The sequence below is a fragment of the Streptomyces sp. SP18BB07 genome (assembly GCF_036322545.1).
GTDB lineage: Bacteria > Actinomycetota > Actinomycetes > Streptomycetales > Streptomycetaceae > Streptomyces > Streptomyces deccanensis.
This window is the reverse complement of the sequence record NZ_JAQYWT010000226.1, coordinates 1-56,849: the sequence shown is the minus strand read 5'-3', so window position 1 is coordinate 56,849 and position 56,849 is coordinate 1. Positions and strand designations below refer to the sequence as shown.

Annotated in this window: 48 protein-coding genes and 3 pseudogenes (1 of these 51 running past the window's edge); 21 read left to right on the top strand and 30 right to left on the bottom strand. The window is 71.6% G+C overall.

What is annotated here, in order from left to right; all coding sequences use genetic code 11:
- The 3 genes in view from PUR53_RS06475 to PUR53_RS06465 are tightly spaced (at most 41 nt apart) and all read left to right on the top strand, a layout consistent with a single transcriptional unit that may run on beyond the window.
- Positions 1–1,131 carry the 3' portion of a lycopene cyclase family protein gene (locus PUR53_RS06475; protein WP_329907679.1) on the top strand. Its footprint begins 105 nt before the window's first position, so 1,131 of the gene's 1,236 nt are visible here — the last part of the coding sequence; its start codon lies beyond the left edge, outside the window; it ends in the stop codon at positions 1,129–1,131.
- A gap of 41 nt (positions 1,132–1,172) precedes the next feature.
- Complete coding sequence (locus PUR53_RS06470; protein ID WP_329907678.1) at positions 1,173–1,901, top strand: class I SAM-dependent methyltransferase; 729 nt, start codon at positions 1,173–1,175, stop codon at positions 1,899–1,901.
- Positions 1,898–3,472, top strand: a complete 1,575-nt coding sequence (locus PUR53_RS06465; RefSeq protein WP_329907676.1) for an FAD-dependent oxidoreductase — start codon at positions 1,898–1,900, stop codon at positions 3,470–3,472. The genes PUR53_RS06470 and PUR53_RS06465 overlap by 4 nt, the downstream gene beginning before the upstream one ends.
- A gap of 653 nt (positions 3,473–4,125) precedes the next feature.
- Here PUR53_RS06465 and PUR53_RS06460 read toward each other — a convergent pair.
- From PUR53_RS06460 to PUR53_RS06425, 8 genes are all read right to left on the bottom strand, one after another.
- A complete protein-coding gene (locus tag PUR53_RS06460; RefSeq protein WP_329907675.1) occupies positions 4,126–5,169 on the bottom strand; it encodes a polyprenyl synthetase family protein in 1,044 nt (347 codons plus the stop codon).
- Positions 5,166–6,365, bottom strand: a complete 1,200-nt coding sequence (locus tag PUR53_RS06455) for a tetratricopeptide repeat protein (protein ID WP_329907674.1) — start codon at positions 6,363–6,365, stop codon at positions 5,166–5,168. Before PUR53_RS06455 ends, PUR53_RS06460 begins: the two co-directional genes overlap by 4 nt.
- 205 nt (positions 6,366–6,570) lie before the next feature.
- Positions 6,571–7,761 carry an alginate lyase family protein gene (locus tag PUR53_RS06450; protein ID WP_329907673.1) on the bottom strand — a complete coding sequence of 397 codons (1,191 nt, stop codon included), beginning with the start codon at positions 7,759–7,761 and terminating at the stop codon, positions 6,571–6,573.
- Positions 7,762–7,942: 181 nt separating this feature from the next.
- Positions 7,943–8,788: a carbohydrate ABC transporter permease gene (locus PUR53_RS06445; RefSeq protein ID WP_329896435.1), complete on the bottom strand. Its 846-nt coding sequence runs from the start codon at positions 8,786–8,788 to the stop codon at positions 7,943–7,945.
- Positions 8,785–10,140: an ABC transporter permease subunit gene (locus PUR53_RS06440; RefSeq protein WP_329896434.1), complete on the bottom strand. Its 1,356-nt coding sequence runs from the start codon at positions 10,138–10,140 to the stop codon at positions 8,785–8,787. The genes PUR53_RS06445 and PUR53_RS06440 overlap by 4 nt, the downstream gene beginning before the upstream one ends.
- Positions 10,141–10,145: 5 nt before the next feature.
- Positions 10,146–11,480, bottom strand: coding sequence for an ABC transporter substrate-binding protein (locus PUR53_RS06435; protein WP_329907672.1), 1,335 nt, complete (start codon positions 11,478–11,480; stop codon positions 10,146–10,148).
- A 56-nt stretch (positions 11,481–11,536) separates the two neighbouring features.
- Positions 11,537–13,183, bottom strand: coding sequence for a glycoside hydrolase family 13 protein (locus tag PUR53_RS06430; RefSeq protein WP_329896432.1), 1,647 nt, complete (start codon positions 13,181–13,183; stop codon positions 11,537–11,539).
- Positions 13,184–13,379: 196 nt separating this feature from the next.
- Entirely contained in the window at positions 13,380–14,645 is a 1,266-nt protein-coding gene (locus PUR53_RS06425) for an ABC transporter substrate-binding protein (protein ID WP_329896431.1), read from the bottom strand.
- 124 nt (positions 14,646–14,769) lie between these two features.
- Here PUR53_RS06425 and PUR53_RS06420 point away from each other — a divergent pair, with 124 nt between their 5' ends.
- The 3 genes from PUR53_RS06420 to PUR53_RS06410 are packed head-to-tail and all read left to right on the top strand — an operon-like array spanning position 14,770 to position 18,386.
- A complete protein-coding gene (locus PUR53_RS06420) occupies positions 14,770–15,288 on the top strand; it encodes a PadR family transcriptional regulator (RefSeq protein ID WP_045561239.1) in 519 nt (172 codons plus the stop codon).
- Positions 15,285–16,034 (top strand): ABC transporter ATP-binding protein, encoded by a 750-nt coding sequence (locus PUR53_RS06415; protein ID WP_329907670.1) that lies wholly within the window; start codon positions 15,285–15,287, stop codon positions 16,032–16,034. The genes PUR53_RS06420 and PUR53_RS06415 overlap by 4 nt, the downstream gene beginning before the upstream one ends.
- Before the next feature lie 3 nt (positions 16,035–16,037).
- Positions 16,038–18,386 (top strand): ABC transporter permease, encoded by a 2,349-nt coding sequence (locus tag PUR53_RS06410; RefSeq protein ID WP_329907669.1) that lies wholly within the window; start codon positions 16,038–16,040, stop codon positions 18,384–18,386.
- A gap of 22 nt (positions 18,387–18,408) precedes the next feature.
- Here the strand turns inward: PUR53_RS06410 and PUR53_RS06405 are convergent, their stop codons facing one another.
- Together PUR53_RS06405 and PUR53_RS06400 are read right to left on the bottom strand one after the other, a co-directional pair.
- The gene (locus PUR53_RS06405) at positions 18,409–19,584 is read right to left on the bottom strand and encodes a phospholipase D-like domain-containing protein (protein WP_329896428.1); all 1,176 of its coding nucleotides are present in this window, start codon (positions 19,582–19,584) and stop codon (positions 18,409–18,411) included.
- A 47-nt stretch (positions 19,585–19,631) separates the two neighbouring features.
- On the bottom strand, positions 19,632–20,792 hold the full coding sequence (locus PUR53_RS06400; RefSeq protein ID WP_329896427.1) for a PP2C family protein-serine/threonine phosphatase: 1,161 nt from the start codon (positions 20,790–20,792) through the stop codon (positions 19,632–19,634).
- A gap of 251 nt (positions 20,793–21,043) precedes the next feature.
- On the opposite strand from PUR53_RS06400, the gene PUR53_RS06395 reads away from it, so the two are divergent.
- From PUR53_RS06395 to PUR53_RS06385, 3 genes are all read left to right on the top strand, one after another.
- The gene (locus tag PUR53_RS06395; RefSeq protein ID WP_329907730.1) at positions 21,044–22,345 is read left to right on the top strand and encodes a ferredoxin reductase family protein; all 1,302 of its coding nucleotides are present in this window, start codon (positions 21,044–21,046) and stop codon (positions 22,343–22,345) included.
- A 213-nt stretch (positions 22,346–22,558) separates the two neighbouring features.
- The gene (locus PUR53_RS06390; protein WP_329896426.1) at positions 22,559–23,695 is read left to right on the top strand and encodes a GH12 family glycosyl hydrolase domain-containing protein; all 1,137 of its coding nucleotides are present in this window, start codon (positions 22,559–22,561) and stop codon (positions 23,693–23,695) included.
- A gap of 423 nt (positions 23,696–24,118) precedes the next feature.
- Positions 24,119–26,137 (top strand): non-reducing end alpha-L-arabinofuranosidase family hydrolase, encoded by a 2,019-nt coding sequence (locus PUR53_RS06385; protein ID WP_329907668.1) that lies wholly within the window; start codon positions 24,119–24,121, stop codon positions 26,135–26,137.
- A 60-nt stretch (positions 26,138–26,197) separates the two neighbouring features.
- Here the strand turns inward: PUR53_RS06385 and PUR53_RS06380 are convergent, their stop codons facing one another.
- The 4 genes from PUR53_RS06380 to PUR53_RS06365 form a co-directional block, all read right to left on the bottom strand.
- Positions 26,198–26,581 carry a toxin Doc gene (locus tag PUR53_RS06380; RefSeq protein ID WP_329896424.1) on the bottom strand — a complete coding sequence of 128 codons (384 nt, stop codon included), beginning with the start codon at positions 26,579–26,581 and terminating at the stop codon, positions 26,198–26,200.
- Entirely contained in the window at positions 26,581–26,820 is a 240-nt protein-coding gene (locus PUR53_RS06375) for a hypothetical protein (protein ID WP_045561349.1), read from the bottom strand. The genes PUR53_RS06380 and PUR53_RS06375 overlap by 1 nt, the downstream gene beginning before the upstream one ends.
- A gap of 14 nt (positions 26,821–26,834) precedes the next feature.
- The gene (locus PUR53_RS06370) at positions 26,835–27,233 is read right to left on the bottom strand and encodes an ArsR/SmtB family transcription factor (protein ID WP_329896423.1); all 399 of its coding nucleotides are present in this window, start codon (positions 27,231–27,233) and stop codon (positions 26,835–26,837) included.
- A gap of 195 nt (positions 27,234–27,428) precedes the next feature.
- On the bottom strand, positions 27,429–27,803 hold the full coding sequence (locus tag PUR53_RS06365; RefSeq protein WP_045561248.1) for a hypothetical protein: 375 nt from the start codon (positions 27,801–27,803) through the stop codon (positions 27,429–27,431).
- A 256-nt stretch (positions 27,804–28,059) separates the two neighbouring features.
- Here PUR53_RS06365 and PUR53_RS06360 point away from each other — a divergent pair.
- Together PUR53_RS06360 and PUR53_RS06355 are read left to right on the top strand one after the other, a co-directional pair.
- A pseudogene (locus tag PUR53_RS06360) lies at positions 28,060–28,647 on the top strand (cysteine hydrolase family protein); the annotation flags it as partial.
- Positions 28,648–28,792: 145 nt separating this feature from the next.
- Positions 28,793–29,701, top strand: coding sequence for a GlxA family transcriptional regulator (locus PUR53_RS06355; RefSeq protein WP_329896421.1), 909 nt, complete (start codon positions 28,793–28,795; stop codon positions 29,699–29,701).
- Positions 29,702–29,717: 16 nt separating this feature from the next.
- On the opposite strand, the gene PUR53_RS06350 is transcribed toward PUR53_RS06355, so the two are convergent.
- A complete protein-coding gene (locus PUR53_RS06350; RefSeq protein ID WP_329907667.1) occupies positions 29,718–30,551 on the bottom strand; it encodes an endonuclease/exonuclease/phosphatase family protein in 834 nt (277 codons plus the stop codon).
- A gap of 111 nt (positions 30,552–30,662) precedes the next feature.
- Positions 30,663–31,124, bottom strand: a complete 462-nt coding sequence (locus PUR53_RS06345; RefSeq protein ID WP_329896420.1) for a PPOX class F420-dependent oxidoreductase — start codon at positions 31,122–31,124, stop codon at positions 30,663–30,665.
- 74 nt (positions 31,125–31,198) lie between these two features.
- Between PUR53_RS06345 and PUR53_RS06340 the strand changes: the two genes are divergently transcribed.
- A complete protein-coding gene (locus tag PUR53_RS06340; RefSeq protein ID WP_329896419.1) occupies positions 31,199–31,633 on the top strand; it encodes a VOC family protein in 435 nt (144 codons plus the stop codon).
- Between the two features lie 33 nt (positions 31,634–31,666).
- Here PUR53_RS06340 and sigJ read toward each other — a convergent pair whose 3' ends face one another.
- Positions 31,667–32,620: an RNA polymerase sigma factor SigJ gene (sigJ, locus tag PUR53_RS06335; protein ID WP_329907665.1), complete on the bottom strand. Its 954-nt coding sequence runs from the start codon at positions 32,618–32,620 to the stop codon at positions 31,667–31,669.
- 103 nt (positions 32,621–32,723) lie between these two features.
- Here sigJ and PUR53_RS06330 point away from each other — a divergent pair, with 103 nt between their 5' ends.
- On the top strand, positions 32,724–33,098 hold the full coding sequence (locus PUR53_RS06330; RefSeq protein WP_329896417.1) for a hypothetical protein: 375 nt from the start codon (positions 32,724–32,726) through the stop codon (positions 33,096–33,098).
- Between the two features lie 37 nt (positions 33,099–33,135).
- Here the strand turns inward: PUR53_RS06330 and PUR53_RS06325 are convergent, their stop codons facing one another.
- A complete protein-coding gene (locus PUR53_RS06325; protein ID WP_329907664.1) occupies positions 33,136–34,311 on the bottom strand; it encodes a hypothetical protein in 1,176 nt (391 codons plus the stop codon).
- A gap of 165 nt (positions 34,312–34,476) precedes the next feature.
- On the opposite strand from PUR53_RS06325, the gene PUR53_RS06320 reads away from it, so the two are divergent.
- Complete coding sequence (locus PUR53_RS06320) at positions 34,477–35,457, top strand: hypothetical protein (RefSeq protein ID WP_329907663.1); 981 nt, start codon at positions 34,477–34,479, stop codon at positions 35,455–35,457.
- Positions 35,458–35,641: 184 nt separating this feature from the next.
- On the top strand, positions 35,642–36,805 hold the full coding sequence (locus tag PUR53_RS06315) for a hypothetical protein (protein ID WP_329907661.1): 1,164 nt from the start codon (positions 35,642–35,644) through the stop codon (positions 36,803–36,805).
- 33 nt (positions 36,806–36,838) lie between these two features.
- Here the strand turns inward: PUR53_RS06315 and PUR53_RS06310 are convergent, their stop codons facing one another.
- The gene (locus PUR53_RS06310) at positions 36,839–37,810 is read right to left on the bottom strand and encodes an LLM class F420-dependent oxidoreductase (RefSeq protein WP_329907659.1); all 972 of its coding nucleotides are present in this window, start codon (positions 37,808–37,810) and stop codon (positions 36,839–36,841) included.
- A 96-nt stretch (positions 37,811–37,906) separates the two neighbouring features.
- A complete protein-coding gene (locus PUR53_RS06305; protein ID WP_329907658.1) occupies positions 37,907–38,788 on the bottom strand; it encodes an LLM class flavin-dependent oxidoreductase in 882 nt (293 codons plus the stop codon).
- Between the two features lie 157 nt (positions 38,789–38,945).
- Here PUR53_RS06305 and PUR53_RS06300 point away from each other — a divergent pair, with 157 nt between their 5' ends.
- Positions 38,946–39,740 carry a methyltransferase domain-containing protein gene (locus tag PUR53_RS06300; protein WP_329896411.1) on the top strand — a complete coding sequence of 265 codons (795 nt, stop codon included), beginning with the start codon at positions 38,946–38,948 and terminating at the stop codon, positions 39,738–39,740.
- A 6-nt stretch (positions 39,741–39,746) separates the two neighbouring features.
- On the opposite strand, the gene PUR53_RS06295 is transcribed toward PUR53_RS06300, so the two are convergent.
- A complete protein-coding gene (locus PUR53_RS06295; protein WP_329907657.1) occupies positions 39,747–40,181 on the bottom strand; it encodes a cupin domain-containing protein in 435 nt (144 codons plus the stop codon).
- A gap of 189 nt (positions 40,182–40,370) precedes the next feature.
- Positions 40,371–40,940 (bottom strand): snapalysin family zinc-dependent metalloprotease, encoded by a 570-nt coding sequence (locus PUR53_RS06290; RefSeq protein ID WP_329907655.1) that lies wholly within the window; start codon positions 40,938–40,940, stop codon positions 40,371–40,373.
- Positions 40,941–41,103: 163 nt separating this feature from the next.
- Here PUR53_RS06290 and PUR53_RS06285 point away from each other — a divergent pair, with 163 nt between their 5' ends.
- On the top strand, positions 41,104–41,748 hold the full coding sequence (locus tag PUR53_RS06285; RefSeq protein ID WP_329896408.1) for a hypothetical protein: 645 nt from the start codon (positions 41,104–41,106) through the stop codon (positions 41,746–41,748).
- 2 nt (positions 41,749–41,750) lie between these two features.
- The gene (locus tag PUR53_RS06280; protein WP_329907654.1) at positions 41,751–42,845 is read left to right on the top strand and encodes a protein kinase family protein; all 1,095 of its coding nucleotides are present in this window, start codon (positions 41,751–41,753) and stop codon (positions 42,843–42,845) included.
- Here the strand turns inward: PUR53_RS06280 and PUR53_RS06275 are convergent.
- From PUR53_RS06275 to PUR53_RS06265, 3 genes and pseudogenes are all read right to left on the bottom strand, one after another.
- Positions 42,832–44,868 carry a calcium-binding protein gene (locus tag PUR53_RS06275; RefSeq protein WP_329907653.1) on the bottom strand — a complete coding sequence of 679 codons (2,037 nt, stop codon included), beginning with the start codon at positions 44,866–44,868 and terminating at the stop codon, positions 42,832–42,834. The two genes, PUR53_RS06280 and PUR53_RS06275, sit on opposite strands and share 14 nt — an antisense overlap.
- Before the next feature lie 177 nt (positions 44,869–45,045).
- Positions 45,046–45,478: pseudogene (locus PUR53_RS06270) on the bottom strand (GtrA family protein); the annotation flags it as partial.
- A 105-nt stretch (positions 45,479–45,583) separates the two neighbouring features.
- Entirely contained in the window at positions 45,584–46,687 is a 1,104-nt protein-coding gene (locus tag PUR53_RS06265) for a sulfotransferase (protein ID WP_329907652.1), read from the bottom strand.
- A gap of 119 nt (positions 46,688–46,806) precedes the next feature.
- Here PUR53_RS06265 and PUR53_RS06260 point away from each other — a divergent pair, with 119 nt between their 5' ends.
- The gene (locus PUR53_RS06260; protein WP_329907651.1) at positions 46,807–47,100 is read left to right on the top strand and encodes a hypothetical protein; all 294 of its coding nucleotides are present in this window, start codon (positions 46,807–46,809) and stop codon (positions 47,098–47,100) included.
- Positions 47,101–47,103: 3 nt separating this feature from the next.
- On the opposite strand, the gene PUR53_RS06255 is transcribed toward PUR53_RS06260, so the two are convergent.
- Positions 47,104–50,322: a glycosyl hydrolase family 95 catalytic domain-containing protein gene (locus PUR53_RS06255; protein WP_329907650.1), complete on the bottom strand. Its 3,219-nt coding sequence runs from the start codon at positions 50,320–50,322 to the stop codon at positions 47,104–47,106.
- 221 nt (positions 50,323–50,543) lie between these two features.
- Between PUR53_RS06255 and PUR53_RS06250 the strand changes: the two genes are divergently transcribed.
- Positions 50,544–51,359, top strand: coding sequence for an SAM-dependent methyltransferase (locus tag PUR53_RS06250; RefSeq protein WP_329907649.1), 816 nt, complete (start codon positions 50,544–50,546; stop codon positions 51,357–51,359).
- Here the strand turns inward: PUR53_RS06250 and PUR53_RS06245 are convergent.
- Positions 51,316–53,130 carry an ABC transporter permease subunit gene (locus tag PUR53_RS06245; RefSeq protein ID WP_329896401.1) on the bottom strand — a complete coding sequence of 605 codons (1,815 nt, stop codon included), beginning with the start codon at positions 53,128–53,130 and terminating at the stop codon, positions 51,316–51,318. The genes PUR53_RS06250 and PUR53_RS06245 overlap by 44 nt on opposite strands.
- Positions 53,131–53,136: 6 nt before the next feature.
- Positions 53,137–54,660: an ABC transporter substrate-binding protein gene (locus tag PUR53_RS06240; RefSeq protein ID WP_329907648.1), complete on the bottom strand. Its 1,524-nt coding sequence runs from the start codon at positions 54,658–54,660 to the stop codon at positions 53,137–53,139.
- A gap of 260 nt (positions 54,661–54,920) precedes the next feature.
- Between PUR53_RS06240 and PUR53_RS06235 the strand changes: the two genes are divergently transcribed.
- Positions 54,921–55,259, top strand: a complete 339-nt coding sequence (locus PUR53_RS06235; RefSeq protein WP_329907647.1) for a hypothetical protein — start codon at positions 54,921–54,923, stop codon at positions 55,257–55,259.
- Here the strand turns inward: PUR53_RS06235 and PUR53_RS06230 are convergent.
- Positions 55,246–56,628, bottom strand: a complete 1,383-nt coding sequence (locus PUR53_RS06230; protein WP_329896398.1) for an L-serine ammonia-lyase — start codon at positions 56,626–56,628, stop codon at positions 55,246–55,248. The genes PUR53_RS06235 and PUR53_RS06230 overlap by 14 nt on opposite strands.
- A gap of 70 nt (positions 56,629–56,698) precedes the next feature.
- Positions 56,699–56,849 (bottom strand): annotated as a pseudogene (locus PUR53_RS06225) (serine hydroxymethyltransferase); the annotation flags it as partial.

Here is a 56,849-nt window from a genome sequence, read left to right as displayed (position 1 = left end):
CTGCTGGACGCGCCCCCCGGCCCCCTGCGTCCCCCGAGCCGCACCTGGTGCTTCTGGGAGAAGGGACCCGGCCCGTACGACGCCGCCCTCAGCGCCGTCTGGCGGCGGTTGCGCGTGCACACCCCGGCGGGCCGGGAGCTCGAGCGGGACATCGCGCCCCTGACCTACAAGATGCTCCGCTCCGACGACTTCGAGGACCTCGTCGCGCGCGACCTGGCCCATGGCGACGAGGTCCGCCGTCTGGAGGCGGCCGTCGAGACGGTGGACGGCGTCGCCGGAGGGGCCGTGGTCCGCGCCCGTTCCGGGGAAGGCTCGCTCCTGACCGTCCGCGCCCGCTGGGTCTTCGACTCCCGGCCCCTCGGGAGCCTGCCGGCCGCCCGCACCACCCTGTTGCAGCACTTCCACGGCTGGTTCGTCCGCACCGGGAAACCGGTGTTCGACGGCGGCACGGTGGAGTTCATGGACTTCCGGGTGCCGCAGCCGTCCGGCGGTCTCGCCTTCGGCTATGTCCTGCCCACCGCCGGCGACCGGGCGCTGGTGGAGTACACCGAGTTCTCCGGTGCGGTCCTGCCGCGCGACACCTACGACACCGCGCTGCGCCGCTACAGCGAGGAGGTGCTGGGTCTGCGCGGCTTCGAGGTCGTCGGTACGGAGAGCGGGGTGATCCCCATGACCGACGCGCGCTTCGCCCGCCGGTCGGGGCCTTCGGTGTTCCGTATCGGCATGGCCGGGGGCGCCACACGGCCGTCCACGGGCTATACGTTCTCCGCGATCCAGCGGCAGACACGGGCGATCGCCGCCGCACTGCGCGCGGGCCGCACCCCGGAGCCTCCCCCCGCCCACCCGGCCCGCTCGCGCGCGATGGACGCGGTGCTGCTGAGGGCCCTGGACAGCGGGCGGGTCGACGGCGCCGCCTTCTTCACCCGGCTGTTCTCACGGGTTCCGGCGGAACGGCTGCTGCGGTTCCTGGACGGGGGGACCCGCCTCCACGAGGACCTCGCCCTCGGCCTGCGCACGCCCGTGCTGCCGATGCTCCGCTCCGCGCTGGAGCTGTCCTGGCTGCCCCGCGGACCCGCCGAACAGCCCTTCTCCGGCGGGCCGTTCCCGGGCCACGACCCCGGCCGTCCCTGACCGGCACGGCGCCCTTCCGTGCACCAGACCGAGGAGATCCCATGACGCTGCTCCGCGACGAGGACCTGGCCGCCGCGTTCGACCACGCCTCGCGCAGCTACGACACACTGGTGTCCGCCAATCCCGGCTACCACGGCCACCTGCGCCGCTCGGCGCGCCGCCTCGGGCTGCCCCGGCGGGGGGCCGGTCTGCGCGTGCTCGACCTCGGCTGCGGGACCGGCGCGTCGACCGCCGCACTCGCCTCCGTGCTCCCCGAGGCCGAGATCACGGCGGTGGACGCCTCGGCGGGCATGCTGGAGCGTGCGGCCCGCAAGCCCTGGCGCGAGGGGGTGAGCTTCGTGCACGCGCCCGCCGAACGGCTGGCGGAGGCCGGTGTGGAGGGGCCGTTCGACGCCGTGTTCGCCGCCTATCTCTTCCGAAACGTCACCGATCCCGGCCGCGTCCTGTCGACCGTCCGCGACCTCCTGGCCCCTCGGGGCCGCCTCGCGGTGCACGAGTACACCCTCAGCGGCCGGACCGTGCACCGCGCCGTGTGGACGGGGGTGTGCCGTGGCCTGGTCCTGCCCGTCGCCACCGTCCTCGGCGACGGCGACCTCTACCGCCATCTGTGGCGCAGCGTGGTGGAGTTCGACACCGCCGACGACTTCGCCGCGCGGGTCCGCTCCCATGGCTTCGAAGCCGTGCGGGTGCTGCCGCTGCCCGGCTGGCAGACCGGCGTCACGCACACGATCGTCGGCCGCCGGCCGGCCGCCGCGGGGGACGGCCGATGAGGGCGCGCGGGGGCATCGACCCGTTGAGGCCGGGCAGGGACCGGCGGGTCCGCAGGGTGAACGCCGTACCGGGCGCGCCGCGCTGCATGGGCGAGCGGCCTCCGACGGCCGCTGTCGTCGGCGGCGGTATCGCCGGGCTGGCGGCCGCGACGGCGCTCGCCGAACGCGGGGTGCGGGTCACCCTCCACGAACGGGAGGCGACCCTCGGCGGACGCCTGGCCGGCTGGCCGACGGTCCTGTCCGACGGGACGACCGTCACCATGAGCCGCGGCTTCCACGCGTTCTTCCGGCAGTACTACAACCTGCGCGGACTGCTGCGCCGGACCGACCCCGGCCTGACCCGCCTGCGGGCACTGCCCGACTACCCCCTCCGCCACGTCGACGGTCTCCACGACGGTTTCCGGCATGTGCCGCGCACCCCACCGTGGAGTGCTCTGGGATTCGTCGCGCTGAGCCCCTCCTTCGGGCTGCGGGACCTGCTCCGGATGGATCCGTTCGCCGCGCTGCCTCTTCTGGACGTGCGGGTCCCCGAGGTCCACAACCGGCTCGACGACGTCAGTGCCCGTGACTACCTGGACGCGATCCGTTTCCCCGAGGCCGCGCGGCACCTCGCGTTCGAAGTGTTCTCCCGCAGCTTCTTCGCCGATCCGCGCGAACTGTCCGCCGCCGAGATGGTCCTGATGTTCCACATCTACTTCCTCGGCTCGGCGGAAGGACTCCTGTTCGACGTCCCGAACGAGCCCTTCCCCACCGCGCTGTGGAACCCCCTCGCCGCCTATCTGCGCGGCCACGGGGCCGACCTGCGCACCAGCACCCCGGTGGAGGCGGTCGAGCCCCTGCCCGACGGCGGTTTCCTCGTCGCCGCCGGCCAGGAGGAACGACGGTACGACGCGGTCGTCCTGGCCCTGGACACGTCCGGCCTCCGTTCCCTCGTCCAGCGCTCCCCCCAGCTGGCGGACGCCGCATGGCGCGAGCGGGTGGCGGCGCTGCGGAGCGCGCCGCCCTTCCTGGTGTCCCGCCTGTGGCTGGACCGCCCCGTCGCCGCCGGCCGTTCCGGCTTTCTGGGCACCGCCGGCTACGGCACGCTCGACAACGTCAGCGTGCTCGACCGCTGGGAGGGCGAGGCCGCGCGCTGGGCCCGCCGCGCCGGCGGATCCGTCGTGGAACTGCACGCCTACGCCCTGTCCGACCGCTCGCCCCGCGACGTCGAACAGAAGCGTCTGCTGGAGCAGTTGCACCGGGTGTATCCCGAGACGCGTGCGGCGAGGGTGCTGGACGAACGGCACGAGTGGCGTGCCGACTGCCCGCTGTTCCCGGTGGGCGGGTACGACGACCGGCCCACGGTGCGCACCAGCGATCCCGCTCTGGTGGTCGCCGGGGACCTGGTCCGCACCGGCCTCCCGGTGGCCCTCATGGAACGGGCGGCCACGAGCGGATTCCTGGCCGCCAACGCGCTGCTGGAGCGGTGGGGAGTCCGGGGCCAGACACTGTGGACCGTCCCCGACGGCGCCCGAGGCCCCCTGCTGCGCCGCCTCGCCCGCCTCGGCCGAGCCCGTCAGACAGGCTCGTAGACGGTGCCGGACTCGTCCCTGCGCAGCAGACCCTCGGCCGCGGAGGTCGCGGCAGGAGGGCGGATGATCCTCGGTGGGGGCCGTGTTCATGGTGTCCATTCGGGTTGTCGATCCGGGCGCCGCTCGTCGTCGGAGCCTCGGGCACCAGCACACGTACCGCGATCTCGGGCTGCCGCTGAAGGGGTTTCGGCGGACGGGTTCGTTCTCAGCCAGGCCGTCGGCACCCGGCGGCAGGCTGCGGGTGAGGGACCCGGAGGAGAGTCGGAACCGCTTCGGCGGTCCGATGACGCCGCAACCACAGGGACGTCACGGCCAACAGCCCCGTGAAGACCACCAGTAGGAGCACGGACACCCACATGGGCCGGCTCCCGGGACGCGTCCACCCCTCCCCGGCCGCCGACACCGCCCACAGGAACGCGGCGGTCGCGTAGAAAGCCCGGATTCGTCGCAGTTGCCGCACGACCGGCGGCGGCATCAGGTGGTCTTCTCTCGGCTGGTCTTTTCTCGGCTGGTCTGCTCTCGGCGTCATGGCGCCCCGTGTACCCGCATCCCTCGCCGCCTCACCGGTCACCAGTGGAGAACACACCGCAGTACGGTGCGAGTTGCCGCGCGCACCGGTCCGGCCGGGGCCGCCGGGGGCGCGGCCCCGCTGCTCAGAGGTCGCGCTGCACCAGATACGCCGACAGCGCCCGCAGTTCGTCCCCGGCTCCGCCCTCCGGCAGGACGCCGGCCAGCGCGACGTCCGCTGCCGCGATGTGCGCCCGTGCCTCGTCCAGAGCCGCCGTCCTGCCGCCCGCCGCCTCGACGAGGCCGGCCGCCTCCTCGGGGTCCGCCCCCGACCGCAGCAGCACGGCCAGACGCCGGGCTTCGGTGGACGGGGAATCGAGCGCGGCCAGGACGGGGAAGGTCTTCTTGTGCTCCCGGAGATCGCCGTGCACGGGTTTGCCGGTGACTTCGGGGTCGCCCCAGATGCCCAGCACATCGTCGACGATCTGGAACGCCAGGCCGAGACGGCGGCCGGCTCGGTCGAGCGCCGAGACCACGTGCGGCGGGCCTCCGCCCAGCAGCGCGCCGAGTGCGGCCGCGCTGCCGAGCAGCGCCCCGGTCTTGCCCTCGGCCATCGCCCGGTACTCCGCGGGACGCACTCGCTCGGGCCCCGTCCAGGGACGCGCGGCGAACAGCAGGTCCTCGGCCTGACCGTGCACCAGGTCGCCCAGCGCCGCCGACAGCAGGCGCAGCGCGGAGGCACCCGCCCCGGTGGCCGCGAGCGTCTCGACGGCCAGCGCGAACAGGGCGTCGCCCGCGAGGACGGCGGGCCCCGTGCCATATGCCGCCCAGACGGCGGGGCGGCGGCGCCGGGCCGCGTCGCCGTCCATGATGTCGTCGTGCATCAGCGAGAAGGTGTGCACCAACTCCACCGCGACCGCCGCGGGCACCCCGGTCCGCCCGGCGGCGCCCACCGCCTCGGCGCCGAGCACGGCCAGTGCCTGCCGCACCCCCTTGCCCCCGGACGCGGCGGCGGGGGCCGGGGCGCCGCCCACCTCGCACCAGCCGAAGGAGTACGCAGCCATCTCGCCCACCCAGGGGTGCATCCGCCCGACCGCGTCCCGCAGGGCGGGCCGCACCAGCTCGCGGCAGCGTTCCAGCACGAGGGGAACGTCTGTCTGCGCCCGCAACGCCGAGGAGACCGGGGTCACCGTACGGCCTCCGCCCGGACACCGCGCTCGGCGGCCCGCTCGCCGCGCTGCGCCCTGCCGCCTGGACGCGCCTGCTCGTGTGCGGGGAGTGCGCCATGGTCCCGCATGACGTGTTCGCCCTGGTCCCGCGGACCGCGTTCGCCCTCGTCCCGGGTAACGCGTTCGTCCTCGTCCCGCAGGCCGAGCTCTTCCCGTGCCCGTGCCACCATCTGCCGCGCGTGCCGGAGCCCGATCCGGTCCAACTCCCGTGCCAGGTCGGCCAGTTCCGACGCGGTCTCGGTACGGTTCCAGCCCAGTCGGGCGAGGGACTTGACCAGGCCCAGCCTGGACAGCGCCTCCCCGCGCGGCTCGCTCATCTCGCGGAACTCCGCGAGTGCCAGCTCGTACGTGTCCCGCGCCTCGGCGTGCCGCCCCGCCCGGTAGAGGACGTTGCCCCGCATCTTGTGGTTGTAGGCCAGCGCGCTGGACAGCCGCATCGCCCGGCAGATCACCTCGGCCTCCGACAGCAGGGCGAGCGCCCGCTCGACGTCCCCGTCCCGCGCCGAGACGATGTCGGCGAGCCCGCGCAGTGCCCAGGCGTGGCCGCGCCGGTCGTCGGCCCCCTCGGCTATCTGGGCCGCCTCTTCGAACATCGCGTAGGCGCTGTCGTACGCCCCCCGCTGGCGGTGGATCTGCGCGATGCCCTCCAGCGCCCACACCGTGTGGCGCGCCTCCCCTCGTCGCCGGGCCTCGGCCAGCAGTTGTTCGTACAGCTGGGCGACGGCCTCGTAGTCGCCCTGGATCCTGCCCGTCTCGGCCAGCCCCGCGAGGGAGTAGCCGCGCACGACGACGTCGCCTCCCCGTTCACCCACCTCGGCCGCCAGTCCGAGCAGCCGCCGGGCCAGGGCGAACGAGCCCCGTTGCCGGGCCAGTGTGCCGCCGCTCCACAGGGCCCAGGCCATCGCTCCCTCGTCCCCCACCGCTCTGGCCGCACGGTAACTCGCCTTCCACGCCCGGTCGGCCTCCGCGATCTGCCCCAGCCGACGGTGCGCCTCGGCCACGGCGAGCCCGGAGCGTGCCGCCTCGCCGTGCTCCCCGGCGCGCTCGGCCTCTCTCAACTGCCGTGTGCCGGCGGCCAGTACCTCGGTCAGCGAGGAATTCACGGACAGGGTGGTCAGAGCGCCTTGGTATTCGGGCGCGAAGGCCTTGCCGTACATGGAACCCTTTCGTTGGATGCACCCTATACACGCTGCGTATACACGGCATGTATAGGGTGCGAAAATCGACGCCGCCCCGGGAGCCGGGGCGGCGTCCGTCACCGATCAAGATGCCGTGCGCGCCGGGAGGGTTGCTCGTGAGGCGCAGATCACCTCACCGCGCGGCACGGACCCAGCCAGGCCGCCAACCATCGGCGCACGTCGCTCAGTTGGGGTTGCCCGCGTGAGTGAGCGTCGCCCAGGCGTTGAAGTAGTTGTCCGTGCCCGACGGTCGGCGCGCCTCGGTGTACTTCTGGGTGTGGGACATCGCGATGCCGAGGCGGTGGTGGAGGGCGTTGAAGCCGATCTCGGTGACCCGGCCGAGCCCCTTGTCGACGGAGCCGCCGCACAGCCAGGAGGGTACGGCGGTGCCGTTCTCGTAGGACGTGTGGAAGCCCAGGGCGTGGCGCAGCCGGTCCTGGATCCTGGGGTAGAGGTCCTGGCCCTGGATGCGGCTGGTCTCCGCGATGTTCGCGAGGGAGGCGATGCCCCAGCCGGTGTGCCCGAAGTCGCGGCAGGTCTCCTGCGAGAGGCCGTCGGTGAAGGTGCTCTGCCCCTGCCAGTACTTGATGATCTCGGCGCTGGTGTCGATGCTGCTGCGCGGGGGCGGCTCGGGCAGGTCGCCGTCGCTGTTCAGATAGACGTACGCCGGGACGCGGGCGAGATAGGTGGCGACGGCCTTGTCGTAGGCGGCACGGTCCTCGATGAAGACGGAGATGCCGAGCGCGGCCTCGGTCATGACCAGTTCCCAGTTGCCGTTCTTGGTCGCCGCGCCGTTGATGACCTCGGGGAGGTACACGTCGCGCAGCATGGTCGCGAAGCGGCCCGAGCCCGGCCAGCCGCCGTCGTAGGTGTACTTGATGATCTCGGCGGCGCGTGGCCAGGTGGCACCCGCCCAGCCGGTCTGCAGCGGGGCGTTGCTGTTGGTGTGGTCGGTGATGGTCGCGGACCAGGCGTCCATGATCTCGATCGACTTCCTGGCGTACCGGCTGTCCCGGGTGAAGTACCAGGCGAGGGCCTGGGTGTAGGCCGCGAGGGCGTCCTGGCGCTCGTCGGTGCAGCCGTTGTTGGGGTTGGAGGAGGAGCCGCACTCCACGACGGGCCGCGGTTTGGCGGCACGCGTCAGCGAGGCGTAGGAGCTGGCCATCATGGCGTCGTAGGCGGCCTTCCACGGCTGTTGGCCGGCCTGCACCTTCGACCGGGCGTGGTCGAGCTGACCCCGGCTCACCAGCACTCCCGGATGGGTGAAGGCGGCTGGTGCGGCGGTCGCGCGCGGGGCGGGGCCGGTGAACTGAACGCTCAACAGCCCAGTCAGCAGGGCGAGTACAGCGAGCAGGGCGGTTCTGGTGCGTGACATCCGGTGACCTCTTCCGTTCAGGGAAATTCGTTCATGAATGAGAACGTCGTTCCGAATACAGAAGCTTGGTCCGGACCATAGAAATCAACCGTGAACATGTCAATGCAGGCGTGGAAAACCGTCTCCCGACTTCCCGTGGGCAAGTCGGGAGCGCGTCACGTACGGCGGCGTGCCACCGGGGCTACTTCACCGAACCCGCCATCACCCCCTGGACGAAGTGCCGCTGGAAGGCGAAGAACACGGCGACCGGCACGATCAGGGAGAGGAAGGCACCCGGGGCCAGGACGTCGATGTTGCTGCCGAACTGCCGTATCTGTGACTGGAGTTCCACGGTCAGCGGCTGTGCCGAGCTGTCGGCGAACAGCAGCGCCACCAGCATGTCGTTCCACACCCACAGGAACTGGAAGATGGCGAGGCTCGCGAGGGCCGGCCGTCCCACGGGCAGGACGAGACCGGTGAAGATGCGCCACTCGCCGCCCCCGTCCATCCGGGCCGCCTCCAGCATCTCCTTCGGCATCTCGGCGAAGTAGTTCCGCAGCAGGAAGATCGCGAACGGCAGCCCGTAGGAGACATGGAAGAGGACGACCCCCGGGATGGTGCCGAACAGTCCCAGCTGGCCGAAGAGTTTGGCCACCGGCAGCAGGCCGATCTGCACGGGCACCACCAACAGGGCGACCACCAGCAGGAAGAGCGGGTCACGGCCGGGGAAGTCCAGCCAGGCGAAGGCATATCCGGCGAGGGCCGCGATGACGACGACGAGGACGGTCGTGGGCACCGAGATCAGGACCGTGTTCCAGAACGCCCGGGTGATGCCGGAATTGCCCAGCAGCGCCGAGTAGTTGTCGAACGACAGCTGGCCGGGACTGGAGAGCGCCGTCCACCAGCCGCCCCTGGCCGTGTCCTCGGTGGACCGGAGGGAGGACAGGAGCAGTCCGGCGAGCGGGGTGAGCCAGATCAGGCCGACGACCACGAGGAAGGCCTGGACGAGACTGTTGCCGAGCGCCCGCCTGAGCGCGGTGACGTTCATCGCTGACTCCCTTTGAAACGGCGGACGTTGAAGACCATCGCGGGGACGACCAGCAGCAGGAGCAGGACGCCGAGCGCGCTGCCGAGCCCCTGGTCGTTGCCGCCGCCGAAGGACACCAGCCACATCTGGGTGGCGAGCACGGTGGCGTCCTCCTGCACGGGTCCGGGCGCGATGATGTAGACGAGGTCGAAGACCTTCATCACGTTGATGACGAGGGTCACGAAGACCACGGTCAGGACCGGGGCCAGCAGCGGCACCGTGATCCGGCGGAACACCTGCCACTCGTTGGCGCCGTCCATCCGCGCCGCCTCCAGCGTGTCCCGGGGCAGGGTCGACAGGCCGGCGCCGATCAGCACCATCGCGAAGCCGGTCCAGATCCACAGGTAGGCGCCGATGACGGCCGGGGTGACAAGTGTCGGACCGAGCCAGGAGATGCCCTCGTAGGGCGGGGCGAAGTTGGAGCCGGGGAGCGTGACGGTGTAGGAGCCCGCCGCCAGGTCGGGGAAGCGGAAGGAGCCGTCGGGCGCCGTGGTCGTGGTCGCGACCGTCCGCCCGTCGCGCACCGCCTCGACCTTCATCTCCGGCAGACCGCTCTCCCGGCGGTCCACCTCGCCCTGCGTGCCTCCTCCGCCGGGGGTGAAGTCCAGGTAGACGACGCCGCGCAGTTCGTCGGGGCCCGCCGCGCGGGCCGCCGCCGGGTGGGCGGGCTCCGCGCCCTTGAGATCCTTCGGCGCGACGCCGACCAGGCCGAGGGCCACCGTGTCGCCGGGCGACACGGTCGCGGTCGTACGGTACGAGCCGTCGCCGCCCGCGGTGAGGCCCTGGTCGTCACGGGCGCGGGCCGTCGGGTACGAGGAGGTGCCCCGGAAGGCGTCGTGGATGCCGACGACCGCCGCGTTGAGGACGCCCTTGTCGGGGTCCTCGTCGTAGGCGAGCCGGAAGATGATGCCGGCGGCGAGGAAGGAGACGGCCATCGGCATGAACAGCAGCAGCTTGAACGCCGTGGCCCAGCGGACCTTCTCGACCAGCACCGCGAGGATCAGCCCCAGCCCGGTGAGCAGGGCGGGCGCCACCACGACCCAGACGGTGGTGTTGCGCACGGCCTTGAGGGTGGCCGGGTCACGGAACATCTCGGTGTAGTTGTCGCCGCCCACGAACCGGGTGCCGGAGGCGTCGAAGAAGCTGCGGCCGACCGAGAACAGCACCGGATAGAGGACGAGGGCGCCGAGCAGGAGCAGCGCGGGCAGGACGAAGAGCAGGGCGACGATCCGGCCCCGCCGCCGGGAGCGCCGCTCGGGGGCGGTGCTTCCGGCGGCGGGCGGAGGCGCCACCTTCGTGAGTGTGGCGGTCATCGCGGTCAGTCCTCGTAGGCCTTGGCCGCGGCGTTCTCCAGCCGGTTCGCGGTCGCCTTCGGGTCGGAGGGGTCACGCAGGAAGTCCTGGAGGATCTTCCACTCCCCCGCGCCCTTCGTGCCGCCGAACGCGGCCGGTGCCTGGTCGGACATGTCGAAGCGGACCGAATCCCCGGCCGCGATCAGGGACTTGGCGGTCGTGCGGGTGACGTCGTCGCCGTAGGAGGAGAGGTCGAGCCCCTTGTTCGGGGACAGGAAGCCGCCCGCCTCCGCCCACACGGCGGCGGCCTCGGGGGTGGCCAGGTACTCCAGGAGCGCCATGCCGGCCTTGGTGTTCTTGCCGTCCTTCAGGACGACGGCCGCGTCACCGCCGCTGACCACGGGCGCCGTCCCGCCGCCGACGGGCGGGAAGGGGAAGAAGTCCGCGTCCTCGCCGATCTTCCGGCCGAACTGGTCCTTGGCGACGCCGGCGACGAAGTCGCCCTCGTAGACCATGCCGGCCTCGGGCTCGGGGCCGAAGACCTTCTCGACGGAGCCGGGGAAGTCGGTGTTCAGGGCGCCCTTCTGTCCGCCGGCCAGGAGCTGCTTGTCCGCGAAGAGCTCACCGAGGGTGGTGAGTGCGTCGACCACGCTCTGGTCGGTCCACTTCAGCTCATGCGCGGCGAGGGCGTCGTACTTCTCGGGGCCGGCCTGGGAGAGGTAGACGTTCTCGAACCAGTCGGTGAGCGTCCAGCCGTCCTGTCCGGCGACGGAGAAGGCGGCGAGACCCGAGTCGGACACGGTCCGCCCGGCCTTCAGCATCTCGTCGTACGTCTTCGGCGGCTGGACACCCGCCTGGTCGAGGGCGTCGGGGCTGTACCAGACGGTCGACTTGTGGGCCGCCTTGAAGTACAGGCCGTAGAGGGTGTCGTCGACGCTGCCGTAGTCCTTCCAGACGTCGGCGTAGTGGGCGTCGACGGACTTGGTGGCGGCGGCGGACAGCGGCTTGAGCCAGCCCGCCTCGGCGAACTGCTGGAGCACGCCGACCTGCGGGACCATCACCACGTCGGGGGCGTTGCCGCCCTCGATCTTGCTGCCGACGACCGTGGAGACGTTGTCGCCGGTGGACACGAACTGGGTCTTGGCGCCGGTCTTCTCGGTGAAGGCGTCCAGGACCTTCTGGAAGTTCTTCTGCTCGGTGCCGGACCAGACGCCGGCCACGGAGACGGTCTGGCCGGTGAGCGGCTTGTCCCCGCCGCCCGCCGCGACGGGATCCCCTCCTCCGCAGGCGGTGGCGCCGAGCGCCAGTGCGAGGACGAGGGCGGTACAGCTCGCGGGCAGGGTGGTACGTGGTCGCATCATCGTCGATGTCCCTTCGGAAGGTGTCGCAAGGTGATGGCGTGGCGGGGGTGTGGGGCTCAGGAGTCGGTGTCGTCGCCGATCCACCAGGCGGCCGTGGCGCCGGGGAGGACCCCGGCCGGGCACGGGCCGCTGGACAGCAGAGGGGTGCCGGGGACGGGTGCCGGCGCGGGTGCCGTACCGAAGTTGACCGCGCAGACCAGGCCGTCGCCGCGGACGAAGCCGAGGACCCCGGGCTGGGTGTCGAGCCAGCGCAGCGTGCCCTCGCCCAACTGCGGCAGGGCCGCGCGCAGTTGGAGTCCGTCGCGGTACAGGTGCCAGAAGGAGCGGGTGTCGGCGAGGGCCCGGTCGGTGGCGTACTCGGCGAAGTAGTCGGGCTGCGGCAGCCAGGGCTTGGCGCCCTCCACCCCGGAGGTGAAGCCGAAGGGTGAGGCCTGTCCGGACCACGGCAGCGGGACGCGGCAACCGTCGCGGATGCGGGCGCGGCTTCCGGTGCGCCGGAAGATCGGGTCGGTGAGCACGTCGTCGGGCAGGTCGACCACCTCGGGCAGGCCCAGCTCCTCGCCCTGGTAGATGTACGCCGCGCCGGGCAGGGCCAGCATCAGCAGGGCGGCCGCGCGGGCGCGGGCGGCGCCGAGTCCGCTGCCCTCGGTGGCCGGTTCGCCATAGCGGGTGACGGTGCGGACCTGGTCGTGGTTGTTCAGGACCCAGGTGACGGTGGAACCGGTGCCGGCGATGTCCTCCATGGCCTCGCTGATGACCTTGCGGAAGGCGTCGGCGTCCCAGGAGGCGCTCAACAGGTCGAAGAAGAAGGCCTGGTGCAGTTCGTCGGGGCGGACGTACCGGGCGTGTTCGCGTGCCGTCGGGACGGAGACCTCGCCGACCAGCAGCCGTTCGCGGCCGTCGTGCGCCGTGTACTCCTCGCACACCGAGCGCCAGTGCCGCCAGACGTCATGGACCTCGGGCTGGTTCCAGGCGAGCGGGTTGACCGAGTCGCGGGTGCGGGCGTCGGCCTCGGGGTCCGGGGAGTCGGGCAGCTCGGGGTGTTTGAAGAGGCCCGCGGCGACGTCGATGCGGAAACCGTCGACGCCCCGGTCGAGCCAGAAGCGCAGGACGCCGTCGAAGTACGCGCCGACCTCGGGGTCACGCCAGTTCCAGTCGGGCTGCTCGGGCGTGAACATGTGCAGGTACCACTGGCCGGGGCGGCCGTCGGCCTCGGTGACGCGGGACCAGGCGGGGCCGCCGAACATGGCGTGCCAGTTGTTGGGCGGTTCGGTCCCGTCCGGTCCCCGGCCGTCGGCGAAGTGGAAGCGGGAGCGGGCCGGGCTGCCGGGCGGTGCGGCGAGCGCCTCGCGGAACCAGGGGTGCTCGCTGGAGCAGTGGTTGGGGACGATGTCGAGCAGGACCTTGATGCCCAGCCGCCGGGCGTCCGCCACCAGCAGGTCGAACTCGGCGAGGTCGCCGAAGAGCGGGTCGACGTCGCGGTAGTCGGCTACGTCGTAGCCGTGGTCGTGCTGCGGCGAGGGGTAGAAGGGGCTCAGCCAGATCCCGTCGACGCCCAGCTTCCTCAGGTAGGGCAGTCCGGCCCTGACCCCGGCGAGGTCGCCGACGCCGTCGCCCGTGCTGTCGAGGAAGCTGCGGACGTACACCTGGTAGATCACTGCGTCGCGCCACCAGCGACGTGTGTCGATGTGCTTGAAGCTCACCCGTTGACCTGTCTGTGCGTGCCTTCCCGCCCTAGCGGTTATGCATGCATGTTAGGTAGACATGTCGCGGAGGTGTCAACGAGTCGACGGAAGCTACCGAGAAGTTGGGTATCCAAATACGGACTTATCAGGTCAACCGAATGCCATATGAGACGTGCGCGTTACCTAACAAGTAACTAGGGGGGTCGGGGAGGGACTAGCCCCGGGAGATCGCCGCGAGTTCGCGGGTGAGTCGTCGCACCGACGCCTCGGGCGGCCGGTGTCCGGCCATCGCGTCGTGCACGACCGCCTGGACGACCATGCTGACCTGGTCGTACCGCGGACTCTTCGGGCGGGGCTCCGCCGCGAGGACGCTCGCGCGCAGCGTCGGCAGGTAGGGGAACTCCCGCACCAGTTCCGGATCCTCGTACAGCTCCGCGCGTACGGGAGGCAGCGCGCCCCGGGTGAGGACCTGGCGTTGGGCGCGCTCGCCGGTGAGGTAGGCGATCAGGCGCGCGGCGGTGTCGGGGTGCTCGGCGTGGGAGCTGACGGCCAGGTTGGAGCCGCCGAGCACACTGGTGCCGGGCCCGTCCGGACCGGGCAGCGGCACGGCGCCGATCTTCCCGGCGACCGCGGAGCCCTCGGCGGAGGCGCCGACGTAGGCGTAGGGCCAGTTGCGCAGGAAGAGCAGCCGGCCGTCCTGGAACGCCTGCTTGGACTCCTCCTCCTTGTACTCCAGCGCCTCCCGGGGAATCCAGCCCTCGCGCACACCGCGGGCGAGGAAGCCGATCCCCTCGCGTGCCGCCGAGCCGACGGTGACGCGTTCGCCCTCGTCGCCGAGGATGGTGCCGCCCGCCGAGTACACGGCCTCGGCCGCGTTGACGGTGAGGCCCTCGTAGGGCAGGAACTGGCCCGCGTAGCCGTCGAGTCCGTGCCGGGGCGCGATGGTCTTCGCGTACCGCTCCAGTTCGGCCCAGGTGCGGGGCGGCGGGACTCCCTCCTTCGCGAGGACGTCCGCGCGGTAGAGGAGCAGGCCGGCGTTGGTGACGTAGGGGACGGCGTAGAGCTGCCCGTCGTACGTCGCCGTGTCGACGACCGGCGGGAGGAAGCTGCCGAGAGGGAAGCGGTTCCTCGGCAGCGGGCGGATCCAGTCGGCGGCGGCAAACTCCGAGGTCCAGGTGACGTCGATGTTGAGCACGTCGAAGCGGCCGCGTTCACCGGCACGCAGATCGGTGATCATCTGGGCGCGGGTCTCGTCGGCGGAGTCCGGCAGCTCGACGAGGGTGACCCTCTCGCCTGGGTGAGCGCGGTTCCAGCCCGCGAGGAGCGGTCCGAGATAGCCGGTGAGGTCGCCCGCGGTGGCGAGGGTCAGCGGACCCCTGCCCCTGAGCCCGCCGTCGGCCTGGGCACCGGAGGCACCGTAACCGGCCAGAACGACCGCGAGGACGAGAAGGCCCCTACCGGCGGCGCGTATCCACCGCATAGGTTCCTCCCTGTACACCGGCGCCGGGCACCGTCGCCCGGAGTCAGAGGCCATGTATACCTGTTAGGTATGGGCGATACTAGGGCCTGGAACACAATACGAGGCTGCGAGGAGGACAGCTCGAGTGCGCCTGCCCCTCCTGGCCCTGCTGGCGCGCGGCCCGGCCCACGGCTACGAGCTCAAGCAGGACCTTGAGCAACTGCTGGGCGCCGCGTACCCTCAGCCGAACGTCGGCCAGATCTATGTGACCCTCGGCCGCCTCGAGAAGTCGGGCCTGATCGAGGGCGAGGAGGTCGAGCAGTCGAGCCGGCCCAACAAGAAGATCTACCACCTCACCGACGCCGGGCGGGAGGCGCTGCGCGCCTGGTACGAGGAGACGGGGGACGAGCCGCGGGTCCGGGACGAGTTCTTCATGAAGCTCGCGCTCGCCCCGCAGACCGGTCTCGCCGACCAGATCGCCCTGATCAACAGACAACGGCGCCACTACCTGAACACCATGCGCAATCTGTCGAAGCTCTCCACAGCCGAGAACGGCCGGGACAACCGTGTCTCCCGGCTGCTGATCGAGGGCGCCATGCTGCACCTCCAGGCCGACCTCGACTGGCTGGAGCGCTGCCAGGAGGAACTGGAGGAGCCTCGGTGAGCGACGCCCCCATCCCAGTGCTGCGGGCCGAGGGCCTCGTCAAGACCCATCACGGACAGGGCGCGCCCGCCCATGCCGTGCGCGGTGTGGACCTGTGTGTGCGCGAGGGCGAGTTCGTGGCCGTCACCGGTCCGTCCGGGGCGGGCAAGTCGACGTTGCTGCATCTGCTGGGCGGGCTGCAGCGGCCGGACAGCGGCAGCGTCTGGCTGGGCGGCGAGCGCACCGACGGCTACAGCGAGGCGCGCTGGGCCGTGGAGCGCCGACGCCGTATCGGCATCGTGTTCCAGTTCTTCAATCTGGTCTCGGACCTGTCCGTCGCGGACAACGTGGAACTGCCGGCGCTTTTGGCCGGGGTCTCCGCCAAGCGGGCGCGCGCCGAGCGCGAGGAGCTGCTGGCCGAGCTGGGGCTCACCGGCAAGGAACGCAGCATGCCGGGCGAACTCTCCGGCGGTGAGCAGCAGCGCGTGGCGCTCGCCCGGGCCCTGGTGAACCGTCCCCCGCTGCTGCTGGCCGACGAGCCCGCGGGCAGTCTGGACAGCAAGGGCACCCGTGAGGTGACCCGGGTGCTGTCCCGTTTCCACCGGCGGGGGCAGACGATCCTCCTGGTCACGCACGACGCACGCCTCGCGAGTGCGGCGGACCGGGTCATCAGCTTCTTCGACGGCCGCATAGCCGACGACGTCGAGCTGGACGGCACGCCGGCACCCGGCGCGGGGGTACCCGCCGTGCTGGAGCTGAAGGACTGACCGATGCGAGCCATGGTGCGCTGGGCGCACTCGGACCTGCGGAACCATCGCGGCGAGGCACTGTTCCTGGTCCTCGCCACCGTCGGCATCGTCGCCTCCCTGCTGCTGGCGGCGGCGCTCTTCGGCTACGCGACGAACCCCTGGCAGCGCGTCTTCACGCAGTCCCGGGGTGCCCATGTGTGGATCCACACCGCCGCCTCCGCCGAGGCCTCCGACCTCACCGCGCTGGACGGCCTGGACGGGGTCGAGGCGGTGGCGGGCCCCTACCCGACCACCGCCACGACGGTCGCCTCCCGAGGCACGCGGGCCTCGGTCGAGCTGCGTGGCACCGGCGAGCGGCCCGTCACCGGCCGTCCCCTGCTGACCTCCGGCCGGTGGCTGGACCCCGCCACCGGCCGTCCCCTGCTGACCTCCGGCCGGTGGCTGGACCCCGGCAGGCCCGACGGGGTGGTGCTGGAGAGCGGCCTCGCCCAGGCGCTGCTGGCCGGGCCCGGGGACGTCCTCACCCTGCCGGGCTCCACCGGATCCCTGACCGTCCTCGGCGTCGCCGACAGCGCCGAGCCGGGCTACCGCAAGGGCGAACGGCCCGGGCTGGTCTGGGCGGCGCCGGCCGCCCTGACCCGGACCGGCTCCGTCGGCGGCCAGGTGATCGGGCTGCGGCTGACCGACCCCGACGCCACCGACTACGCCGTCCAGCGTGCCGTCACCCTGCTCGGGGCCGGCCCGGTCAGCGAGGTCTCCTCCTGGCAGCAGGCGCGGTCCGAGGCCCAGGGCGACGACCGGCTGCTCGGCCAGGTGCTGGGGCTCTTCGGACTCGGCGCCCTGGTCGCGGCGGGACTCGCCGTGCACGGGGCGATCGGCACCCGCGTCCGAGGGCATCTGCGGGACATCTCGATCCTCAAGGCGATCGGTTTCACCCCGGGCCAGCTGGTGCGTGTCTTCCTGCTGCAGCACCTCGCCTACGCCCTGCTGGGGGCGGTGGCCGCGGCGGCGCTCACCCAGGCGCTGGGCACCCGGCTGCCGGGCCGGCTCGGGGACGCGGTCGGTGTGTGGCAGGGGCTGCCGGGACACACGGTGGCCCTTGTCGCGGTGCCGGTGGCGGTGGTGCTGTTCATCGGCGCGACCACCGGCCTCGCGGCCTGGCGGGCGGGGCGGGTTCCGCCGGTGCCGGTCCCCCGGGCCGCCGCACCGGCCGGCGGGCGTCTGTCGGCGACGGCACGCCGGGCGCTGGCCCTGCGGCTGCCGCCCGCGCTGGTCCTCGGCTGGCACAAGGCGTTCACCCGCCGGCCGCGCACCCTGGCCACGATCGCGCGGCTCGCGCTGCCGTTGACACTGATCGTGGTGGCGATGAGCGCGTGGACGACCATCGACCGCTTCCACGCCCGTCCGGAGCAGATGGGCCTGCCCGCCGCGCTGACCGTGCACGCCGACGACGGTGCGGACGCCCGGGCGACGCGGGCCCTCCTCGCCCGTCATCCCGAGGTGGCCGCCGCCCACCCGGGCGTCGAGGTCGCCGCGCTGGTGCCGGGCCAGACCGCCACGATCGCGCTGCGCGGCCTCGGCACGGACGAGAACCCCTACCCCTTCACCCTCGCCGAGGGCCGTACCGCCCGGGGACCCGACGAGGCGGTGGCCGGGCAGGGGCTGCTGGACCTGCTGGACGCGCGGGTCGGCGACTGGGTGCGCATGACGGTGGGCGGCCGTCCGCAGATCCTGCACATCGTGGGCCGCAGCATCGAACCGGACAACGCCGGCCGCGTCATCTCCACCTCCCTCGACACCCTCCGGGAGAACGACCCCGCACTGCGCCCCACGCTCTACCAGCTGCGCCTGCGCCCCGACGCCGACCCGCACGCGGTCGCCGCCGAGCTGACCGGCGAGGCGGGCCGGGGGCAGCTGGACGTGCACGCGGTGCCGAACCCCGCCGACGGACTCTCGCCACTGCGGGGTGTCGTCGTCGGTCTGCTGGGCGTGCTCGCGCTCATCGGCCTCGTCGAACTGCTGACCGTCATCGGCGGCACCGTGCGCGAGGGCGAACGGGACCTGCTGGCGCTCAAGGCGGCCGGGCTCTCACCTCGGCAGATCACCGCGATCACCGTGACCGCCACGGGCTGCACCGCCCTGGCCGCGATCGCGGTCGCCCTGACGCTGGGGCTCCCGCTCGCGCGATGGCTGATCGACGCCCAGGGCCGGTCGAGCGGCATCGGGGCCGGCATCGCACAGGGACCCTCACTCGTCGCGTTGTCCGCGTTCGGGGCGGCGGCGCTCCTGGGGGCACTGGCCCTCGCCGTCGTCCCCGCGGCCCGCGCCTCCCGCCGGCGCCTCGCGGACACGTTGAGCGCGGTGGCGTAGCGGAGTCAGTCCTGATTGCCGGTCACAGGAAGCGGCGGATGGGCTGTACGGCGGCTTCCCGGGATCGCTGGAGGAGGGAGCGCCGCTTCCAGTGACCGGGCCGGATCGGATCGCTCGACGCGAGGTCGTCCTCGAAGTGCGCGTCGAGGGTGCGGGTGAACTCCTCGTCGAGCACGGCCAGCATGAGCTCCTCGTCGTGGTCGAGGGAGCGCCGGTTGAAGTTGGTCGAACCGATCAGCGCGGCGACGCTGTCGACGGTGACGACCTTGGCGTGCATCATCGTCGGCCGGTACTGGTGGATCCGCACCCCGCAGGCGATCAGCTCGTCGTAGTGGTGCTGACCGGCCAGCCGGCAGACGCGTTTGTCGGTGTGGGGGCCCGGGAGGAGGATCTCCACCGTCACCCCGCGCCGGGCGGTGGCGCACAGCAGCTCGACGAAGTACGTGTCCGGCGAGAAGTAGGCGGTGGCCAGCCGGAAGCGCTCCTCGGCGGATTCCAGCATGACGCGCATCAGGGTCTGCATGTCCTGCCAGCCGAGGCTCGCCGAGCCGCGCACCACCTGGACGATCGACTCTCCCCGCGGTCGGTGCTCGACGAACCGGTCCCGTTCGTCGAAGAGTTCGTCGTGGCACTCGGCCCAGTTCTGCGCGAACGCGGCGGCTATGCCGTCCACCGCGGGCCCGCGGACCTCGACGTGCGTGTCGCGCCACTCGGTCTCGTCACGCGCGTCGCCGCACCACTCCTGGGCGATGCCCACCCCGCCGGTGAACGCGGTCTCCTCGTCGACGACGAGGACCTTGCGGTGGCAGCGGTGGTTCTGTTTGAGGGGTGAGAGGTACAGCGGTTTGCGGAACCAGGCCACCTGTACGCCAGCCCGCTCCATCGTCTCCAACTGCTCGGTCTCGATCAGTCGGCTGCCGAAGCCGTCCAGCAGCAGCCGTACCCGCACTCCGGCGCGGGACCGCTCCGCGAGAGCCTGGGCGAACTCGCGGGCGATGTCCCCCCTCCAGTACACGAAGGTCATCATGTCCACCGTGTGCCGGGCACGGCGGATGGCGCCCAGCATCGCGGCGAAGATCTCGTCGCCGTTGCGCAGCGGGGTGAGCGCGTTGCCCTCGGTCGCCGCGACGCCTATCAGGCGTTCCAGTCGTCGACGCAGGCGCAGGACTCGGTGGTCCACGGGGTGCGTGGTGGTCATGGCGATCGGCTTCCTTCTCGTATCACCCCGCGGGGCGTCGGCGGTTCTCATGCGGGTTGGCCGTGCCAGTCCAGCACCAGGACCGTGGCGTCGTCCTTGAGGTGGCCGTGGCAGGCATCGAGCACCGCGGCGGTCAGGCTGCGGACGACTTCTCTCGGGTGCAGCGCGCGGGTGTCCAGCAGGACCCCTTTGAGATCGGCGGCCGCGGCACCGCGGTCCAGCATCCCGTCGGTGAGCAGGATCAGACGGTCGCCGGGACGCAGTCGCAGTTCCTGTACGCGGTAGGGGATGGGCGCCGCCACTCCGAAGGGCAGGTTGACGGCGAGTTCGATCTCTTCGACGGTGCCGTCACGCAGCCGAAGGGGCCAGGGGTGCCCGGCGTTGACCAGTTCACACAGGCCGGACTCCAGTTCGACGCACAGCAACTGTCCCGTGGCCAGGCCCCGGCTGTGGCGCAACAGGGCCTGGTGGGCGTGGTCGGCCTGCTTGAGGGCGTCACAGCCGCTGCGGCGGGCCTGCCGCAGCGCGCCGACCAACAACGTGGCCAGCAGGGCGGATTGTGTGTCGTGGCCCATGGCGTCGGTGATGGACAGGTGCAGGGTCTCGCGGTCGAGCGTGTAGTCGTAGGTGTCGCCGCCGATGTCGTCTGCGGGGACGAGCCCGGCGGCGAGGGTGAACTGGGCCGCCTCGCAGGCGGGCGACGAGGGCAGCAGCTGGTGCTGGATCTCGGCGGCCAGGCTGGTGCGGGTGGTGCGTCGGCCCACGTGGTAGAGGTCGGTGAAGCGGCGGTCCGTGACGATGATGTAGGCCAGCGCGTGTGCCGCGTCGCGGACCTGCCGGAGCACCGAGTCCGCGATGTGCTGCAGCGTCACCTCCAGGAGGCCGATGCAGTCACCGCGGTTGGTGACCGGCGTGATGACGCGCTGTCCGCCCTGCCCGTCCGGTTCCACGTGCTGGCGCTGGCTCCGCAGGACGTCGTCGTAGACACTGCCGTGCAGATCGATCTGCTCGACCGGGTCCACGACGTCGCCGTCGGCCGCGGCGAGCCGTACCAGCCGCTGCCCCATGAGGTCGACGAACAGGAACGACACACGCTGCGCGCCCAGCCGCTTCTGCAGATCGTGCGCCACCACTTCGACGGAATCCCCGGGCGGGGCCGCCTCCGCAGCGGCCAACAACTCACCCAGTTCCAGGTCTGCACCTTCCACGACAACCTCCGATCGGTTGCCGCACCTTCTTCCCCGAGTTCTTGTGACATCACCCGATGCGCGAGCGGACCACCTCCCGCGACGATGTGGTATGGCCCGGGGGCGAGCCCGGCCGGAGCGTGGCCGAACTCACGATCCGCGGTGGCGAGAAGGAACCGGTCGCGGCCCGGCGGGGTCTCTTTCTTGCCAGGTTCCATGGACCGGAGGGGGAAGCGGTGGAGGCGACGAGTACGCGGGTGCGGCACGGCACCATGACTCCTGTTGTCGCGGCGCGGTGGGCGCTGTGGACGTTCGTCATCGTCAATCTGGCGATCGTCGAGATCTTGTTCCTCACCTCGGGCACGGGCAAGAACGGAGTGCTCACGGTCGCCAAGTTCTTCGGTCTGCACGCGGCCGTGCTGATGCTGTTCCAACTGCTGCTGGTGGCCCGGCTGCCGTGGCTGGACCGTCGTATCGGCATGGACCGGCTGACGCTGTGGCACCGGTGGGTCGGCTTCACCCTGCTGTGGACCCTTCTCACCCACGCCGTGCTGGTGGTGCTGGGTTACGCGAGGCTTGACGATGCCTCGATGGCGAAGACCTTCTTCGCGCTGGCCGGGGTGCCGGCCTCCCTGCTCGGGATGCTGGCCGCGGCGATCGTCGTGGTGGTGGCCGCGGTCTCCGCCCGCACGGTGCGCCGGCGGCTGCGGTACGAGACGTGGCACGGTCTGCATCTGCTGCTGTACCTGGCGTTGGGGCTGTCGTTCGTGCACCAGTTGCTGGAGACCACGACCTTCGGTTCCTCCGTGTTCGCGTGGACCTACTGGTGGGCGCTGTGGCTGTTCGCGTTCGGCGCCCTGGTCGTGGGCCGGATCGTCATGCCCGTGTGGCGCAACGCCTATCACCGCTTCCGGGTCGCGGAGGTCGTGCGGGAGTCGGACGACGTCGTGTCGGTGCGGGTCACCGGGCGCCACCTCGACCGGCTGCCGGCCCGGGCCGGGCAGTTCTGCGTCTGGCGGTTCCCCGGGCACAACCACTGGTGGCTCGCCAACCCGTTCTCGCTGTCGGCGGCACCCGACGGCAGGACCCTGCGGCTGACCGCCAAGGCGGTGGGCAGCGCCAGCGCGGGACTGCGCGACCTGCCCGTCGGGAGCCGCGCGTTCGTCGAGGGGCCGTACGGGGCGTTCACCTCGTTGCACCGGACGCGGCCCGGCACCCTGCTGATCGCCGGCGGGGTGGGCATCACACCGATCCGTTCCCTGCTGGAGGAGGAAGCGGCGGGTGATGTGGTCGTGCTCTACCGGGTCCGCAGCGAGAGTGACGCCGTGCTGGTCGACGAGGTGCGGGCGCTGGTCGCGGGCCGTGGCGGGCGACTGCATCTGCTCACCGGTCGCCGGAGCGAGGGCGCGCCGCCGTTCGACCCGGACCGTCTGCGGGCCCTGGTCCCCGACATCACCGAACGCGATGTGTACGTCTGCGGCCCGCCCGCGATGACCTCGGCCGTGCTCGGCGCCCTGCGCGAACTGGCGGTCCCCCGGCGGCAGGTACACGCCGAACGGTTCGGTCTGGCCTGACGGCGCGAGCCGTGCGCACCGGTGTCGGCGGGATCCCTGTCGGCACCGGTTCCGGCCGGTACCCGGTCCCGGTCGGCACCGCAGGGTTGTCAGGGGCATGCCCGCGCTCTACAGTCCGGACCAGTGCTGCAATGGGAGCGCTCCCATACGGGGGAACCGGGGAGCGCCCGCGCCACCCCCGCATCCCGGCCGTACCTTCGAAAGAGGTCCCCCATGCGACCCCCACCGCATCTCCCGCGCACCGCGCGCACCGCGCTGGCCGCGTTCGTCACCGCCCTCGCGACCCTCGCGGCGCTCTTCGCCGCCACGGCGCCGGCCCAGGCCGACACGACCGTCTGCGAGCAGTACGGATCGAGCGTTGTCCAGGGGCGCTACGTCGTCCAGAACAACCGCTGGGGCACGAGCCAGCCCCAGTGCGTGACCACCACCGACACCGGTTTCCGGGTCACCCGGGCCGACGGTTCCGTCCCCACCAACGGCGCCCCGAAGTCGTACCCCTCGATCTTCAACGGCTGTCATTACACCAACTGCTCGCCGGGGACCAACCTGCCCGCCCAGCTCTCCGGCATCTCCGGCGCCCCGAGCAGCATCTCGTACGGTTACGTGGGCGACGCCGTCTACAACGCCTCGTACGACATCTGGCTGGACCCGACGCCCCGCACCGACGGCGTGAACCGGACCGAGATCATGATCTGGTTCAACAAGGTGGGCCCGGTGCAGCCCATCGGCTCCCCGGTGGGTACGGCCACCGTGGGCGGGCGTTCCTGGCAGGTGTGGTCGGGCAACAACGGCACCAACGACGTGCTGTCCTTCGTCGCCCCGTCGGCGATCGCGAGCTGGAGCTTCGACGTGATGGACTTCGTCCGGCAGGCCGTCTCCCGGGGACTGGCCCAGAACAACTGGTACCTGACCAGCGTGCAGGCCGGTTTCGAGCCCTGGCAGAACGGCACCGGACTGACCGTGAACTCCTTCTCGTCAACCGTCGAGACCGGCGGGAGCGGACCCGGCGGCCCTGGCGGCCCCGGCGGCGGCACGGCCTGCGCGGTGTCGTACGCCACCACCGTGTGGCAGGGCGGCTTCACGGCGAACGTCACCGTCTCCAACACCGGTTCGGCGCCCGTCGACAACTGGCGGCTGGCCTTCACGCTGCCCTCGGGCCAGAGCGTGACCAGCGTCTGGAACGCCTCCGTCTCCCCGTCCTCGGGCTCGGTCACGGCGAGCGCTCTGGCGCACAACGCGAGCATCTCCCCCGGCGGCAGCCAGAGCTTCGGGTTCCAGGGCGACTACGGCGGCACCTTCTCCGCACCGGCCGGCTTCAGCCTGAACGGCACCGCCTGCACCCGGACATGACCGGCGACGCGACGAGCGCGACCGGTCGCAAGATTCGTCCGCCTTCACGATCGAAGGCCGCGGAATCGGAGGAGCCTCAGGGGCATCCTGAAGAGGCCTTCCCTGCATTGGGCCGATGAACTGCACTTCTACTCATACGAACCTGCGAAAGCTTTCGATGGAGCGAGCGAATTTTGCGGGAGGTATTGACGGGGTTCGTCGGCCTCCTATCATCCGAAGTGCTCGATGAGCCGATCGGCGTCCGACATCACGAACCAGCGGACGCGAGCAGAGCTCGTCGAGATCACGAAGAAGCAGAGCCGGCCCTGCCGTACGAGGACAGCGGCACAGATGTGTCATGCCCTCGTCATCATCTGCTGTCCAGAACCTGAGAGTTCCGCACCCGCAGCACCACCAATGGCATCCGACCGTACGAGGAGAACGATGAACCCGTTGAAACGGATCGGCCGACGCCGGGCCTCGGTGTTGGGCCTGGCAGCTCTCGTGGCCCTGGTGACACCCGGCGCCGCGTCCGGAGCGCCGGACGCGGTCAAGGCGTCCACCCTGGGCGCCCAAGCGGCGCAGTCCGGCCGGTACTTCGGAGCCGCCGTGGCAGCCGGGAGGCTGGGCGACGGCACGTACACGGGCATCCTGGACCGCGAGTTCAACTCCGTCACGCCCGAGAACGAGATGAAGTGGGACGCGACCGAGCGGTCGCGCGGGCAGTTCACCTTCGGCGCCGCCGACCAGATCGTGAACCGCGCGACGGCCCGGGGACAACGCTTACGCGGCCACACCCTGGTCTGGCACTCCCAACTGCCGAGCTGGGTCAGCTCCATCACGGACGCCAACACGCTGCGCAGCGTGATGAACAACCACATCACGACCGTCATGAACCGGTACAAGGGCCGCATCCACTCCTGGGACGTGGTCAACGAGGCCTTCGCCGACGGCGGCAGCGGCCAGCATCGCCCTTCGGTGTTCCAGAACCTGCTGGGCAACGGGTTCATCGAGCAGGCGTTCCGCACGGCTCGCACGGCCGATCCGGCGGCCAAGCTCTGCTACAACGACTACAACATCGAGGACTGGAACGCCGCGAAGACCCAGGGCGTCTACCGCATGGTCCGTGACTTCAAGGCGCGCGGGGTGCCCATCGACTGCGTGGGCCTCCAGGCCCACTTCGGCGCCGGCGGTCCCCCCTCCAGCTTCCAGACCACGCTGTCGAGCTTCGCCGCGCTCGGCGTGGACGTCCAGATCACGGAACTGGACATCGCGCAGGCACCGCCGACCGCCTACGCGAACACGGTCAGGGCCTGTCTGAACGTGGCGCGCTGCACCGGCATCACCGTCTGGGGCATCCGCGACAGCGACTCCTGGCGCGCCGGGGAGAACCCCCTGCTGTTCGACCGCAACGGCAACAAGAAACCGGCGTACCAGTCGACACTCACCACCATGGGCGGCACGCCCACGACCCGGCGGGCCGACACCTCCTCGTCCCGGTCCGCCGCCGCGCTGCCCTCCCGCTTCTCCTGGAGTTCCAGCGGGACGCTGATCTCACCGAAGCCGGACGCCACCCACAACATCGCCGGGATCAAGGATCCGACGGTCGTCCAGTACAACGGCAAGTACCACGTGTTCGCCAGCGTCGCGAGCTCCTCGGGGTACAACCTGGTGTACCTGAACTTCAGCGACTGGTCGCAGGCCGGCTCCGCAACTCACCACTACCTGGACCGCAGCGCCATCGGAGCCGGTTACCGGGCCGCCCCTCAGGTCTTCTACTACGCTCCGCAGCGCCTGTGGTACCTCGTGTACCAGACCGGCAACGCCTCCTACTCCACCAACCCCGACATCAGCAATCCGAACGGGTGGAGCGCACCGCGCAACTTCTACTCGTCGATGCCGGACATCATCCGGCAGAACATCGGCAACGGCTACTGGGTCGACATGTGGGTGATCTGCGACAGCGCCAACTGCTATCTGTTCTCCTCCGATGACAACGGGCACCTCTACCGGTCCCGGACCACCGTCGGTCAGTTCCCGAACGGCTTCACCGACACCGTCATCGCGGCCCAGGACTCCAAGTACGCCCTCTTCGAAGCGAGCAACGTCTACAAGGTGCAGGGAGCCAATCAGTATCTGCTCCTGGTGGAGGCCATCGGATCGGACGGCCGGCGCTACTTCCGCTCCTGGACCTCCAGCAGCCTGGCCGGTTCCTGGACGCAGCTGGCCGCGTCCGAGAGCAATCCGTTCGCCCGGGCCAACAACGTCAGCTTCCCCTCGGGAGCGTGGACGAGGGACATCAGCCACGGCGAGATGATCCGCGCCGGGTACGACCAGACGCTGACCATCCCCGCCTGCCGGCTGCAGTACGTCTACCAGGGCCTGAACCCCGGCGCGAGCGGTGACTACAACCTGCTGCCGTGGCGGTTGGGCCTGCTCACCCAGACCAACTCGACCTGCTGATACACCCTTTGAGGCACCGCGGGCCCCCGGCGCGCACGGCGCACGGGGGCCTGTCGCACGTCAGATCCGCCAGGAACGCAGGGTGTCGGCGACCTCGTAGATGGTCAACCTGCTCTCGCGGACCTTCCTGATCAGGTCCGACAGGGCGCCGTAGGGCGGATCGATGCCCTGCGCCGACTGGTCCATGTACTGGGCGGCGACGAACGCGGCGACGAGGCTGTTGCGGTGCGGCAACGGCTCCAGGCGCGCGATGGTGTGCAGCAGCGCGGCCGCGCGCCAGGCGGCGTCGGGGTTCGACGTCTCCAGGGTCGGCATCCGGGTCTTGTGCCGGGCGACGGCCGCCACCAGGGCGGAGTAGTCCGTGACGGACACGTCCTCGGTGCCGAGAGCGGCTTCCTGGACGTCCAGCAGCCAGGAGACGTCGACGTACAGGGTCTCGCTCATCAGGCGGCGGTGACTCCCTGGTCGCGCTGGGACGGGGGCACCTCGTCGGGGAAGGCCTCGTCGAACTCGCCTCGCAGCCGGTCCGCCCACGCGGTGGCGCCGGCGACGAACCGCTTGCGGTGCATCTCGCGGACCCCGAGGTCGTGCATGTACTGCTTCAGGCTCTTGCCCTCGGCCGCCGCGGCCGCCCGCACACCTTCCATTTCCTCGTCCGTGAAGGACACGTTCAGTGATGGCATGCCCGGCATGGTACCTACTTGGCACCTGCCTGCGCCACCGTCCGGGGCACGGGCCCGTCCCCGCGCTCGGGGACGGGCGCGCCCAGGTCCGCCTGCTGGAGCTCGGCGAGCAGTTCGCTCTGGCCGGCGAGCAGCTCGGTCAGGATCCGGCGGGCCGCGCGGAGCAGTTCCGCCACGTCTCCGCCGGCGAGGGCGTAGCTGACGGTGGAGCCCTCCCGGATGGAGACGACGATGCCGGCGCGACGCAGGACGCCCAGCTGCTGGCTGAGACTGGACGGTTCGATCTCGATCTCGCTCAGCAGGTCGCGCACGGGGAGCGGGCCGCCCTGGAGCAGTTCCAGGACCCGGATGCGCACCGGGTGCCCGAGCATCCGGAAGAACTCGGCCTTCGCCTGGTAGAGGGGCACCTGCATGAGAATCGCTCGCTCCCTGCCGCGTTCGACGGGCTCTCTGGGCACGGCGGCCTGTCTGCGCCACCGCGGGCGGACTTGCGTCCCCATCCTCGTGGATCCGGCCCCGCACACCCAGGGGATTGACCCGATCTGGATATGTCCAGTTGAAGAAATCTTCAACTCATGGGCGTGCGAGGTCCTGGGGAACGCGGTGCGCTACACGTCGAGCTCGGCCCCGATGCGCCGAAGCTGGTGGCGGGCCATGGCCAGGTTCGATTTCGTCCGGTCGAGCACGAGGTAGAGGAACAGCCCGTTGCCGCTGCGGCCCTTGAGCGGCTGGATGATGTGGTACTGACTGCCCAGGGTGATGAGCATGTCCTCGATCTCTCCCGTCAGGCCGAGGTGTTCCATGGTGCGCGTCTTGGCGCGGATCACGTCGGTGTTGCCGGCCGCCGCGATCGTCAGGTCCAGATCCTTTCCGCCGCCCAGGGTGCCCAGCGCCATCCCGCTGGTGTAGTCGACGAGCGCGGTCCCCAGGGAACCCTCGATCGAGGTCATGATCTCCTTCAGGGAAATCTCCACATTGGCCATATCGGCGTCTCCTGTCGGTCGGTGCGCGGCTCGGGCATCGCCCGGTCCGCCGGTGCGAGGACCGTATGAGGCGTCCGTCCGCGGCATCCCCGTTGTTCCGCTACTGACCGAGGGAGTCGCACTTGGCCGCGTTCGCGGATCACTTGCGATCATCCGTGCTCGACCGGTGACCGAACGGAGCCGCTGACCGGATCGGTCCGCTCGGGGACCCGATGCGGCCTGTCGCGGCCGGGGCGGTACGGCCGAGGCTTGGGACATGACCCGAGCACTGATCGTCATCGATGTCCAGGAGTCCTTCCGCGCCCATCCGCTGTGGGAGGCGATCTCCGACCCGAAGATCGCCGACAAGGCGGCCCGGCTGGTCCGGCTGGCCCGCCGAGCCGGCGACCTGGTGGTGTGGGTGCTCCACGCGGAGCCCGGCAGCGGCGACGTCTTCGACCCGGCCCTCGGCCACGTCCGGCTGCAGGCGGGGCTGGAGCGCCGGGAGGGCGAGGAGCCGTTGCTCCACAAGACCTCGCACAACGCCTTCACCACCACCAATCTGCAGCAGCTCCTCACCGAGCGCGGCGTGCGGGAGGTCGCCGTCTGCGGCATCCGCACCGAGCAGTGCGTGGAGACCACCGCCCGCCTCGCGAGCGACCTCGGCTACCAGGTCACGTTCGTCGTCGACGCGACCGCCACCCAGCCGATCCCGCACCGCGACGCCCCCGCCGGACAGACCGTCGCCGAACTGCTCGCCGACCCGCGCACCCTGCCCGCCAACGAGGTCGTCCGCCGCACCGAGTACGCCCTCGCCGGCCGCTTCGCCACCATCGCGACGGTCGCCGAGCTGGAGGCCACGGCGGTCGATGCACCGGAGGCCGCGGTGGTCGGTGGGCTGGAGGTCACGGCGGTCGCCGGGCTGGACGGCGCGGCGGTCGCCGGGCTGGACGGCGCGGCGGTCGCCGGGCTGGAAGCCTCGGCGGACCTTCGGGCATGATGACCGGATCGTGAGCCGGATCGTCTTCTTCCTCATGCCCGGAGTCCATCTGCTGGACCTGGCCGGCCCCGCGCAGGTCTTCTCCACCGCGGCCGACTTCGGGCATCCCTACACCCTGACCTACGTCGCCGAGCGGCCTGAGGTCCCCTCGGCCCAGGGCCTGCCGCTGGTGGCCCGGACCGACTGGCCCGAACTCGGGCCCGATGACCTGATCGTGGTGCCCGGCTGGCGCACGGTCACCCTGGCCGACTCGCCCGCCGTCGCCGACGCCTCCCTGCGGGCGCTGACCGACCACCACGCGCGGGGCGGGACGGTGGCCAGCGTCTGTGCCGGCGCGGAGGCGCTCGGGCGGGCCGGTCTGCTCCGGGGCCGCCGGTGCACCACCCACCACGACGTGCAGGAAGAGCTGGCGTTGCGCCACCCCGGTGCGGTCGTGGTCCGTGACGTGCTGTTCACCGCCGACGACCGGGTGATCACCTCGGCCGGTATCGCCAGCGGCATCGACCTGGCCCTGCACCTCGTGGCCGGCCGGCACGGGCCCGCCGTCGCCGCGCAGGTCGCCCGGGACATGGTCGTCTACGCCCGCCGCAACGGCCACGAGCCGCAGTCCAGCGCGATGTTCCGGCACCGGTCCCACCTCGACGACACCGTGCACCGGGTCCAGGACCTCATCGACACCCGCTTCGACCAGCCGCTCCCGCTGACCGGCCTGGCCGCGGCCGTCGGCGTCAGCGAACGCACCCTCACCCGGCTCTTCGGCCGCGCCACCGGTCTCACCCCGCTGCGCTACCAGCAGACCCTCCGCCTGGAGCGCGCCGAGCACCTCATCAGCCACGGCGCCACGGTCGACGCCGCCGCCCGCTCCGTCGGCTTCGAGGACGCCCGCATGCTGCGCCGCCTGCGCGCCCGCGCGACCTGACGCCGGGGCGGGGGCGTCAGCCCAGGTCGAGGTCGGTGTGCAGCAGGTTGTGGTCCGAGACCTCCGAGAGCCGCACCTCGTGCCTGAGCGGGGTGATGCCCCGCAGGAAGACGTAGTCGAACTTGCTCTGCCAGTCGGTGGTCACCTCGCAGTCGCCGGCGAGGGCGGGACGGCACTCGGGATCGGTGTCCGTGGCCAGCTTCCACAGCGGGGCGAGTTCGGGGGCGTCCGGCACCGCGTTGAGGTCGCCGACGAGGACGGCACGGTCGTACCGGGCGACGACCGGGGCGAGTGCGCGGATCTGCTCCGCCCGGACGTCCGCCTGCTGCCGTTGGGCGAGGTGCGTGTTGAAGACCCGGACGGACCGGTCGCCCACCCTCGTGGTGACCGCCAGGTATCCGCGGTCCTCGGATCCGCCGTCGGGGTACTCCACGTTGACACGGTCCGTCATCGGCGCCGCCGAGAGGATGGCCTGGCCGTAGCCGCCCGGGTTCCACGGCACTCCCCCGCAGCGGTTCCAGTTCTGCAGCACGGTCCCGTACTCGACGTGGTAGACCAGCCCGTGCAGGCTCTCCAGATACTCCCGGATCCGCTCGACGTCCCGCGCGCACGCCTCCTGCAACCCGATGACCTGCGGCGCGTACGCGGCGATCTCCGCCGCCCGCTCGACGTTGCTCTCCTTGCAGGGGTTGCACATGTTCCAGGTCATGACCCGGTTCGGCACGATGTCCTTGACGGCGTCGACGGGCTGCGCCCTGGTGAAGAGACCGTCGGGCGCGCTGGGACCGAGCATCACCACACAGGCCACGGTGACGGCACCCGCGAGCAACCGCGTTCCCTTTCCGAACACCTTCGCCTCCCTGCGTGGATCCACACGGCAACCTACGTCCCCGTGCACGAGGTTATGGGACGAGGCTGTGAACGACGCTCGGCCGCTGCCGGCCCGGGACAACGCGTGCCGCTACCGGCCGGAGATGTCGAGTGCCGTTCCGTAGAGCCGGTTCACCCGCAGCCGGATGACCACGCGGCGTTCGGCGACCAGCTGCGCCAGGAAAGCGTCCTCGTCCTCGGGCTTCGCCTCCTTCGGGATCAGCCCGAGCAGCTCCCGCCCGACCGCGTCGCCGGGGACCGCGGTGGCCTCCGAGACCTCGGCCTCGCCCTCGGCCACGGCGAAGGACCACACGTCGCCACCCTGGACGTGCAGCGTCGCGCGCGGGTCGCGCCGCAGATGCTTGACCTTGATCCGGTCGGCGGTCGTCGAGAACCGCAGGACGCGGGCCTCGGGATCCCAGCTGTACACCATGGTGGTCAGGTGGGGGTGACCATCGCGCTTGACGGTGGCGAGCGTGCCGAACTGGTACGTGCCGAGGAGGCCGGAGAGGGCCTCCTCGGACAGCGGGCGCGGGGCCGGTCCTTGAGTCATGCTCTGATCAACTCCCTTGTGCCCGCCGAATATTTCGTGGACAACGGGTTCGCCGCCCTTGCTATGGTGCGCCGATGTCATCGATCAAGACGGTCCAGATCACCTTCGACTGTGCGGAACCCGAGCGCGTCGCCCGCTTCTGGTGCGAGGTGTTGGGGTATGTCGTACCGCCGCCGCCGGAGGGGTTCACCTCCTGGGACGAGTACGACCGTTCGCTGCCGCCCGAGCGTCAGGGTGCGGGGTTCGTGTGCATGGACCCGACCGGGGTCGGGCCCCGGATGTACTTCCAGCGCGTTCCCGAGGGCAAGGTTGTCAAGAACCGGGTGCATCTCGATGTGCGGGTGGGCACCGGGCTCGTGGGGGACGAGCGGGTCGCCGTGCTCGAGGCCGAATGCGCGCGACTGGTCGCGCTCGGCGCCCAGCGTGTACAGCTGCTGCGCGCCGACGAGTTCAACGAGTCGTGCCTGGTGATGCAGGACGTCGAGGGCAACGAGTTCTGCCTCGACTGAGACCGGAGCTGAGCTGAGGGGAGCTCCGGACCCCTAGTCCTCCCTCGCCCAGGAGCGCAGCTTCTCCGGGTTCCTGATCGCCCAGATCCGCGTGACGTGTCCGTCGGCGACGTCGAACGCGGCCACGGTCATGACGACGCCGTCGCGCCGGGCCACCAGGCCCGGCACCCCGTTGACCGACCGCTCGAGGAGTTCGAGCCCCGGCGCCCGGTCGGCGATGGCGACCATGTACTGGGCGATACGCGCACCACCCTCGACGGGGCGCAGCACGGTGCCGACCATGCCGCCGCCGTCGGCGGTCATCACGGCGTCCGGGTCGAGGAGACCGACGAGGGCGGCGATGTCCTTGTTCTCCCACGCCTGTTTGACGTGTCTGACGACTTCCGCGCGGTCGGCCGCCGTCACCGGAGTACGGACGACGCCCACCCGTCGCCGGGCGGAGGCGGCCAGTTGTTTGCAGGCCGCGGGGCTCCGGCCGAGGACGTCGGCGATCTCGGCGAACGGATAGCGGAAGACGTCGTGCAGTACGAACGCCACCCGCTCGGCCGGCGTCATCGACTCCAGGACGACGAGGAAGGCCATGGCCACCGACTCGTCCAGCACGATCTGGTCGGCCGGATCGGTGGGGCTCGCGGAGCCGCCGGGGGCGGCAGGGGAAGCGGGGCCGGTGGCGTGGACGACACGGCCCCCGTGGTCCCACTCGGTGCGGTCGGGCAGCGGCTCGGGCAGCCACACACCGACGTAGCGCTCGCGGCGGGCCCGCGCCGAGCCGAGCAGGTCCAGACAGATACGGCCGGTCACGGTCGTCAGCCAGGCTCCGGGTGACTCGATCTCCTCCCGCCGGCCGCTCGGCAGCCCGTACCAGCGTGCGTACGCGTCCTGTACGGCGTCCTCGGCCTCCGTCGCCGAACCGAGCAACCGGTAGGCGACATTGACCAGTTGACGCCGTTCCCCGTCCACCGCCGCCGCACCCGCCGTCCTGTCCACCGCCGCCCCCTCGCCCAACTCGCCTTACCTTTCACCGGCCCACGTCGTCGGACTGGTGAGACCTTATCGATCCACCGCCCGAGGGCATTTAGGAGACCGCGACATGGCCACCCAGGTGACGGCGACGGCGAACGCACGGCACACTTCCTCGTTCCTGCGGGTCACGATCGCCCTGCAGACCCTGACGATCTTCCTTCAGGCGATCTCCGCCGGACTGCTGCTGGCCTCGCCGTACGGGGAGACTCTGCACAGTGTCGGTGCGCGGGTGATGTACGGGGCGACGATGCTGTACGTCCTCGCGGCGGTACTGGCGTGGAAGCCGGGCGGCGGCTCCCCCCGCCCCGTCCGGCACGCCACGGGCTTCCTCGCCCTCGCCTCGGCCCAGGTCGTGCTCGGCATCGCCCATGTCCCGACGGTCCATCTGCCCCTGGGCGTCCTGATGTTCGGCCTGAGCGTGCTGGCCCTGGCCCGCCGCTGAGGCTCCGGCTGCCGCGCCCCGGTCTCCTCCGGCCCGGTCAGAAGACACCGGTACGCATGTGGTGGATGAGGTCGGCCAGGATCTCGCGGAGCCATGGGCTGCGGGCGGCGGGGAGCCGGACCAGGGTGTGCCGGAAGACTCCCGAGTCGATCCGGAACGGGTGGAGGGGGCGTGGTTCCGGCGGGTAGTCGCGGAGGAGTTCGGCGTGCCCGCCGCTGGAGGTGGGGACGGGCGGCGACGGCTCGGGGAAGGCCAGCCACCGCCACACCCCGAACGGGAGCGGCACCGAGCGGTCGGCGGGGGCCACCGGGGTGGGTGCGGCGGCGGCCCCGCTGGAGCCACTCCTGGGTGTGCCCGTGCCACTGGACCTGCCGTTCTCGCTGAGCGGTGTCCACAGCTCGCCCGTCTGTGGATGGACCGGGACGAGGAGGAGGTCCGCGTCGGTGTCGGCGGCGGGGCGGCCCGGTCCTGCCAGGGCGGCGCGCAGCTCCGGTGGGCCGGCGGGCAGCAGGGCGTCGAGGGCACGTCGGAACACCTCCGCGGTCGGGCCGTCCGGGACGGCGACCGGTCGACGCTCCGAGGCCGCCAGCAGGTGGGCGAGGGCTCGGCCGGCCGCCGCCTCCCACTGCGGGCTCCACGACCACCAGTGGGTCGTGCCCGCACGCCCGCCCCAGGCGGCGATCGGCTCGGACGGTGGCGTGATCAGCGGCGTCTCCATCAGCTCGGACCAGGACAGCGGCGGCACGTCGTCGCCGACACGGCGGCGGTGCACGGCGTTCGGGGCGAGCCACACCGCCTGCCAGAGCGAACAGTCGTCGATCCGGCTCGCCACGGGCAGACCGCACGCCTCACAGGCCATGTTGGGTCCGTCGGCCCCGTCGAGACCGCAGCAGTAGCCGCCGGCCTTCTCCGGGATCAGCCGGGTGGCTCGGACGTCCCCGGGGGCGATGACGACCGCGCCGGGCGGGCCGTCGGACAGGAATTCGACCGGCGCGTGGATGCCGCGGGCCGCCGGCTCGTCCGGGTCGATCTCCTCCCACCTCCGCCATGGCGGGCCCGAGGGCTCCGTTTCCACGGCGAACGTGCCCGGCTCCATCAGCACCGGCAACTGAATGCCGTTGCCGTACTTCTGATGGGCGTGGACCGGCAGGGCGACCCGGGACAGCGGGGAGGTCAGCCTGGCACCGCACCCCGCACACGCGAAAACGAACAAATGTCCTCCGCTGGGAAATCAGGTGGCATCGTCGCAGTTCGGCGACGGCGAACCAACGGGTTTTTTGTGCGGGGCGGTGTTCCCTGCACCGCCACCTCGCGGAGTGCGGCGCCGTACTGTGCGAGGGACACCGCTCGCCGTCCGACGACCGAGGAGAAGCAGGCTGTGAAGGTCGAGATCCAGCCGGACGTACGCGACACCGCCGCCCGGCTCGGGGCGGGTGCCGCCTACGCGTTGAAGGTCCTGGCCGGACGGTTGGCCCACGACCCCGACCTGGGGCGGCCCTCGCAACTGCCCGGAATCCTGACGGCGACGGTCGACGGCACGATGTTCGAGGACTGCCCCGATCTCTCCGTCGGCTACATACGTGAGCCGGACCGCGTCGAGATCCGCTTCCTGCGAGCCGTCCCCGCCCCCGAGCCCTCCCCGGCCCCCCTTCAGGACCCGGACGAGGAGCAGAGCCCGGACCACGAAGAAGCCGCCGACCCGGCTGCCGTCGCGATCGTCGTCCGGGAGGTCGCCGACGCCTGGCAGCGCGTCACGCGTCGGCTCAAGCGCGACGCCCCCGACTCCTACGCCGCGCTCCGCGTCGGTGCCAGGCCCTCCGCCATCGCCGCCCTGGAGGACGAACTCGGCGTTCGGATACCCGCCGAGCTGCACGTCCTGTGGCTGCTGACGGAAGGTGACGACGGGGTCCATGGCATCGACGGGGTCGACGGCCGGGGCTGGGGTTGTCTGCCGGGCGGTGCGGCGCTGATGCCTCTGGAGGCCGTGGTCGACCGCTACCGGCTGAAGATGGACGCTCAGGCCCATCAGGCGACCCTTGACGCCGAACTCCCCGAGGACGACCGCGTCACCGTGTGGAAGGCGACCTGGATCCCGCTGATCTCGCACAGCGCCGCCGACCGCGCCTCGGGTCTCTACCTGGACACCGCGACCGGCCATCTGGGCCGCTGGTCCCGCTACCACGAGCCACCGGGCGACGAACTCGACACCCTGGTCACGTACTTGGAAGAAGTCGCCGACATGCTCGAAGCCCCGGCTCTGGCGACCCGGGACCGGCCCGGTCTGATCGGCGGGGCACTCGTCTGGCTCAGCGGCCTGCGCGAACCACTGCCGGGCCGTTGGCAGCCGTTGACGGACTGAGCGACCGCACCCGGCGGCGCGCATGTTCGACGGTCCCACGAACGCTCCAGGGCTTTTCCCCCTTCTCGGTGGAGTGACGGCCCGCGCGACGGGCGCGGCGAGGGTGGCGGGACCCCCCGTGATCTACGCGGGGTCGCGGCGGGGATACTGGTGGACGCACGTGCCCCTGCTTCCCGATGGACTTATGCCGACCTCCTCCACAGCTCGTCCCACGACTCCCCCGACGGTGTGGCCGGCTCGCGGCCGCCATATCGGACCCGACGCGGAGGACGTCCTCCGTCGCACTCTGCGGCAGCTCAAGGACAGTCAGGTCATCGACGACTTCCTCGAAGTGCCCGACCCCGGGGGCGAGTCCCCGGAGCGGGTCTTCGAGGCCCGATGGCGGGTCGCCGACGAGGTGACCGTCCGCGCCCGGCTCGGCCTCGCACCCGATCTGGGCGGCGGGCGGGAGTGGACCCTGATCGCCGAGGCGGAAGAGCCGTGGGATCCGGCGTGGCCGTCCCCCGTCACCCGGTTCTGGCCGGAGTACGGCGACTGGGACCACGACGCCGCCACGGGCCTGTCGCTGAGCAGGATCAACGCCCTTCCCGAGGACGACAAGGATGTACGGCGTGTGCTGCGGGACGCCGGGCGCGGAGGATGGTGCGTCCATGTCGTCGTCCACGAGGCGATGACCACGGACGAGCGCGGGCAGCTGCCCCTGGCGCGCTGGCTGTCGCCGAGTCTGCGCCACCGTGTGATCGAGCACCGTGCCGCCCCGCACCAGGTACGGGTCGTCAACTGGGCGCTGCGCGAGTTCGACGCGGAGGTGCCGCGCGGTGGTGCCGTGGTGCTGCCCGGCATCCCGGCCCCGTCCGGCTACGACGCCGAGGACTTCGCCGTACGCACGGTGTTCCTGGACGGTTCGGAGCCGGTCGATCTCGTCGCGGCGGTGACGCGGTTCGCCGCGCTGTCGCGTCCGCTGCCGGACGGCGCGGACGACGCCCTCACGGCGCTGCGGGACGACTGGCATTTGCTCACTCTCGAGGAGGAGCTCGCCCGGGAGCGGAAACGGGTGGCGATGTACGCCGAGGCGCTGGAGGCCATGACCGCGTCCCGGGACCTGTACCGGGAGGCGACCGAGCGCGCCCATGAGGCGCTCGCGGCCTACCGTGAGTCCGCCGAGGCCGCGCCCGTCGCGCCGCAGCCGTCGGGGAAGCCGGCGGTGTCCCCGTTCCAGCAGCTGGCGCGCACGCTGGAGCGTTTCAAGGGCGGCGCCAAGGCCGCGCCTCCCGCCGCCGACCAGGGCGAGGAGCCCGCGGACGACGGTCGGCCGGCCGGCTCGGAGCGCGGGAGCGACGGGGCGTAGCCGCTGCCCGGCGACACCGCGCGGGCGGGAGCGTCAGGCGAACGCCTCGCGCAGGGCGGGCAGGAGGGTCTTCTCCGACCAGTCGAGGTACGCGGGCTGGGACTCACCGCCGATCTGGACCAGGGCGATCTCGGTGAACCCGGCCTCGGCGTACGGGCGTACAGCTTCGACGAACGCCTCGGGGTCGTCGCCGCACGGGATGGACGCGGCGACGTCGTCGGGCGTGACGTACTGCGTGGCCGCCGCGAAGGAGTCCGGGTGCGGGAGTTCCGAGTTGACCTTCCAGCCGCCGCCGAACCAGCGGAACTGGTCGTGCGCGCGCCGGACGGCCGTGTCGCGGTCGGGGTCGTAGCAGACCGGGAGCTGGCCCACGCGCGGCTTGCCGGTGCCGCCGTGCCGGTCGAACGCCTGGAGCAGCCCGGCCTCGGGCTCCGTGGCGATGACCAGGTCGCCGACCCGGCCCGCGAGGGAGCACGACTGCTCGCCGGAGACGGCGATGCCGAGCGGCGGAGGGTCGTCCGGCAGGTCCCAGAGCCGGGCGGACTCCACGTCGGAGTGCGTGCCGTGGTGGTTCACATGGCCGCCGTCGAAGAGCGCCCGGATGATCTCGACGGCTTCTTCGAGCATCTCGTGCCGTACGTTCACGGACGGCCAACCGCCGCCCACCACGTGTTCGTTGAGGTTCTCCCCGGAGCCGAGCCCCAGCCGGAACCGCCCCTCGGACAGCAGCTGCATCGTCGCCGCCTTCTGCGCCACCACCGCCGGGTGGTAGCGGAACGACGGGCAGGTCACGTACGTCATCAGCGGAATGTGCGAGGTCGCCTGGGCGGCCGCGCCCAGCACACTCCACGCGTACGGTGAGTGACCCTGTGAGCGCAGCCACGGGAAGTAGTGGTCGGAGGTCACCGAGAAGTCGAATCCCGCGCCCTCCGCCCGCACCACGTGGTCGACGAGGTCACGGGGGCCGGCCTGCTCGGTCATCATCGTGTATCCGATTCGCACCATGAGCGGCGGGTCCCCGCCCGAGCGGATCGAAAACAGCCGACGGGGACCCTGTCACGGAGTGGAGCCGGCGAAGCTCAGGTGGTGGCCTCTCGCCGCTCAGGTGGTGGCTTCTCGCCGGGCCGCGAGCACGGCCTCCAGCTGTCCCAGCGGGTCCTCGCCCACGATGCGCAGGACGACCGTGTCGGCGCCGGCCGCCGCGAGTGCGTGGACGGCGTCGGCGGCCCCGCCGGCGTCACCGGAGACGGTGAAGACCTCCTCCTGGGGGCGGCCCAGCCAGGCGCCGTGGCCCTCGGTGTGGGGGTGGAGGGTGCGGGCGACCTCGTCGGGGTCGTCGCCGACGCACGCGAAGGCGAAGACGGTGAGGGTGTGGTCGGCGGTCGCGCCTCCCTTGGCGGTCAGCTCGCGGGTGTGTTCCAGGTCGCGCGGCCCGTGGCCCTCGGCGATCAGCGTGCCGTCGGCGACGCGGCCGGACAGTTCGAGGGAGCGGGGGCGCACCACGCCCGCGACGACCGGCGGGACCTCGGTCGGCGGGTGAACCAACTGCACTCCGTCCAGCCGCACTTCACGCCCCGTCAGTTCGACGCGTTCACCGCGCAGCAGCGCGCGGACGGAGGTGATCGTCTCCTCCAGGAGCGCCAGCGGGGAGCGGGGCGCGACACCGACCTGGACCATCCATTCCCGTACGCCGTGTCCGATGCCGGCGACCAGGCGGCCGGGGAACACCCGGGCCAGCGTGGCCAGTTCCATGGCCAGCAGTGCCGGGCTGCGCAGCGGGGCGGGAGTGATGCCGATGCCCACCCGCAGGCGGTGTGTGGCGCCCAGGGCGACGGCCGCCGCAGAGACGCCGCCGTTCCAGCCGAGGTCCTCCACCACCCACAGGTCGTCCGCCCCGAGTTCCTCGGCCCGCCGCGCGAACTCGGGCAGTCCTTCCGGGGCCCAGTCGCGGTCGTACATCACACCGATCCGTACGTTCGTCATACGGGCGAACCTACGCGGCGGACGACGAGCGGATCAACGGCGTATCCGGCCCCGCCGCCCGGCCGTCGACGTGCGAAACGCCGTGTGCGTCCCGCAGGGTCCACGGGGGCGTCGCACCGCGCACAATGAGCCACCGACGAACCTGGGAGGAACCGCGGTGGCCGACTACTCACTGACCCTCGACGACTCGGAGATCGCGCGCTACCGGCTGATGGCCGACATCGCCGAGCGGCGTGAACGCGAGTTGTGGGCGGCGGCCGGAGTGGCGCCCGGGGCGCGGATCGCGGACGTGGGTTGCGGGCCGGGCGCGCTGTCCGTGCGGTTGGCGGACATCGTCGGGCCCGAGGGTGCCGTGTGGGCGGTGGACCGCGACGCCGACGCGCTGGCCGTCGCCTCCGCACTGGCCGAGCGCTCGGGCGTCACCGTGCACACCGGCCCCGGGTCCGCCGACGCCACCGGGCTGGCCGAGGGCACCTTCGACGTGGTGATGCTCCGTCATGTGCTGGCCCACAACGGTGGCCGGGAGCAGGCGATCGTGGACCATCTCGCCGAGCTGGCCAGGCCCGGCGGCGGCGTGGTGTACCTGGTCGACGTCGACGCGACCGGATTCCGGTTGCGGGGCGCGCCCGCCGCGTACGACGAGATGCACGAGCGCTACCGCGAACTGCACCGTCGCCGGGGCAACGACCTCGCCGTCGGGACCCGGCTGGACCAACTCCTCACGTCGGCAGGGCTCGACGTCATCGCCTACGAGGGCCACATCAACGTCATGACTCCCCCGCCCGGCATGCGCGGTCCCGCCTGGGCGGCCCGTGACGCCCTGCTCTCCGAGGGCCTCGTCACCCCGGACGACATCGCCCGCTGGGACGACGCGTTCGCGGACGTCGGACAGGACCTGAGCGGCCTGCGGTTCTTCGGCAACACCTATGTCGCCGTCGGCCGCCGCGCCTGACGGGGGTCACTCGAAGGAGCAGCCCGGGTTCGGGGCGTCCTCGGAGAACGGGGCTCCTTGGGGCAGGACGTACAGGACCACCAGCACGAGCGGAGTGTCGCCCAGGTTGCGGCCGATGTGGACGTAGTCGGGGCCGGCCGGTTCCTGGATGCGGTCGCCGGCGCGGTAGACGCCGTCGGTCTCGCAGGTGGAGTCGTAGTGGCTGAGGGTGCCCTCCTTGACGAGGCCGTGGAGCGGTCCGTCGTGGTAGTGCCAGCCGGTGGCCTGGCCGGGCGGGAGGGTGACCTCCCGCAGGATGTAGTCGGTGCCGTTCGCGGTGGTCCGGCTGAGCACACGACCGGTGACCCCCGGTCCCGCCGGCGTGGCATGCGCGGTGCCGCCCGCCACGAGGGCGGCAGCCGTCACCGCGGCGGCGACGACGGTACGGAACGTGCGGCGCATGCGGGCCTCCTGCGAGGTGGGGAAGACGTGGTCGTCACCGTGAACATAGGCCGCCGCAGGGGCTGTTGAGCCGGAATCCGCTGGATCCGCACGCGTCCGGCCGAAAGTCAGCGTGTCATCGACCTCACCGGAAGGTCCTCGCTGCCCGGCCGGGCGGGCTCGGCCGGCCGGGCAGCGCCGCCGTGCGGGTCAGTCCACGATCATCGCGGGGATGGTCGCCGGGGTCCGGTCGGCGAGCAGGCCGCCGAAGTTGCCCTCGACCTCCGCCTTCTCCGCCGCGTTCGGGTACGGGTTCGTGCACGCGGTGCCGGCGGTGGAGCCGGACATCAGGCTGGAGCACGGTCCGGGCTTGCGGTCGGGCAGACCCAGGATGTGACCGAGTTCGTGGGCGGAGATCCTGATCGTGTCGTAGCCCTGCTGGACGGCCTGGCGCCCGATGTAGACGGTTCCGTTGCCCAGGGTCGTGGTCTGGGCGCGCGGCCAGCCGTTGTCCGCGAGGACCCGGATGTTGGCGCGTTGCCCGGCCGCCGCCGGCCGCAGTTCGACGGCGTCGACGCTCTCGTTCCAGATCGCCGCGCCCCGGTCGACGGCGCTCCTGAACTCGGCGGAGCCGCCCGCGTCGTAGGTGAGGACACGGGCGGCCAGGGGGGCGTCGGCCGCGTCGGGAGCGGCGGCGACGGCCTGGCCGCCGGTGAGGGTCAGGGACAGGGACACCATCAGGGCCGCTGTCAGACCGCCGGTCAGCGTACGGATGTGCATGATCGACCTCCTTGTGGGGGAAGGTTAGTCGTGCTCATGACAGTATCGGTTCGCTGCCCGGCCGGGGTGGAGATGAATCCGTCAATCCGTCGGCCTGTTCGGTCCGTGAGAGTCTTGCTCCGATCATGGTCGACCTATTGATGTCGAGGCCGGAGGACAGGACATGGACATCAACCGGCCGGGGCTGGGCGGGGATCTGCCGGCGGCGGAGGTGCTGTGGGCGCGGTGGTCCTTGATCGCCGTGCTGGAGGCGACCACCGCGGACGAGGAGGAGCGTCACCACCGCGTGGGGACCTGGGTGGACGACGAGGGGCTCCATCTGGACGACTGCGGCTGCACATGGTGGAGCTTCGCGCCGCGTGGTGCGGGGCGGTACGTGCTCTTCGGCGAGGACGAGTCGAGTGGGGTCAAGTGGCACGAGCCGCCGATCGACATGTTCGCCGGCGCCCCCGACTGGCTCCCCCACGAGAAGCTCCGGGATCTGCTGTCGGGCAATCAACTGGGCTGTGTCTACTGGTTCGAGGACGGCGCGTGGGCCCGCGCTCCCTACCCGGCGACCCTCCACGACGACGGACTCGACTGCGGTATGAGCCGCTTCGTCGACCGCAAGGACGTGCTCAGGACGATCGCCGACGAGGACCACGGCGCCATGCCCACCCAGGACGCCGAGACACTGCTGGCGCACGCGGAGGGCTACCGCCTGACGCCGGACCTGCTGATGTCGCTCGTCACCGAACCCGACTGTCGTGAGCTGGACCGGCCCGCCATGACCAGAGCGCTGCGCCTCGCCGGCCTGGACCGGACCTAGCCATGCTCCGTGACCCCCGCCTCGCCACGCACCGCACCGTCTCCGCGACGCTGGCGCGCTGCGGCGACCGCGAACTGCGGAAGCTGGTCGCCACCGCCACCCCACTCGGCACCGGCATCGGCGGCACGTCGGTCCTGCTGGACGTCGACGGAACACCCGTCTTCGTCAAGCAGGTCCGCCTGACCGATCTCGAACGACGCCCGGAGCACGCCCGCTCCACGGCGAACCTCTTCGGGCTGCCGGTCCACTGCCAGTACGGCGTCGGCAGCGTCGGCGGACCAGGGTTCGGGGCCTGGCGGGAGCTGGCCGTGCACACCATGACGACGGACTGGGTGGTCGCGGGAGACCACGAGGGCTTCCCCCTGCTGCACCACTGGCGCGTCCTCCCCGATGACGGTCGGCCCCTCCCCGAGGAACTGGCGGACGTGGAACGGGCCGTGGCCTACTGGGGAGGCGGTTCGGAGGTGCGGCGGCGGATCGAGGAGCTGCGACGGTCCTCGGCCGGCCTCATGCTGTTCCTGGAGTACATCCCGCACACCCTGCACGACTGGCTGGGCGCCCGGATCGAGTCCGGTGGCGAGGCGGCCGAGCGGGCCTGTGCCATGGTGCAGGAGGAGTTGGAAGCCGGCGTGTCGTTCATGAACGACCGCGGGCTGCTGCACTTCGACGCGCACTTCCAGAACATCCTGACCGACGGCCGACGGCTCTACTTCGCCGACTACGGCCTCTCCCTCGCGTCGAGCTTCGAACTCGCCCCGGACGAGGCGGAGTTCTACGACGCGCACCGCACCTACGACCGGTACTACACCGTCACCCACCTGGTGAACTGGCTGGCCGTCGCCCTGTACGGGTACGCCCCGGCGGAACGTCGGGAGTTCGTGCGCGCCTGCGCCCGAGGAGAGCTCCCGGCGGACGCCCCCGAGACGATCACGGCGATCCTGGCCCGGCACGCGCCGGTCGCCGCGGTGATGGGGGACTTCTACGACCGCTTCCGCCACGAGAGCCGGGCGACCCCGTACCCGCTGGAGGCGCTGCTCCGGGCCCCGCACGGCGACGCGCGGGGCCCGGGGTCCGAGGGACGGGTCAGGGGCAGCTGACGCGGATGTCGCCCGCGTCCGTGGTGCAGGTGTCCGTGTTGGGGCCGCCGTTGGCGGTGTCGTTGCCGGAGACCTGGTCGACCGTGTTGAGGTTGTCGGTACCGAAGTTGCCGATCAGGTTGTCGGTGCCGGGCCCCGCGTTGAGGGTGTCGTTGCCGTTGCCTCCGTCGACGCGGTCGTTGCCGTGACCGCCGTGGACGGTGTCGTTGCCGGAGCCCGCGTTGACGGTGTCGTCGCCGCCGAGGGCGCAGATCACGTCGTTGCCGAAGGTACCGGTGATGCTGTCGTTGCCGCTGGTGCCGATACGGGTGCAGCCACGGGAGTTGTTGACCGTGGTGGTCGCCGTGGCGGTGTTGTCGCCGGTGTTCGGGTCGGTCTGGGTGGCGCCGACCGTGGCCCGGTCGGTGAGGGTGCCGGTGGCCCGGGGTTCGGCGGCGACCGTGACCGTGGCGGCGGCTCCGGGGGCGAGGGTGCCCAGGGAACAGTTCGCGGCGGTCGCCGTCGTGGTGCAGGTGCCCGAGGTGGTGGTCGCCGAGACGACCGAGGCGGCGACTCCGCTGAGCGAGTCGGACAGGGAGACGTTGGTGGCGGAGGTCGTGGTGCTGTTGTTGGTCACCCGCACGGTGTAGGTGGGACGGTCACCGATGGCGGCCGTGGTGGGGCCGGACTTCGTCACCGCCAGGTCCACGCCGGTCGGTGGTGGCGGGACGGTGCCGCCGCCCTCGAAGCGGGCCAGGGCGAAGTCGGAGTTCGGTCCGCCCCCGCCCGCGGCGACGATCCTGCCGTCGGACTGGAGGGCCACGCCGCGTGCGCTGTCGCTGCCGCCGAAGTCGGCGGTCGCGACGCCCCCGGTGCCGAAGCCGCTGTCCTGGCTGCCGTCGGGGTTGTGGCGCAGCACGGCGAAGTCGCCGTTCGTGCCACCGGCGGTGACGATCCGTCCGTCCGGCTGGAGCGCCATGTCGTAGGCGAACGCGCCGGGTGTGAGGACCCGGCCGTCCCCGTCGAAGCTCGTGTCCAGCGTGCCGTTGGTGGTGTAGCGGGCCAGGGCGACCCGGTCGTCGCTGGAGCCGCCGGCGACGATCCTGCCGTCGGGCTGGATCGCCAGTGACCGCACGCCGTCGTAGGCGCCGAAGTCGGTGCGGACGATGCCGGCGGTGCCGAAGCCGTTGTCCACGGTGCCGTCGGCGTTGAGGCGCATCAGCAGGAAGTCGAAGCTGGTCGATCCCACCTCGCCCCCGACGACGATCTTCCCGTCGGACTGCAGCGCCAGGCTGCGGGCGTCGCCGCCCGCCTCCTGGGTGTTCGGTGTCGGGTCGACGGTCACCACGCCGTCGCCGCCGAACGAGGTGTCGGGGGTGCCCTGGGCGTCGAAGCGGGCCACTGCGACGAATCCCCCGCTGTAGCCGGCCGCCACGATCCTGCCGTCGGCGTCGATCGCCACGTCGAGGGCCTCGGTGGGGCCGCCGATGTCGGCGAAGACCCTGCCGTCGCCGCTGAAGGTGTCGTCCAGGGTGCCGTCGGCGTTGTAGCGGGCCACCACGAACCAGCAGCAGTTCTCGTACTCCCGCCAGCTCATGCCCGCCACGACGATCTTGCCGTCGGGCTGCAGCGTCACGGCGTTGGCCTCGCTCCACTGGAGGCCCGGGCCCATGTTGTTGATCGGGGTCGTGACCCGCCCGTCGCCGTCGAACCCGGCGTCGGGGGTGCCGTCGGGGTTGTGCCGGGTCAGGGCGAAGTGGCTCTCCGTCACGGAGTAGTCGGCGGAGGCTCCGACCGACACGATCTTCCCGTCGGGCTGTACGGCCACGTCGTTGGCGTGATCGTCGTCGGCGAAGCCGGTGAGCACCCTGCCGTCGCCGCTGAAGGTGGGATCGAGGTCGCCCGGGGCCGCGGCGGCGGTGCCGGGGAAGGACAGCAGGAGTGCCAGGACGGCGGCGGCGACGGTGCCGGCCCGGGCCGGGAAGGACCGGCGGGGGCGTTCACCGTGTCGCCGCCATGCTGGTCGCGCATGAGGTGTGAGCATGTGCGACAGCCTTCCGCCCTTCGCACACGCGGACGGATCCCCGCCGCCGCATTGCACTCGCCCGGCTGCAGCGATTCCATCCGGCCGGGTGAGCGGGGGCGACACGACGCGGGCCTTCCGGTGTGCGCGACTCGCTGCCCGCGAGCACCTGCGTACGACTCAAGGTGCTCGAGCCACGCGGTCGCGAGCGGTCGCGGGCGAAGACGACGAGGCGCAGCACCACGAACCGGGCGACGCCTGCGAGGGCGGAGGCGGACAGGTAGACGGCCTGTTCGAGCACCGCTCCGGGCGCCGCCACCAGGAGGTGCAGGACGAACATCGCCCCACAGGTCACCGCGTACGCGGCCGCCGCGGAGCCGGCCGACTGCGTGTGCTGACGCCAGGTCGCGCGCCCGCCCGCGCCGAAGGTGAAGCGGGCGTGCAGCTCGGTGGCGAGCAGCGTGGACGCGGCCGTGACCAGGGCGTTGGCCAGGGCCCAGGGGACCCAGGAGGCGAGAGCCGCCACGGCGAAGCTGGAGGCGAGGCCCACTCCCCCGCCGCAGAGCACGAAGCGGGCGAAGGCGGCTCCGGCGCCGGGCGCCGCCTGCCGTCGGCTGTGCGCTGTCCCCATGACCTGCCCCCTCGCGATCGCCCATCGTTTCTCGATACGGAAACGCTACGTTGCGTTCATGGATTCGGCAACGCACTTATTGCGCGACAGCCCTAAAGAGGCAGTTCAGCAGCTACATTTCGTTGCAACGGTTGCGCAATCAACGCAACGCCTGACACCCGTTCGTTGCAATTGATAGCGGTGAACGCTATGACGCCAGGGCGTGGGCTCCCGGGGCGCAGGCGTCGCGCAGGGCCGCGCGTTCGGTGGCGGGCAGGGCGGCGGCGGAGTCTCGTCGGCCGTGGTCGAGCAGGGCGGATCCGGCGTGCAGCCACTGGGGGTCGGGGCCACGCCGATGAACCGGGCCAGGCGGGTCAGCTCTTCGACGGGGTGGTCCAGGAGGCCCTCGTAGGAGAGGGTGGCGCGCCGGTCCGCGGGGAGCAGACGGAGGAACTCCGTTCCCTCGGTGACGAGTTCGGACCACAGGGTGCCGAAGGTTCGCAAGGGGATGGGGCGGTCGCGCACGAGGGAGGGGTCGAAGCGGTCGTCGAGCAGCGGTGCCAGGTCCGGGGGCAACGCGCGGACGTGCTCGGGGGTCAGATCGGCCAGGCTGTCGACACCGGAGCGGGTCCTGATCTCACGGAGCAGGCAGATCGTGCGGTACCCGGGGTGGCGGCTCATGGACAGGGCGCAGTCCGGGCCGTCGCGGAACATGTGCACGAACCGGGCCTCGGGGAAGGTCTCCCGCAGCCCTGGTGCCCAGCCGGTCGAGTAGCCGGAGCGCTCCACGACGGCGGTGCGTCCGAACCGGGCGCAGAGCAGGCCGAACAGGGCCCGGTGGTGCTCGGCGGCAGGGCGTTCCGGCCACCGGACCACGGTCGCGCCGAGTTCGTCGAGGAGCGCGTCCGGGTCCTCGGTGAGGTGGGGCAGCACCATCAGGGAGAGCGCGGGGATGCCCGACGTGGACGCCGCGTACCGGCCGGGGCGTCGGGTGTGGAGGAACTCCGGCAGCGGCAGCCCGCTGCGGGTCATCCGCTCGAAATGCGGCGCGGGCCGGGAGAGCGCCTGCCAGAACTCCCCGCCGCTCACCTGCCCCGTGGGGAAGGACGCGTCGCCCACCGAGGCCATGTACTCGTTCAGGCTCAGTACGTCGGGGTGGGCGTTGAGGATGCGTGAGAGCGCCGTCGAGCCGCTGCGCCCCGTGCCGTAGACGAAGGTCAGAGAACGCATGATCCCTTTCCCGGGGTGGAGTCCGACCCCTGCGGGCGCACCCGCGGGTTCGGAGGTGACCGGGGAAGGGTCCCACGCCCAGGAGTTGGGTGCGTGGCCAGGCCCTTATGATCTTGGGCATGACTGTGCAGAACGTTGACCGAACCCTCTCCCGTAAACAGCGGCTTCAGGAGAAGCAGCGCCGCCAGTTGTCGGTCGTCGACACCGTGGACAAGGCGGAGGGCAAGGTCCGCAAGGCGGAGGCCGAGCTCGCCGTGGCCGTCACCGAGGCGGTGCAGGTGTTCGGTGACGAGCAGTCAGCGTCCGAGGCGCTCGACATGTCGGTCGAGGCGATCCGGCGTTTTCTGCACATGGCACGGAACGAGGCGGACGACACCAACACCCCGGCCGATGCCGCCGCCAAGCCCGCGTGACCGTCAGGGCCTGCGCGGTCTCACCCTGATGTCGGTGCCGTTCACCCGGACGGTGACCTTGCTCCGGTTCCGCGCCCGGTCGGCCACGATCTCGTACGACGTGACCTTCCCGTCGCGCCACTCGCAGGTCACCTCGTAGCCGCCACGGGCGCGCAGGCCGGTGAAGGAGCCCTTGGCCTGCCACGCGTCCGGCAGGGCGGGCAGCAGGTGGATGCTTCCGTCGTGGCTCTGCAGGAGCATCTCCGCGACGGCTCCGGAGATGCCGAAGTTGCCGTCCATCTGGAAGGGCGGATGGTTGCAGAACAGGTTGGGCAGCGTGTTGTAGGCCAGCAGGCCGCGCAGCATGATCCGGGCGCGGTGCCCGTCACCGAGGCGGGCGAAGAGGGCCGCACGCCAGGGCCAGGTCCATGAGCGGCGGCTGTCGCCCGACACCGTCGCGGCCGTGAACGGGACCCCTTCCTTCTCGCCGCAGCGTGCCTTGAGGGAGACGAGGGCGGCGGCGGCGAAGTCGGGCGTCTTCGGGGTGATCTGGCGACCGGGGTAGACCGCGAACAGGTGTGAGGTGTGGCGGTGGATGTCGGTGGGGCTGTCGATGTCCTCCTGCCACTCCTGCAACTGCCCCCACCTGCCGATCTTGTTCGGCGCCAGACGGGCCTGCAGGTCCGCGACCTTGTCCCGGTAGTCGGGGTCCGCGTCGAGGACCGCCTCGCAGTCGAGGTAGTTCTGGAACAGGTCCCAGATGATCTGCTGGTCGTACATGACGCCGTCCTCGCGGGGCCCGTGCTCCGGGGACCAGCCGTTCGGCGCGACGAGAAGACCGTCCGCGCGCTCCTTGAGGTGGTCCTCCCAGAACTGGCAGATCTCCTTGATCATCGGGTGGGCGAGGTCGCGCAGATACGTCAGATCCTGGGTGAACGCCCAGTGCTCGTAGAGGTGTTGGGCGTACCAGGCGCTCGCGACGGTGTTCCACTCCCAGGCGTTGCCGCCGAAGATGCTCTGGCTGGTGCGGGCGGTCCAGCCCCGGGTGTCCGCGCCGAAGGCGTTGCGGGTGGCGACCCGGCTGGGCACCGCGACCTGCTCGATGAAGCCGACGAGCGCCTCGTGACACTCGGGCAGGTTCGTCGTCTCCGCTCCCCAGTAGTTCATCTGGATGTTGATGTTGGTGTGGTAGTCGGCGGCCCAGGCAGGCTGGTTGCTGTCGTTCCACAGGCCCTGGAGGTTGGCGGGCAGGCCCTTCGGGCGGGAGGAACTGATCAGCAGGTAGCGGCCGTAGTCGAACATCGTCTGTTCGAGGGTCGGGTCCTCCCCGCCCGCCGCGTAGCGGGCCAGCCGGGCGTCGGTCGGCAGGGCGACGACGGCGTCCTCGGAGGTGCCCCAGTCGACCGAGACCCGGTTCATGAGGGCGCGTGTGTCGGCGATGTGCCGTTTGCGCAGTGCGGTGTAGGAGCGGGCGGCGGCCTTGTCGAGCGCCCGGTCGATCGCCGCCTGCGGATCGGCTCCGCGCCATCCGGCGGCGGCGTCGAGCCGGTAGTCGGTGCGGGCGTCCAGGAGCAGCGTCAGCGTCGTGCATCCGCTGAACCGGAGCACCGAACCGTCGGCGCTGAAGTCTCCGTCGGTGTGCACGGCACGGACGGTGCACGCGTGCTTGAGGCCGTTGCCCATGACACCGCTGAAGGCGATCCGGCGAGCGCCGGCGTCCACGGTCGTCGGGGCCTGCTCCTGACCGGACGTCAGCGAGATCACTCCGGAGAGCCCTTCGGCCGCCTCCGTCGTGTACCGGAAGACCATGACGTCGGCGGCGCGGCCGGCGAAGGCCTCCCGGACGACGCGCTGCCCCGGTGCGCCGAAGCGGGTGACGTGGACGCCGTCGACGAAGTCGAGGGCGCGCCGGTAGTCGACGACCACGGGCCGGGTGCGGGTGTCGAAGTCCTCGCTCGCCAGGGCGATCTCGGCGATCTGGCAGCCGTCGGCGGAGGCGTCGGGGGTCAGGGTGAGCCGGTAGACGCGGTAGGCGGTGGTGTTGGTGAACCGGAAGGTGCGGGTCTCGCCCCGGTCGGCGAACGGCGTGCCGTGCCGCCGGGTGTCGAGGGTCACCCAGGTGCTCCCGTCCTTCGACGCCTCCAGCGTCCACTGCCGGGGGTCCTCCCGTGGGCGGTTCGGGGCCGCGGTCAGGGTGTACGAGGTGAGGGCGACGGCGCGGGGCAGGTCGGCCTGCCAGACCAGCTCGGGTGAGGTGCCCGCGACCCGCCAGACGGTGGCCGGGTCACGGTCCACGGAACGGGAGACGTCCGTGCCCCGGGCGCCGGAGGCGGGGCCGGAGCCTTGGGAGGACCTGTCGGAGCGTCCGCCCGGCGATGTGACGTACACCGCGCCGGACGCGCCGAGGTCGACGCCCGTCAGGCCTATCTCGGCGACCTGGAAGTGGCTGACGCCCGCCTTGGGGACGAAGTCGAACCGGTAGAAGCGGTAGGCCGCCGGGTCCGCGCAGGTGAACCGCTTGGTCTGGAAGCGGCTCTCGAAGGGCGCAGCGAGGGTGCGGCTGTCCAGCACGGTCCAGGCCTCGCCGTCGGCGGAACCGGAGAGCGTCCACTCCTGCGGGTCGCGCTGCGGCACGTCGTTGGCGCTCGTGAGACGGTACGAGGCGACCTCCACGGGAGCGGGCAGCTCGACCTGCCACCGCACCTTCGCGCCGGGCCGGTCGATGCACCACTTGGTGCCCGTCTCGCCGTCGTAGGACTTGTCGACGCCCTCCGACGGGGAGCTGTTGTAGGGTCCCCCCGGCGCCGTGACCCTGGCCCTGGGCGCGGCGGCGAAGGTGACCGTGAGGTCGCCGAAGTCCCGGTACGAGCCGAAGCCGTTCATGCCGGTGTCGAAGTCGCTGTCCGGTTTTCCGGCGAGGGCGTTGTCGTAGTCGTTCAGGCCGCCCCACAGGCTCTGCTCGTTGAACTGGATGCGCTCCTCGTGGGGATCGGCGAAGAGCATGGCGCCGAGCCTGCCGTTGCCGATCGGCAGGGCCTGTGCCTCCCAGTTCGTGGCGGGGACGGTGTAGCGCAGGGCGTCGCGCGACAGGGTCGGCCACCGGACGGCCTCCGAGGCTCGGGTCCCGGCGGCCGGCTGTGCCGTGGCGGTGGTGCCCGTCAACCCGGTGGCCAGAGGTGCGAAGGCGAGGGCCCCACCGAACTTGAGGAGGCTTCGTCTCTGCGGCTGAGCTTCATCGATCACGGTGAGATCTCCCGGCCATTCATCGGCTCTTTCACGGCAGTTGCGCAGCCACATCGACCTCGGTCGGGGCCGCGATCATCGTTGCCGGAAAATACATCGGATGTCTAGGGGTGTGCGCGAACACCAGCAGAAGGGCGGCGGCACAATGACGCCATGTCACGCCACACGGGCCCCAACTGCCCACCGTCACCGGATCCTTGGGCGTGCCAGGAGAGGACCACGTGAGCGAGAACCAGGCCGCCGACACCGCACGCGAACGCCCGGACACCACGACCGCGCACAACGCCCGCGTCTGGAACCACTGGCAGGGCGGCACGGACAACTACGAGGTCGACCGGCAGGTCGGGGAGCACGTCGCCGGCCTGATCCCCGTCATCCGCGACATCGCCTCCGCCGACCGGCGGTTCCTCGTCCGCGCGGTGCGGCATCTGGCCGAGGAGCGGGGGATACGCCAGTTCCTCGACATCGGCACGGGGCTGCCTGCGCTGGAGAACACCCACGAGATCGCCCAGCGCGTCGCACCCTCGTCGAGGATCGTGTACGTCGACAACGACCCGGTCGTGCTCTCGTACGCCCGCACCCGGCTGACCAGCACCGAGGAAGGCGCCGCGGCCTACATCGACGCCGACGCCCATGACCCGGACACGATCCTGCGCGTCGCCGGGGAGACCCTCGACTTCGGCGAGCCCGTCGCGCTGTTGCTGCTCGGCATCCTCAACTTCGTCCTCGACGATGCCGAGGCCCGCGCCATCTGCCACCGGCTCCTCGAACCGCTCGCTCCCGGGAGCTTCCTCGTGCTGACGCACCCCACCACCGAGCCGGAGTTCGGCGGCGAACTCCAGTTGGAGGCGATGGAGTTCTGGAACACGCACGCCAAGCCACCGGTCACCGCGCGCGACGGCGCGGAGATCTCCCGGTACTTCGACGGCCTCACCCTCCTGGAGCCGGGCCTCGTCCCGTGTTCGCTGTGGCGTCCCGATTCCGGTGACGAGCCTACGGTCGTACCGCAGTTGGGGGCGGTGGCGCGGAAGCCGTGACCCCGGCCGCGCCCCGGGGCCGGCCGCGGCTCCAGGTCGTGGTGGAGATGGCGAGGACCGAGAGGAGGACGAGGGCGGCGGACGGGCCCAGGACGGTCCAGGGGGCCAGTTCCGCGTAGGGCTGGTTCTCCGAGAGGAGGCGGCCCCACTCGGGAGTGGGCGGCTGTTCGCCCAGGCCGAGGAAGCCGAGGGAGGCGAGGACGAGGACCGTGGTGGGCAGGCGGAGCAGGGCGTTGCGCACCAGGGCCGGCAGGACCGCAGGCAGCAGGTGGTGGCGGAGGAGGTAGGAGGGGCCCGCGCCGAAGGAGATCGACGCGAGGAGGTGGCCGCTGGCCCGTTCCTGTTCCAGCAGGGCGGCGGTTTGGGCGGCGTACGGCGTCCAGGCCACCACGCTCACCGCGCACGCGGCGCCCCAGACCGACGGGCCGGTCACGGCGGTGGTGAGCAGTCCGGCGAGGACGGCCGGCATCGTCGAGACCACTTCGGTCAGGCCCGCCCCCAGCTGGGCGGTCGTGCCGATCACCAGGCCGACGACGGCGCTGACCACCGTCACCGCGAGGGCCACACCGACCGTACGGAGGGCTCCGTGGCCCAGCCGGGCCAGCAGGTCGCGGCCGAGCGAGTCGGTGCCGAGAGGGTGCGCGAGGGACGGGGGCAGCAGCCTCGCCGTCGTCTCGACGTGCGACGGGTCCCGCAGGAGGCCGGCCACGACCACGGCGAGGAGGGTCGTGGCACAGAGTCCGACGACCCAGGGCAGCGATCGTGATCGCGGGAGCCTGGGCGGATGCAGGGCGGGCAGGGCACCGTCCCGCAGGGCGGGACCGAGCAGGGCGTGCCGCAGGACCTGGATCAGGAAGCCGGCGCAGACGCCGAGCAGGACCAGGGTCAGGGTCGCCGTCTGGAGCGGCGGCATGTCCTGGGCGGTGGCCGCGTCGAGCGAGAGACGGCCGAGCCCCGGAATGTTGAAGATCTTCTCGACCGCGACCGCACCGCCGACCAGGGCGACGACGGTCGGCAGGAGTTGCGGGAGCACACCGGCGAGGGCGGTGCGCAGTGCCGTGCGGGCGATGCGGCCGCCCGAGCAGCCGTAGGCGCGCCAGGTGCGTGCCCAGGGCTCGTTGAAGGCGGCGGGCAGGGCCTGGTCGAGCAGCCCGCCGATCATGGCGCCGGAGGGGATGCCGAGGGCGAGAGCGGGCAGCACCATCGACCGCGGCCCCTCCCAGCCCTGGGACGGGAACCAGCCCAGCCACACCCCGAAGACGGTCGCGAGCAGCGAGGCGAGCAGGAACTTGGGCAGGGCGGCCGGCACGGCGGCCGCGGTGCCCGCCCGCTTGTGCCGCAGCCTTCGCCGGGATCCGAGGTAGAGGGTGCGGGAGCAGACCGTCGCGGCCACGGCGATCGTGACCGCCAGCGCGCCGAGCATGAGCGTGACGGAGACCGCGAGGGCCGTCGTCACCTGGGGCAGTACCGGATCGCCCGACACCCAAGAGGTGCCGGCGTCCCCGTGCGCCAGTCCGCTCAGCCAGTGTCCGAGATGGGCGAACGGCCCCTCGTCCAGGCCCAGTTGCTCGCGTACGGCGGACAGCTGGGCCGGGGCCGGGTCCTGGTCGGCGGCGCGGGCGCGCAGCACGGTCAGGGCGGGATCGACGCCGGACAGCCACGGCAGGAAGGCCACGGCCGTCAGGAGCGCCGTTCCGGCGGCGACGCGGCCGGCGCCCGCCCGCCATCGAGTGGGCGGGCCGTGGGCACCGGCCGTCGACGTGCTGCTCATCGGCCGCTACTTCAGCCGGGTGTCGACGTCGACCAGCGAGCGCTCACGAGGATCGAGGAGGACGCCCTCGACCTCGGCGGAGATGCCCTGGACGACCTTCTCGTGGACCAGGGGCACGACGGCGTCGGTGCGCAGGATCTCCGCCTCGGCCCGCATGATCTTCTTCTGCCGCTCGGCCGTGTCGCCCTCCCCAGCGGCGGATTCGACGGCCCGGTCGACCGCGGCGTCCTTCAGGCCGGCGATGTTGTAGACGCCGTCGCCGGTGTAGTCGCTGGCGAGGTAGGCGACGGCATCGCCGGTGTCGAGGAGCGTGACCCGGGAGAAGACGAGGGCGTCGTACTCGCCCGCAAGGAGGTCGGCCTCCATCTGGGTGTACTCGCGCACGTCCTGCTTCACCGTGAACCCGGCCTTCTCCAGCTGCTGTTGGAGGACGGTGGCGGCCTCGGGGAGTTCGGCGCGGTTGGTGTACGTGGCCAGGCGCAGGGTCCTGCCCTTCGTATCGGCCTTCACCTGTGCTGTGGTCGCGGCCTTCGCCCGGCCGGTCACCTCGACCCGCCGGTCGGCGGCCCAGGGGACGGCCGGCCCGAACAGGCCCTGCGCGGGGTCGGCGTAGCCGCCGAAGACGGAGTCGACGAGGACCTCGCCGTCCACCGCCTCACGGGCGGCGGCACGCAGGCCGGCGTCGGCGAAGAGGCCGCTGCCGGTGTTGAGGACGAGGCTGTCGGTGCGCACGGAGGGCACTTCGTGACGGGTGTTCTCGTCGAGGAGCTTCGCCTGGGCGGTGGGGATCCACTCGGCTATGTCGACGTCGCCGCCGCGCAGGGCGTTGGCGCGGGCGGTGCCGTCGGCGATCCAGGTGACGTCGATACCGGACGCCTTGGCCTTGCCGCCCCAGTACCCGTCGTAACGGCTGAGCGCTGCCTTCGTCTTGCCGGTGAGCCGGGTGATCTCGAAGGGGCCGGTGCCGGTGCCCACGGGGCTGACGGTGCCGTCGTCGGCGTACGCCTTCTCGGCGAGGATGCCGAGGGCGGGGCTGGCCAGCCGCAGCGGAAGGACCGGGTCGGCGGTCTTGGTGGTGATGGTGACGGTGTCGGCGTCGTCGGCCTCGGCGGTGAGCGACACGTCGCTCAGTACGCGGGGTTTGGTCTCGGCCTCGTTCGCGTGGTCGAGGGCGTTGACGACCGACTCGGCGGTGACGTCGGTGCCGTCCTGGAACGTGGCCTCGCGCAACTCGAAGACCCAGGTCGTGTCGTTCTCGCGGGTCCAGGACTTCGCCAGGGCGGGGGCGGCGGCACCGTCCTGGTCCAGGGCCGTGAGGCCTTCGGCGACGGAGAGCTTGCTGAGCACGGTGGCGTCGTTGCTGTACGGCGACAGGGCCTGCACCGGCGGCACCGCGAGGGCTATCCGCAGGCGGCCCCCGCCTCCGGGCCCGTCGCTCGCGCCGGACCCCTCCTCGCCTGCGGCGAAGCAACCGGCCAGCAGCGGGGTGAGGGTGAGGGCTGCCAGGAGGCGGCGGGGGGTGGTGCGCATGGTGGTCCTGTCTTGCGGAGGGCGGAACGATCCGAATATAAGGCCAGCCTTACCAACCCTTCGCCGCGGGGGTGGGTGAAGACGCCAACTCCCCACGACACCGGCATGGAGAACCGGACGCCGGAGCCCGTCCAAGCGGTGGCGAGACCGACCCGGCCGTGACGGCACCGGACCGTCACCTGGTGAAACCCTTGTGAAACGGCCGCGGGGGGTACCGGGCAGGGTGATAGGAAGATCGTCGTGAGCGCTTCGCGCGCTCAGTGTCACGGGGGCACCGACACCACTGCGGCGCGGCATGTTCGCATGGGCCGCGCCCATCGTTCCGGAGCGCGGGCGCGCACTGCTCCCCCGTCCTGCGCCCGCGCGCGGCCAAGCCCAACACCGTCGACTACTTCTCCTCGGGCGGCAAGAAGCGGGCGATGGTCGTCTTCGAACCGCGCGACTCCGCGAAGGACGCCGAGCGTGTGGTCGTCGACGACCTGAGCAAGGACAACCACTACGTCTGGACCGAGATCTACGACGTGTCGGCCCAGAAGAAGCTGGGTGAGTGCCGGACCAACTCCTTCAAGTCCTGCGGGTCGCCGCTCAGCACTCGATGACGTTGACGGCGAGGCCGCCGCGGGCGGTCTCCTTGTACTTGACCTTCATGTCGGCGCCGGTCTCCTTCATGGTCTTGATGACCTTGTCGAGGGAGACATGGTGTCGGCCGTCGCCGCGCAGGGCCATACGGGCGGCGGTGACCGCCTTCACCGCGGCCATGCCGTTGCGTTCGATGCAGGGGATCTGGACGAGGCCGCCGACGGGGTCGCAGGTGAGGCCGAGGTTGTGTTCCATGCCGATCTCGGCCGCGTTCTCGACCTGTTCGGGGCTGCCGCCGAGGACCTCGGCGAGGCCGCCGGCGGCCATGGAGCAGGCCGAGCCGACCTCGCCCTGGCAGCCGACCTCGGCACCGGAGATGGAGGCGTTCTCCTTGAAGAGCAGACCGATCGCCCCGGCCGCGAGCAGGAACCGCACGATGCCGTCGTCGTCGGCGCCCGGCACGAACTCCAGGAAGTAGTGGAGGACGGCGGGGATGATGCCGGCCGCACCGTTCGTCGGCGCGGTGACGACCCGGCCGCCGGCGGCGTTCTCCTCGTTCACGGCCATCGCGTAGAGCGTGATCCACTCCATCGCGCGGGCCAACGGGTCGCCCTCGCTGCGCAGGGCGCGCGCGGCCGCGGCGGCCCGGCGACGGACCTTCAGACCGCCGGGGAGGATGCCCTCCCGGCCCAGACCGCGCGCGATACACGCCTCCATGACGTGCCAGATCTCCAGCAGGCCCGCGCGTATCTCCTCCTCGGTGCGCCAGGCCTTCTCGTTCTCCAGCATCAGCGCGGAGATGGACAGGCCGGTCTCCCGGGTGAGCCGCAGCAGTTCGTCGCCGGTGCTGAACGGGTGGGGCAGCACGGTGTCGTCGAGCTTGATCCGGTCCGCCCCGGCGGCTTCCTCGTCGACCACGAAACCGCCGCCGACGGAGTAGTACGTCTTCTCCAGCAGCGGCGCCCCATCGGCGTCGTGCGCGACGAGGATCATGCCGTTGGCGTGGTACGGCAGTGAGCGCCTGCGGTGCAGGACCAGGTCGGTCGAGGTGTCGAACCCGATCTCGTGGGCGGGGCCGATCTCGGCGCCGAGGAGGTGGATGCGCCCGGTGGCGCGGATCCGCTCGACGTCCAGGTCGGCCCGGACGACGTCGACGGTGTGCGGCTCGTTGCCCTCGAGGCCGAGCAGGACCGCCTTGGGTGTGCCGTGGCCGTGGCCGGTGGCACCGAGGGAACCGAACAACTCCGCCCGCACGGCGGCGGTCTGGGCCAGCGCCCCGTCCTGCTTCAGCCGCCTGACGAACATCCCGGCGGCGCGCATCGGGCCCACGGTGTGCGAGCTGGACGGGCCGATGCCGATGGAGAACAGGTCGAAGACGCTGATTGCCACGCCACGCTCCGTGGAGTTGGAGGGGACGTACCGGTCGGTGACGGCACGCCCCGCTGCGGGAGGTTGTCGGTCACAGGCCGGGGTACAGCGGGTGCTTGTCGGCGAGTGCCTTGACCCGGGTCTTGAGGGCCTCGGCGTCGTAGGCCGGCTTGAGGGCCTCGGCGATGACGTCGGCGACCTCGGTGAAGTCCTCGGCGGTGAAGCCGCGGGTGGCCAGGGCG

Excerpts from the sequence above, each read along its gene's own strand:
- PUR53_RS06470 (WP_329907678.1), top strand. The coding sequence starts at position 1,173 with ATGACGCTGCTCCGCGACGAGGACCTGGCCGCCGCGTTCGACCACGCC.
- PUR53_RS06435 (WP_329907672.1), bottom strand. The coding sequence starts at position 11,480 with ATGATGCGACCACGTACCACCCTGCCCGCGAGCTGTACCGCCCTCGTC.
- PUR53_RS06315 (WP_329907661.1), top strand. The coding sequence starts at position 35,642 with ATGCCGACCTCCTCCACAGCTCGTCCCACGACTCCCCCGACGGTGTGG.
- PUR53_RS06465 (WP_329907676.1), top strand. The coding sequence starts at position 1,898 with ATGAGGGCGCGCGGGGGCATCGACCCGTTGAGGCCGGGCAGGGACCGG.
- PUR53_RS06370 (WP_329896423.1), bottom strand. The coding sequence starts at position 27,233 with ATGCAGGTGCCCCTCTACCAGGCGAAGGCCGAGTTCTTCCGGATGCTC.
- PUR53_RS06455 (WP_329907674.1), bottom strand. The coding sequence starts at position 6,365 with ATGTACGGCAAGGCCTTCGCGCCCGAATACCAAGGCGCTCTGACCACC.
- PUR53_RS06385 (WP_329907668.1), top strand. The coding sequence starts at position 24,119 with ATGAACCCGTTGAAACGGATCGGCCGACGCCGGGCCTCGGTGTTGGGC.
- PUR53_RS06340 (WP_329896419.1), top strand. The coding sequence starts at position 31,199 with ATGTCATCGATCAAGACGGTCCAGATCACCTTCGACTGTGCGGAACCC.
- PUR53_RS06245 (WP_329896401.1), bottom strand. The coding sequence starts at position 53,130 with ATGAGCAGCACGTCGACGGCCGGTGCCCACGGCCCGCCCACTCGATGG.
- PUR53_RS06285 (WP_329896408.1), top strand. The coding sequence starts at position 41,104 with ATGGACATCAACCGGCCGGGGCTGGGCGGGGATCTGCCGGCGGCGGAG.
- PUR53_RS06450 (WP_329907673.1), bottom strand. The coding sequence starts at position 7,761 with ATGTCACGCACCAGAACCGCCCTGCTCGCTGTACTCGCCCTGCTGACT.
- PUR53_RS06390 (WP_329896426.1), top strand. The coding sequence starts at position 22,559 with ATGCGACCCCCACCGCATCTCCCGCGCACCGCGCGCACCGCGCTGGCC.
- PUR53_RS06305 (WP_329907658.1), bottom strand. The coding sequence starts at position 38,788 with ATGACGAACGTACGGATCGGTGTGATGTACGACCGCGACTGGGCCCCG.
- PUR53_RS06365 (WP_045561248.1), bottom strand. The coding sequence starts at position 27,803 with ATGGCCAATGTGGAGATTTCCCTGAAGGAGATCATGACCTCGATCGAG.
- PUR53_RS06395 (WP_329907730.1), top strand. The coding sequence starts at position 21,044 with ATGACTCCTGTTGTCGCGGCGCGGTGGGCGCTGTGGACGTTCGTCATC.
- PUR53_RS06280 (WP_329907654.1), top strand. The coding sequence starts at position 41,751 with ATGCTCCGTGACCCCCGCCTCGCCACGCACCGCACCGTCTCCGCGACG.
- PUR53_RS06410 (WP_329907669.1), top strand. The coding sequence starts at position 16,038 with ATGCGAGCCATGGTGCGCTGGGCGCACTCGGACCTGCGGAACCATCGC.
- PUR53_RS06240 (WP_329907648.1), bottom strand. The coding sequence starts at position 54,660 with ATGCGCACCACCCCCCGCCGCCTCCTGGCAGCCCTCACCCTCACCCCG.
- PUR53_RS06295 (WP_329907657.1), bottom strand. The coding sequence starts at position 40,181 with ATGCGCCGCACGTTCCGTACCGTCGTCGCCGCCGCGGTGACGGCTGCC.
- PUR53_RS06290 (WP_329907655.1), bottom strand. The coding sequence starts at position 40,940 with ATGCACATCCGTACGCTGACCGGCGGTCTGACAGCGGCCCTGATGGTG.
- PUR53_RS06440 (WP_329896434.1), bottom strand. The coding sequence starts at position 10,140 with ATGACCGCCACACTCACGAAGGTGGCGCCTCCGCCCGCCGCCGGAAGC.
- PUR53_RS06330 (WP_329896417.1), top strand. The coding sequence starts at position 32,724 with ATGGCCACCCAGGTGACGGCGACGGCGAACGCACGGCACACTTCCTCG.
- PUR53_RS06445 (WP_329896435.1), bottom strand. The coding sequence starts at position 8,788 with ATGAACGTCACCGCGCTCAGGCGGGCGCTCGGCAACAGTCTCGTCCAG.
- PUR53_RS06405 (WP_329896428.1), bottom strand. The coding sequence starts at position 19,584 with ATGACCACCACGCACCCCGTGGACCACCGAGTCCTGCGCCTGCGTCGA.
- PUR53_RS06380 (WP_329896424.1), bottom strand. The coding sequence starts at position 26,581 with ATGAGCGAGACCCTGTACGTCGACGTCTCCTGGCTGCTGGACGTCCAG.
- PUR53_RS06265 (WP_329907652.1), bottom strand. The coding sequence starts at position 46,687 with ATGCGTTCTCTGACCTTCGTCTACGGCACGGGGCGCAGCGGCTCGACG.
- PUR53_RS06310 (WP_329907659.1), bottom strand. The coding sequence starts at position 37,810 with ATGGTGCGAATCGGATACACGATGATGACCGAGCAGGCCGGCCCCCGT.
- PUR53_RS06425 (WP_329896431.1), bottom strand. The coding sequence starts at position 14,645 with ATGCGGTGGATACGCGCCGCCGGTAGGGGCCTTCTCGTCCTCGCGGTC.
- PUR53_RS06275 (WP_329907653.1), bottom strand. The coding sequence starts at position 44,868 with ATGCTCACACCTCATGCGCGACCAGCATGGCGGCGACACGGTGAACGC.
- PUR53_RS06260 (WP_329907651.1), top strand. The coding sequence starts at position 46,807 with ATGACTGTGCAGAACGTTGACCGAACCCTCTCCCGTAAACAGCGGCTT.
- PUR53_RS06345 (WP_329896420.1), bottom strand. The coding sequence starts at position 31,124 with ATGACTCAAGGACCGGCCCCGCGCCCGCTGTCCGAGGAGGCCCTCTCC.
- PUR53_RS06375 (WP_045561349.1), bottom strand. The coding sequence starts at position 26,820 with ATGCCATCACTGAACGTGTCCTTCACGGACGAGGAAATGGAAGGTGTG.